Consider the following 56,937-nt stretch of genomic DNA (forward strand, 5'->3'; position numbering starts at 1 on the left):
ATCTTCGACTGAGAGCGAGCTTGCGTCCCATTCCCCCAGCAAGCCGACACCAGGACGATTCCCTAAGTACTGACCGACATGACCGACGACCTCTCTCGGTTTCGGGTATCCCATCAAATGAAGCGCCAGGTCTAACATATGCACACCTATGTCGAGTAATGCACCCCCGCCTTGCAGTTCTTTATTCGTGAAGACACCCCATCCCGGAATTCCACGCCGTCGAAGCGCGAGCGCCGTCGATGCATAGATGTCTCCGAGTTCACCCGCATCAATCATTCGCTTCAACAGAACCGTATCCTCACGATGTCGGTAATGGAATCCGTAATGCAATGTTTTTCCGGCTCGTTTTGCCGCTTCCAACATCTCGATCGCTTCATTCTCTGAGATTCCCGGTGGCTTCTCACAGAGAACGTGACATCCTGCTTCAAGCGCAAGCAGCACTTGCTCTTTATGTAAGGCGTTTGGTGTACATATACTGACCGCATCGAGATTTTCGCGTGAAAGCATCTCTTCGACCGTCTCATAAAGGTTCGGGATGCCGAACTGTCGTGAGACACGGTCCCCGTTGGCTCGTGTTCGATTCATGACGGCTACCACATCAACCCCTGCTTTGACATAATTCGGAATGTGGGCGCTTGTGGCAATCCCGCCCGTTCCGATGATGCCAATCTTCATATGATCTCCTCCTATTCGGTTTACAGTTTCGTCATTCAATCCGCCGATTCCTGTAAAATAAAAAAGGTGACCCGTATAGAACGGGTCACCTTTAAATACTTACTTCTTGAAGTTCGTGTTTTTGATCCAGTCTTCAAGTTTATCTTTGAGGACTGTGAATCCTGGAGCTTCTTCTTGCTTGAAGTTAGAAGATGCTTCGTTGCGACGTGGCGCACGACGAGCTGTCTTCGCAGACTTCTCACGTTTTGGAGCTTCTTGAGTCGCTTTCATTGAAAGCTTGATTTTTTTAGAAGCTTCATCCACTTCAAGGATTTTCACTTCAACTTCTTGACCAACTTGAACGTAATCGTTTACGTCTTTTACGTAGTCGTGTGAGATTTCTGAAATGTGGACAAGACCTTGAGTCTCGTCGTCAAGTGCTACGAAAGCACCGAATGGTTGAATTCCTGTTACTTTACCTTTTAAAACTTGATCTTTTTCGTATTTTGCCATTACAAACAACTCCTATGCTAAATTCATCAACTTACTATAACATACTTTTTTCGATAAAGTGTAGAAATTAGTAAAAAAGATTATTTCACCTCGTTGAAATGTTTTAAAGTCGAAGGTCGGGGTAAATACAAATCAAGCAAGACTTCAAGTATTCCCCCCTGATTCCGCTAGGCGACTCGCCTAGCCCTTTTTTTGTTCAAAACGTCGTAAAAGGCTTCTGATGACGGATTGGATAGACGGTTTCCCCTGCCATTTCGTTCAACATCATTGCATTTCGATAGACGGCCATCCCGAGATTCGTTGCGGCCGGACCATGCGAATGTTCTATATTCGTATGCGTGAACAATTTGCCGACAAGCGACTCGCTCATGACCACCTCATACGTTTCCCGGACAGCCCATTCTCCCTCTGATTCCCACACAATCGGGAATCGCTCAATCCAGCTCGGCATGACCGGTCGATACCCTGTCGCCACGACAACGAGATCGTACTCTTTTTCAATCACTTCTCCCGTATATCGTCGCGTCCCTTTCAAACGATGTGTTAACCAATCATAAGAGATCGATTCCACTTCGACCTGTGTCATCATGTCAGCTAGCGTCTCTTCCCCTTCTGCCGTTCGGTGATACAAGGTCTCATAAATCGAGGTCATCGTCTCAGGGTTGACGCCATGACGGAAACGTTCGAATGACCCGAGTAGTTCTTGACGAGCGTCATACGGCAGCCCATGAAAATAATCGACATAATCCACACTAAAGATTTCGTCTCCTAGCTTTCCTGCCTCTAGTGACTCAAAGTGATCGGAGCGTGTGATCCAGTCGACCCGTTGCTCGTCCGTCGCGTCACGCAACAAGTCTAGGAAGACTTCCGCCGCACTCTGCCCACTCCCAACGACCGCGACACGATATCGGTCTCTGAGGACGTCCCGATAGGTCAAATAATCGCTCGTATGAATGACTTGTTCAAATCCATCTGGCACGAATGGTGCTGCACCCGTTCCTAGGACGAGATGTCTTGTATGAACTTGTATTGATTGACCATCTGATTCGACTGTCACGACGAACCCATCTTCTTCCGCTTGAACGTCAGATACATAATGGTCGAAGCGAATCGTCGACAGTTGATTTACAACCCAGCGCAAGTAACGATTGTACTCCGTTCGAGGAATCTTACCTTGTTCTTGCGTGATAAATGTTTGGAGACGACCTGTATCACTCAAATAGTTCAGAAAACTCGACGGATGGGTCGGGTCCGCTAACGTGACGAGATCTTGTAAATAATGTGTCTGCATCGTCATCCCTTCAATCAACATACCCTCATGCCACATCATTTCCGTCCGCTGCTCAAAACAGATTCCTTGTAGTGCTGTCTTTTCTGCAAGAGCCATGAGACCAAGATTATACGGACCACACCCAACTGCTATGTAATCGTAACGTTCCATATTTTCACCTCACCTCTTGTTTTTACACATTCGATTCTTGTAGAACAGAACAAGACCCTCATCGTTGAGAGTCTTGTTCGATAGTCTTCATTTCGAATTGCTTCATGAAACGTTCGATTCGACGAATCGCTTCTTGCAATTGTTCGAGCGATGTCGCATAACTTGCTCGAACGAACCCTTCTCCACTCTCTCCGAAGGCATTACCAGGAACAACGGCGACCCGCTCTTCAATCAAGAGTCGTTCCGCAAATTCTTCACTCGTCAATCCGGTATGCCGAATCGAAGGAAACGCATAGAAAGCACCACCTGGTACATGCGTCGGCAAACCTGCCTTGTTCAGCGCCTGAATAAAGTAGTTCCGGCGTTGACGATAGCTCTTCACCATGTTCGGCACATGTTGATGGCGAGAGCGCAGTGCTTCAAGACCACCAAATTGAACGAGCGTCGGCGCACACATCATGCCATATTGATGGACTTTCAACATCTCCCGCGTCACGACTTCTGGTGCGCAAGTGAAGCCGAGGCGCCATCCTGTCATCGCGAACGCTTTCGAGAAGCCGTTCACGACAATCGTTCGGTCTCTCATGTCGTGGAGCGTCGCAAAGCTGACGAACGGTTCATCGTAACAAAGTTCTGCATAAATCTCGTCACTGACGACCCATAGGTCATGCTTGGTCGCGAGTTCAGCAATTTGTGCGAGTTCCTCACCATTCATCGTGGCACCTGTCGGATTGGATGGGAAGCAAAGTAAAATCGCTTTCGTTCGTTCGGTGATGACACGTTCAACGTCATCTCGATCGAGACGAAAACCATTTTCCGGACGACATGCTACAGGGACCACTTTTCCGCCCGCCATCTCGATGAGGGGACCGTACGATACGAATGCCGGTTCGACCACGATAACCTCATCTCCCGGATTGAGGAGGGAACGAAATGCAATATCGAGTGCTTGTGAAGCCCCTGTAGTAACGATGACTTCCGAAGTCGGATCGTATTCAACTGAAAATCGCTTCTTCATATAATTAGCAATCTCTTCTCGCAATTCGATGAGTCCTGCGTTGGCACTATATGCTGTATATCCTTCTTCAAGAGCAGCATAGCTCGCTTCTCGCACGTTCCATGGCGTGATGAAATCCGGCTCTCCCACCCCGAGAGAGACAACATTTTCCATCGTCTGTGCCAAATCGAAGAAACGGCGAATGCCCGATGGCTTCATCGAGACGACTTGATTTGATAAAGACTTCATGGTGTGATGTTTAACCGCTTGTCTTCAGTTTGTGGGGTGAACAAAATGCCGTCATGCTTGTACGTCTTCAATTTGAAGTGAGTCGTCGTCGACAATACTGAATCTAGCGGTGACAACTTATCCGAAACGAATGAAGCGACGTCTTGCAGTGAGTTCGCACGAATGACGACTTGGAGGTCGTATGCGCCTGACATCAAATAAAGCGCCGTCACTTCCGGGAAGCGATAAATGCGCTCGGCCACATCATCAAACCCTCGTCCCCGTTTTGGGGTGACTTTGACATCGATGAATGCCGTGACATCATGCCGATTTATTTTTTGCCAGTTGACCATTGCCCGAAAACCAAGTAAGATTCCGTCTTGTTTGAACTTCTCAAGCATCGATTCAATCGTCTCTTCATCGAGTGCCAACAAATCAGCTAACATCTTCGTTTCGAGATAGCCTTTCTCTTCTAACAACTCTAACAATTCTAGTTCTTTTGATGAATACATACTTAATCTCCTTCTGTCCGACCAGGTAGCACGCCGGTAAACGTTCTCTCTGTCTGTCTCACATATGAACGTCGTTCTTCCTGAACAATATGGAAGTTCTTCATTTCCATGTCTGTCAGTCCATGTTTTTGACAGAAGCGCTCAAAGTAACGACGTCTCGTTTCGTCTTGTTTTGCCGACAAGTTATCGGTCCCGTTGAATGCGTAAAGTACTGTCGCGCGGGCAGGATGCGACACACTAAATTGTTCCACGACCCTTAATAAGAAATCCCAATCCCAGTAGTTATAGACGTCTTCGTCGAACAGACCAATCGTGTCATGAATCGACTTTCGATACATTGTACCAGACGGGATAAATGTTGAATCTTGACGTATCCGCTCTTGATCGAACTCGTATGCAAAAGGTTCCCATTCGGTCACGACACGACGTCCATGCTTCCATTCAAACCGAAACAATTCGGCATCCGTATAGACAAGGTCAGCCTGTTGAAGATCCCGTAAGCTGTCCTCGAGATGAGTCGGCATGAGGAGGTCATCATCGTCTAACAACAGGATGACATCGCCTTTCGCTTCAAGAACACCACGATTTCGGGCACGGACGTGATGATTTTCGCCGACTTCTATGACACGTACATCCAATTGATTCAAAAAAGGCGCCAAAAGATGTTGTTTTGGCGGCCCCTCATTATTCATAATCAAGACTTCGAACTGTTGAAACGTTTGGACCGTTAAACTTTCAAGCAGTTCTGTCAGTTCCGTCTCGCGTTTATAAGCCGGAATGACAATCGTAACAGTCGGATTCATCCGCGATATGCCGTCTCAACTTGTGGGAGGATTGCTTCCCAACTCACACCGTTCTCTTTCGAAACGGTCACAAAGTCACCATATGCAAACACACTTTCTACGCCTTCAATCTCGACAAGTTTTGCGAGGAGCGGTTGATCTGTCGCTTCGCCTGCTTTCACACTCTGACTTTTCGCACCGAACACGTTTTCTGGAAGTGTCACTTTCATTGCATTCGGGTTAGGTGTTGGATCAATTCGTAACATATTTATTCCTCCTTATAATTGGCAAGATGACGATGCGAAGAGTCGCTGTGCCATCTCGATGATTTCTGATTCTGGTGGACACTCATCGAACGCGTCAAGAAGTGTGCGCCGAATGATTTCGGTTAACTGTTCAGGAGAATTGACGTCAATCAATGCCATCATCACCTCATCGAACTCTGGCCCGTATGAACCTGTCCCATAACCGAGTGGGTCCCATGTCAATAATAAGTCTTCTGTACGCACTTGTTAAACCCTTCTTTTCGTTGAAATCAATGTCCTACCTCATCAATCTACCTTACTTTTCATTAGGATACCAGCCTTGACAAATGGATTCCTCTGTCTCACTTTGACACAACACTATATCTAGTATGGAACGAATAGGGAGACGTGTTTAAACAAAACGTCAAACACTATCTATTCTGTCCGAAAGTGACGTAATGTTCAATGTGGCGATGATGATGAAATCGGATTCGTTTTTTGTGAAAAAACAAGCAATCATATTACATAAATTTTTTTCATCTCAGTTCTCTGTCTCAAATCGGCTCATGAAGCCCTTTTTGAGCAAAAGCAAAAGGTCGGTCGATACATCCAAGAATGTCAAGCATTGCAAAACTAAATATAGATGTTTTATGATTAAAAAGAGATAAAAGTGTCAATATATAGTTAACAGGTATTTTGGTCGTTAACACAATATTGTGGCAGGTTAGGAAGTTCTTATTATACTTTCATAACGTCTACATTTATTAAAGGAGTGATCGATTTTGACATCCCCTATCCATCACGAGACGATGCTACCGGCGGCCCCAACGCTCGCTGACGTCGCCTCTCTTATTCAATCTATCCAGACGCGGTATCCTCAATTAAGTGTGGAGCGCTATGAAGAACGGGCGATTCGGGCGCTCGAAACGAAGACGCTGACACAAGATGTAGTGTATGACTTATTGACGATGCATGCGCTCGACATGTTGAAAGCCGAAGAACCTGACTGGACGTTCGTTGCGACAGAGATGTATTTGAACCGTCTCTATCTCGAAGCGGCACGCAACCGAGGCTACGAGGCTTCAATGCGCTATGGCAACTTCTATCACTTAGTCGAGACGTTGACGTCAAAACGCATCTTTACTCCAGCACTTTTAAATACGTACTCTAAAGAAGATATGGATCATCTTGAATCGTTAATCGATCCATCCCGTGACCGTCTCTTCACATATATCGGACTCCGGACGTTGTCGGACCGCTACCTCGGACGCGACCACGTGAAGAATCTTTATGAACTTCCACAGGAACGCTTCATGGTTATCGCGATGACCCTTATGCAAAAGGAAGATGAGACGACTCGTTTGAAACTCGTCGAAGAAGCGTACTGGGCTCTTTCAAACCTTTACATGACGGTAGCGACACCGACCTTGTCAAATGCCGGCAAATCATACGGACAGCTCAGCTCTTGCTTCATCGATACGGTCGACGACTCACTTCGGGGGATTTACGATTCAAATACAGACGTGGCGACACTCTCGAAAGGGGGCGGCGGCATCGGCGTGTATCTCGGGAAAATCCGTTCACGTGGAAGTGACATTAAAGGATTCAAAGGCGTCTCAAGCGGTGCCCTTCCGTGGATGAAACAATTGAATAACACGGCTGTCTCCGTCGACCAGCTCGGCATGCGCCAAGGCTCAATCGCCGTCTATTTAGATATTTGGCATAAGGATATCTTCGAATTCCTCGATGCGAAATTGAATAACGGAGACGAACGCCTTCGGACACATGACTTGTTTACTGGTGTCTGCTTACCAGATCTCTTCATGCGTACCGTCGAAGAACGTGGGGATTGGCACTTGTTCGACCCACATGAAATTCGTACGGTAATGGGCTACAGCCTCGAGGACTACTTCGACGAAACTGAGAACGGTGGGAGCTTCACAGAGAAATATATGGAATGTGTCAATACGCCAGAATTGTCTCGCGTGACGGTTCCTGCCATCGACCTTGTGAAACGTTATATGCGTTCACAGCTAGAGACAGGCACACCGTACATGTTCTTCCGCGACGCCGTGAACCGCGCGAACCCAAACAAACATGCAGGGATGATTTATAGTTCAAACCTCTGTTCCGAAATCGCGCAAAACATGTCGGCTACGACGATTGAAGAGGAGTACACGCAAGACGGAAAAATCGTCATCACGAAGACTCCTGGTGATTTCGTCGTCTGTAACTTGAGTTCAATCGCGCTCGCCCGGGCTGTGAAAGCAGACGTACTCGAACGTCTCATCCCAATTCAAATGCGTATGCTCGATAACGTGATCGACTTGAATACGATCGAAGTTCCACAGGCGATGATCACGAACCAAAAATACCGTGCGGTCGGTCTTGGTACATTCGGTTGGCATCACTTACTCGCACTCGAAGGAATCCGTTGGGAGTCGGTCGATGCCGTACAATATGCAGAAAAACTGTATGAAAAAATTGCGTATCTCACGATTCAGGCATCGATGGAACTTGCCAAGGAAAAAGGTGCGTTCGGTGTCTTTGAAGGTTCAGAGTGGCACACGGGTGAGTACTTCAAGCGTCGGAACTATCGTTCACACGATGACCTCGATTGGGACGGGCTTGCAGAAGCGGTTCATCAAAACGGTGTCCGTAATGCCTATATGATGGCCATCGCACCGAACTCCTCTACTGCAATCATCGCCGGTAGTACTGCATCGATTGACCCGGTTTATAAGAAAGTCTACTCGGAAGAAAAGAAAAATTATAAGATCCCCGTCACGGTACCGGATTTGACGCCGGAGACGAACTGGTTCTATAAATCAGCGTTCGAAGTCGATCAATTATGGAGCATTCGTCAGAACGCATCGCGTCAACGCCACATCGACCAAGCCATCAGCTTTAACTTGTACGTCAAGAACGATGTAAAGGCGACAGAACTTCTCGCGATGCATCTCGAAGCCTGGTCTCTCGGCATGAAATCGATTTACTATACGCGCTCAACAACCATTGAAGTGGATGAATGTGAGTCTTGTGCCTCATAACTAGTCTCATTATCACGAAGTTAGTCCGTTTTTATGAAAGGTGGTCCACCATATGAACATCGCAATCATTTGTCACTCGATGAGTGGAAACACGGAAGAAGTGGCAACGCTCATCGAAGCGACACATCATCACCGTGGCGACTCGGTCGTCCGCTATGATGCCGATCGAGTCGGTTATCGTGAAGCTCAGTCCCTCGCTACATTCGATCTCGTCTATTTTGGTTCTTATACATGGGCAGATGGCGTCTTACCAGAGGAAATGAAAGACACGTTCCGTCTCGTGTTGAAAGAATTAAATGTGCCGATTCGGCAAGCAGCGGTATTCGGAACGGGTGACAAGATGTTTGTTCACTTCTGTCGTGCGGTCGATGAGATGGCGTACCACCTTTCGAAATACGGAATTCCGCTTGCCGGTGAACTACTCAAAATCGAGCAGTCACCACGTAACCAACCATACAACGTCCAACATTGGGCAGAACGAATGGCTCACCATGTAGAAGAAGGAGTAATGCACCATGTCGATTCAGAAAATCAAATTATTGTCGCCCAAACATCCTAACCGGGCAACTGCCATCATCGGTGGTGAAACGAGCTCAATCGTCAACTGGAACGACATCGCGTATCCTCAGTTCTATACGATTTACAAACAGTTGCTATCCAACTTTTGGATTCCCGATGAGATCTCGATGTCGAAAGACATGCAACAATGGTCGCAGCTGACCGAACGTGAACAGGATGCATTCAAACGAATCATCGGACTGTTATCGATTCTCGACTCGGTCCAGACACGTTATATCCTCGAGTCTTCGATGTTCTCATCCGACTCTTCGGTTCACGCAGTGCTTGCGGTCATTGCGCAACAAGAAGTCGTACACAACCAATCGTATAGCTATGTCTTATCAAGTCTCGTGCCACTAACTGAACAAAATCGCATCTTCGACATCGCTAAAGATGACGAAATGGTCATGAAACGAAACCAATTTATTTTGGACCTATACGAAGATTTCCGTGAAACGCCTAATGCAGAGAACTTCGCGAAATCACTCGTCGCATCCGTCATCCTAGAAGGAATCAACTTCTACTCAGGCTTCGCTTATTTCTATAATCTCGCTCGTCACCAAAAGATGGTCGGTACATCGACGATGATCAGTTACATCCAACGTGACGAGATGCAACATTCATACTTCATCAGTCAGCTCTTACGTGCCGTATTGACAGAAAATCCTAAGATTGATGCAGACGGACAGTTCAGTCAATTCGTATACGACACGATGGCAGAAGCGGTCGACCTCGAGATCGAATGGTGTGAATATGTTCTCCGCGACCTCGACGGACTCGACGTCAGTGAAATGCGTGATTACGTCAAATACTTGGCGAACAAGCGCTTACGCGTCATCGGCCTAAACGACTTGTATGAAGGATTTGACGAAGATGTCATGCCATGGATCCGTGCCTATTCAGACGACTCGCTCAATGCGACAAAATCTGACTTCTTCGAACAGAAGTCACGTTCTTATGCGAAAGTGACAGACGCGAACGGATTTGATGATTTATAAAAAGCGAACCGAACCTTCCAAAGGTTCGGTTTTTTGACGTCATGAATTAGTGCAACATCCGAGCGTGAACAAAAAAGCCCCAGACGTTAAAGTCTGAGGCCGTTAAGTCAATAGTATGTTTGAACATATTTAGCAATTCCTTCAGCCACACCTTCTGCCATACGCTGACGAGAAGTATTACTGCGAAGGTAAGTTAAGTCTGTCGGCGAAGAGATGAATCCTAATTCGACGAGTGCAGATGGCATCGTATTATACGTAATCACGTAATAGTTCGCCGTCTTTACCCCTCGGTTAGACATTCCGCTCATCTTATTTGCCAAGTTACTTTGAATGTTTGATGCAAGTACACGACTCCGAGAACTATGCGCAGACTGTGAAGAATAGAACGTCTCTAAACCTTTGGCGGCAGAAGAACCCGCTGCGTTGACGTGCATGCTGACGAATAAGTCACCGCGTAATGATTTAGCTGCAGCTACGCGTTCACCAAGTGTCAAATAGAGATCTGTTGAGCGTGTGAGTCGCACATTGTAATCGTATTTCGAACGAAGATATGCCTCGACACGCTTTGTGACATCAAGAACAATCGTTTTTTCATACAAAGAACCATTTAGTGCTCCAGGGTCTTTCCCACCATGTCCAGGATCGAGAATGATGACAGTCCCAGTAGATGTACTTGGTTTTGTTGTCATAACGAAACCTGAAGAAATATAGGCATCTTGTCCGTTATATTTGATTTTATGGAACCCGTTCACTGTTCCATAGTGAGAAACAGCTGTAGTGTGCTTGAGCTGACCAACCACGTTCGAATCAAGACTTGCTTTCGAGCGCACATTCAATACATCGCCCGGTGTGTTGATGTATACCGTCCCTTTCGGTGCAGCTTCCGGTGCTGCAGGGGCTTTCCCTTTCGTCAACCACGAACTCGCTGTGTAGTATACTTTCGAGCCGATATGAACCGTCGACCAACTCGAGTTGTACGCCTTATAGGAGACGGCCGTATACTTTGGAAGAACGAGCTGGATAGGTGAACTCTGGTGCGTTTTTCCGAACAAGTTGACCGTTCGGTTCGCATACCCTTGTGTGAGTCCGTCATTCGGCTCCGTTGACGTCGGTGGTTCCGTTGGCGTTTTCGATGTAGAGATCCAAGCAGTCGGTGTGTAATATGTTTCATTTCCAAGATAGACGATCGACCAGCTCGAATTATATTTGCTCGAGACGACAGCCGTGTTTAATGGAAGGACTTTCTGAACTTTCGAACGTTGGTTTCGTTCAGAGAATAATTTCAAATCACGATTCGCATATCCGTCTTTCTTCTCCACACCTGTATCCAATTCGCCTGGTGTGATTCCCCAAGTCGGTGTGTAATAGGTTTCATTTCCAAGATAGACAATCGACCAGCTCGAGTTATATTTACTCGAGACGACAGCCGTGTTTTTCAGAAGGACTTTCTGCACTTTCGAACGCTGGTTTCGTTCAGAGAATAACTTCAAATCACGATTTGTATAGCCGTCCACCCGTTCGACATTCGACTCTGTGAGTTTTGGTGCGATATAGGCTTTTGCGGCATAGTACGTCTTACCATTTAAATAAACCTTTGCCCAAGACGAATTGTGAACAGCGTACTTCACTTCCGTCCCTTTCTTAAGCGTGGTCACAATCGTCGCTGATCGATGGGACGTGACGCGGATGTTTAAATTCGCAGTAGTCACACCGGTAGACGTTGTCGACTGGGTCGTCAACGAATTTGAGGTGGATGAAAGTTTACGAATGTACTGGGCCGAGGCGTAATATGTACGATTGTTTACATACACTTTATGCCAAGATTGATTATACGTACCATACTCTACTTTCGTGCCTCTCGGTAATGTTTTCACTACCGTTCCACTTAGACTAGGTTTCGTACGAATGTTCAAATTGACAGTCGTTTCTCCATCGTAAGTAGCAGCTTCGACAGACGGAAGTTGCATCCCGAACAATAGAACCGTTAAGATGAGGGCAACTTTCAATAGTTTCATTTTCATCCAAAATATTCCTTTCTCATTGCGGCATTTCCTACTAACAACAATTACATATTAGCATAATGCTTTTTTAAAAAAAGTAAATATTTGAAAAAAAGATGAATGTTTTTGATAAAAAGGTAAATGTTTTTATTGAATCGGCCGAATGACTAAAAACCGCTCCGATTCATAGTCTTCTACTGTTATCATGAACCCGTCTGTAACAAGAAAATCCTCGACTCGAATGAGTCCATCTCGTTTTTGATGAATCACAAATCCATCTAATCCTTCAATTGAAGCGATTCGATAGAAACGCTCTATATGATGTTCTCGTTCTATATATCGGTCGAACCGTTCAAATGATTGAACCGGAATTCCACCCCAGTAGCGACCTGATTGGTGCCTCATATAAGTACGAACGGATGCTTCCGTGATGGGGTCCGGTGTATGATCGAAGCGACCAAAGTCACGATTCGATTTTTCTTCGATCAGGTCGAACAGTGAATCGAACAAATGGAGGTTACTCAATGTACCGATTGATAAAACGGCACATTGCAATTGCTCGATGTGGCGTTGAAGCGACTGTCCATGCCGGTTCGGTTTCAGCTTCTTATCTCCTTCATAAGCGTTCAAAATTCGAGCCACTTCGCCCGCTTCTTCAACGATTTGAAAATAAAGCTGTTCTTGCGTCTCTCCTTCAGTGTTCGCTTCCGGTTGTCGGAGTTGAATCGCATATTGATTCGCCAGACACGTCGAGATGACAAGGACATCGAGCAACTCTTCTTTTAATTCATCCATCGCACCTCTTCGCAATGCTCCTCCCACTTCTCCCACTTCTTCTAACAATCTTGCCAGACCGGATAAAGGTCTCCAATAACCACCTAAATGAAGAATCATCTCATCAATTTTTTGTTGAACCTCTCTCACGCTCATTCACCTATCTTTCTGCTTTATTTACCGCTTACATGATATACTATGCTCAATTCAGTTGTCCGGAAAGGGTGGGTTTTATATGTCATCGGCAAGACTTTGGCAATTGCTTCGATTCGTACTCGTTGTGATTGGTTTATTTATGTTCACCTGGGTATTGAACATACTTTTTGAATATACGTATCCTTTCGTATTTGCCCTTCTCTTATCCTTGATGACCGTCCCGCTCGTCAATTTTTTTGAACGAAAAACAAATATGCCACGCGCACTCGGTACACTCATTTCCTTAGTCATCGTGCTCAGCATCGTCGTCGGTATCATTACCATTGTTATCATTCAATTGATTCACTACGCAACAATTGCTGCAGAGAGACTCCCTGAACAAATCGAGACGTTCACCGAATTCATCCAACGGGTATTCAATGAGAAAATAGCGCCGCTCGTCAATGATGCGTACGAGAGCTATCAACAGCTAAACCCCGGGCAGACGACATCTTTAGAAGGTGGAATCACGGAACTCGGCGTCCAACTCGCTGCTGCGATCGGCGTTCTCTCACGAGGAGTCGCAAGTGTCCTACAGAGCATGTTAGCTGCCCTCCCGCTCGTCTTACTACTCGTTGTCGTCATTGTTCTCGCTTGGTTCTTCATCACAAAAGATTGGCCATCATATATCGATTCACTTAATCGTTTGAATAAACGTAAAGGTTTTAAAGAATTTGAGGAAGTGATGATCAATCTTAAATCCGCCCTTTTTGGCTATGTACGAGCTCAATTCACTCTTATTTCTATCACGTTCGGAATCGTACTTGTCGGCATGTTCATCCTTCGTATCGACAACCCCCTTTCCTTCGCTCTACTTGCAGGGTTCTTTGACCTGTTACCATATTTAGGGGTCGGGACGTTGCTTATTCCATGGGCAGCCTATGCCGCTGTGTCAGGGGACTGGTTTGTTTCAATCGGGTTGATTGTGTTGTATATCGTCGTTATCGTCCAACGCAACTTGGCTGAACCGAAGATTGTCGGCTCCCATATTGGCTTGAACCCACTGGCCGCACTCATCTCAATTTTTGTCGGTTTGAAGCTATTCGGTGTATTAGGTTTCATCGTCGGACCCGTGCTTGCCGTTCTCTTAAAGGCGCTATACAACGCCAAAGTGTTTCATTATATGTGGCGGTTCATCGTTGGACCGCCTACGACGACAGCAAAAGAGCGATGAAATGTTGATTTCATCGCTCTTTTTTCATTTGAGGTACAGCCACATTGGGCTCATGTGTTTTACTTGGATGTAGCAAAAGACCGCTTGTCCCGGCTTCGTACGCCGCTACTGCTAGAATGCAGGCATCGATAATATCATCCACTTGCACGTTCGACATCTTCCATTTCCAAGGAGAGCTTTTGGAATACTTCCGAAGCAACTCGATTCTCTCTTCCTGACCCTCGCTCGTCTTTTTCCGATGTGACGCCTCTTGTCCCAACATGACCGAAAAACAGACTTCCGGATGCGACTCGTAGACGTTCTCTGCTTCCACGCGTTGAAACTCACGGATACGCGGAACGAGATGCCAAGCTTGTTTACTAATCCCTTTACCAACCAACGCCCGACTTCTTTCGTTTGCTTCCTCATACGTCGCTTCATGCAACACCTCTTGAATCGGCGGGGTGAAGACGGACGACTTTCGTTGACTGAGTCGGCTCCGCATCCACGCATCGCATTCGCGACTTGGATGGTCGACCGTCCCTAGATCTTTCGGCATATCTACAAAATGCATGGCACCGTCGATCAGTAGTTCCTCTATCGTTTCCGAAATCGTTAAACAAAGTGAGATGCTGTCGTATGTGATCCGTACCCAGCCGCCACGTGCACCATCAATCCCTACTCCTACCATGTCGTACCTCCTGTAACATCATCAACACGCCAAATACGGCGAGAAACATTGTGCTCCCTAACCAAATACGGTTCGGCCAGACCGTGTAGCAAAAGCCACACAGAATCGCCAAACCGATTAATATACCTGCTCTTACCGCTCCCACGATTCAATCATCCGTGCGAGTGTCCGAACCATGACACCAGTCGGCCCCTTCGGACCGAGGTCATTCGCTGCCGCACGTTCGCTCGTTCCCGCAATATCGAGATGTAGCCACGGTGTATCTCCGACAAACTCACCGACAAACGCGCCACCAAAAATCATATGTCCGAAACGACCTGGTGAGTTGTTCAAATCGGCAACTTCCGATTTTCTCACCTTGTCGATAAAGACATCAAAATATGGCATTTGCCATACAAGCTCATTCGTTTCGTGACTCGCCGTTTCAAGTGAACGATAGAGCGTATCATCGTTCGTCAGACATCCCGTCACGTCCGTACCGAGTGCGACAAGGACACCGCCTGTCAACGTAGCCACATCGATGATGGCCGTCGGTTCGTACGTTTTGGCAAATGTGACAGCATCCGCTAAGACGAGACGTCCTTCTGCATCGGTGTTCAATACTTCGATCGTCTTTCCGTTCATCGCTGTAATCACATCATCCGGTTTGAACGCATCACCTGAAATCATGTTGTCCGTCGCACCGATAATTCCGATCACGTTACGTTTTGGTCGCGTCAATCCAAGGGTCTCGAATAATCCGAGGACGGTAGCTGCACCACCCATGTCCCCCTTCATCCCGACGATGCCATCCTTCGGCTTGATTGAATAGCCGCCCGTATCAAACGTGACACCCTTCCCGACAACGGCGATCGGAGCTTCTTCATCCGCACCGCGATACTCGATTACAATCAATTTCGGTGGAATCGTCGAACCTTGGTTAACTGCGAGCAATGCGCCCATGCCGAGGGATTCCACCTCTTCTTTTTCAAGGATGCGGTATTTGAAATCATGTCGTTTCGCTAACTCGATCGCGTAATCCGCCAGTGTCTCCGCTGTCAAAATATTGGCTGGCATCATCGTTAACTCGCGTGCAACGTTGACCCCTTTTCCATAGGCGACACCGGCATCGATGTCCTTTTGATCCACGTCACCAAGGAGTGTGATCGTCGGCTCTTCAACCGCTTGTTTCGGCTCAGATTTGTATGTAGGATGTTCATACGTCGCCATCTCATACGCTTCTGTGAACATACGTGTCGCACCATCTGTAAACGTTTCGAGTGCTACCGCAACGTTTTTAAACCCACGACCCTTTATGACTTTCGCCACTTTCCCAAACCAGTTCCGAACGTTCTCTGTTGTCATGTCGTTCCGCTGACCAAGTCCGACAAACAAGACTCGTGCCGTTTCGCCAGCGAATGTCGGCAGCAATGTCACTTCTCCCGTTTTTGTTGACAGGTCTCCTGACTGAATGAGCGCTTTGACGCGTCCTCCGAACAATGTGTCGAGTCCTTTATCGATTGAATCAGCCGCGCCGATTCCGACGACCATCGTCTCATATGAATCTGTCCAATTTAATTGGGCAATTTGATACATGTTGCCACTTCCCTTCTATAATATATGGTAAGCATAACGAACTTCTCCAAAATAATGAAATAGTATGCGCAAGAGTCAAGAAATCTTCGAATTCATGGGCTATCTCCTCGTTGTGACGTTGTTTTATTTTATGATAGGATAAGAAAGTACGCAATCGGGCTTCTCTTCATCCTGAAGTGAGGCCAATTTGACTGGTCGAGGCTTCCCCTAGTCGTAGACCGTTGCTACTTTAACTTTCTATGTTCTCGTTAGTTCTTTTTTCTTTTCGGGTATGAAGTAACGAGACAGGAAAGTACACTATTTCTTTGAAAAGAGGGACTACGCTTATGTCACACATTAAAGGTATTGGTGCATCTGCAGGGATTGCAGTTGCAAAAGCATTCGTCATGGAGACACCTTCATTCGATATCCCATCACACAAGATTGAAGATGTCACTGCTGAAAAGGCACGTTTCCAAGATGCAATCGCACAGTCTAAAACTGAGCTTGAACAAATCCGCGAACATACGCTTCGTGAACTTGGTCCAGACAAAGCCGAGATTTTCTCAGCTCACCTTTTAATTGTTGAGGACCCAGAAATCGTATCGCAAGTGAACGAGAAAATTGAAAGCGAAAACATGAACGCTGCGAAAGCGCTTGACGAAGTCGCACAAACGATGATCATGATTTTCGAATCGATGGATAACGAGTACATGCGCGAACGTGCAGCTGACGTTCGTGACGTGACAAAACGTGTCATGGCTCATATTCTTGGGGTGACATTCGTGACACCTGCTTCGATTTCAGAGGAAGTCATCATCATCGCCGAAGACTTGACGCCTTCAGATACGGCACAACTTAACCGTAAGTACGTCAGAGGATTTGCGACAAACATCGGTGGACGCACATCTCACTCTGCCATCATGTCACGTTCACTCGAAATTCCAGCAGTCGTTGGGACGAAAGTGGCTCTTGAAGAAATCAAAAATGGTGACCTCGTCATCATCGACGGGACGGAAGGTGACGTGTTCGTCAACCCTTCAGAAGACCTCGTCAAAGAGTATGAAGGCAAACGTGCTGACTTCGAGGCTTACAAAGAAGAGTTGAAGCAACTCGTCAACGAAGAGTCTATTACAGCGGACGGCCATAAAGTGAAGCTTGCAGCGAACATCGGGACACCGAACGACTTAGAGGGCGTCTTGAAAAACGGTTCGGACGCAATCGGGCTTTACCGTACCGAGTTCTTATATATGGACTCTGAAACGTTCCCGACAGAAGAAGAACAATACACGGCATATAAAACGGTTATTGAAGGGATGGAAGGCAAGCAGGTCGTCATCCGTACACTCGACATCGGTGGAGATAAAGAGTTGTCATACCTTGACCTACCAAAAGAGATGAACCCATTCCTCGGCTATCGTGCGATTCGCCTTTGCCTTGAGGAAACAGACTTGTTCCGGACGCAACTTCGCGCCCTTCTCCGCGCATCGGCTCACGGTAACCTCGCCATCATGTTCCCGATGATTGCGACACTCGAAGAGTTCCGCGCAGCGAAAGCCCTTCTCCTTGAAGAAGAAGCGAAGTTGAAAGAAGAAGGAATCGAAGTCGGTCAATATGAAACAGGAATGATGGTCGAGATCCCATCGACGGCTGTCATGGCGAAGCAATTCGCAAAAGAAGTCGACTTCTTCTCAGTCGGTACGAACGACTTGATTCAATACACGATGGCGGCTGACCGCATGAACGAAAAAGTTTCTTACTTGTACCAACCGTTCAACCCTGCCATCTTGAACCTCCTCCACAACGTCATCACGGAAGCACATAAAGCCGGCAAATGGGTCGGAATGTGTGGCGAGATGGCTGGAGAAGAACTCGCGATTCCAATCCTTCTCGGTCTTGGACTCGATGAATTCTCAATGTCAGCTTCAAGCGTCCTTCGTGCACGTAGCCTCGTGAAGCGCTTGACGAAGACAGAAACAGAATCAATCGTCAACGAAGTCCTCAATATGGACACAGCTGAAGAAGTCGTGAACTTCCTTAGCGAAAAGTTTGACATCAAAAAATAACGTCAAAAGTCCTTCTCTCAAGCGCGAGAGAAGGACTTTTTTGCATACTTATTTAGAAATCGAAATCGTCCGGGTCCGGACCGACACGCTTATGTCGATCGAGCGTATCGATACGATTCATTTGCTCTTCGCTCAGCTCAAAGTCATACAAGCTGAAGTTTTCTTCGATTCGATGCGGTTTAATCGATTTCGGAATGATGACCCATCCCGTCTGTAGATGCCAGCGTAAAATCACTTGAGCGACAGAACGCTCCACTTCTTTCGCGACTTCCAGTAAAGTCGGCTCTTCGAACAATCCACCTTGCATAAGCGGCGCCCAAGCGACCGGTACGATTCCATGTTCATTCATGTACGTTGCCAATTCGGATTGACGAAGCAACGGATGCCGCTCGACTTGGTTCACAGCTGGAACGAGATCACTGTTCGCCACAAGTGTCTCGAGGTGGTGAATCTGGAAGTTACTCACTCCGACTGCTCCGACACGTCCCTCTCGATATAATGTCTCAAGGGCACGCCAGCTCTCGATCATTTTGTCTTCGACTGGCCAGTGAATCAAATATAAATCAAGTCTTTCTAATCCAAGACGTTCGAGTGAAGCTTCATACGCGGCGATGGCAGAATCATAACCCTGATCGGCGTTCCATAGTTTCGATGTGATGAACAACTCATCCCGGGAAATATTTGCGATTTCCATCCCTTTCCGAATTCCGATTCCGACACCTTCTTCGTTCTCGTAAACGGCTGCCGTATCGATATGTCGGTATCCTTGGCGAATCGCCTCGACGACTGCATCGATGACTGCGCCTCCATCTTCTACTTTGAATACGCCGAGCCCAATGGCCGGAATCGCTTTTTGTCCGTGATTAAGTTGAATCGCTTGCTCCATCTGTACCCCTTCTTTCGTGAGAATTCTCCTTTACTATAATGGAGACTCTCATTCTCTGGAATAAGGCACATTGAGGTAACTACTCAAAAAAGCCACTCCATTTCTCTCTGGAGTGGCTCGAATGATGCGTTATTCTGGTCCTTTGTCGTCGGCTCTAAAATCGAGCGCTTCACCAGCGACGACGGTTTCACCGAACGGAACCATTACGACTTTACCGTCTCCGTTCGTCCAAATGATCGGTGTGATGAGTGACGGCACTTTATCTCGAATCGCACCAAGATCGACTTCGAGAAGCACGTCTCCCGCTTCAACTCGTGCACCTTCTTCCACTTTCGCAGTGAATCCTTCCCCTTTCAGATTGACCGTATCGAGACCGACATGAATCAATAGTTCACGCCCATCGTCAGCCAAGATGCCAATCGCATGTTTCGTCGGGAAGAATGTCGTGATTTGACCTGTCACCGGCGAAACGACCTGTCCTGAGCTTGGTTCAATCGCAAACCCTTCTCCCATCATGCGACCGGAGAAGACTTGGTCCGGCACATCATCGAGTGAGAGCAACACACCCGACATCGGAGCTAAGAAGCGATGGTCTGCCTGTTCGGCCGCTTCCGGCGTGATGACCGCTTTTTCTACTTTCTCTTTCGGTTTATATTCGCCACCTTCGATGATGATTGCGATTTGTGATTTGAGCGTATCCGACTTCGGTCCAAAGATGGCTTGAATGTTATCTCCTACCTCAAGCACACCGGCAGCACCGAGAGTTTTCAGGAGGTCTTTGTCGACTTGTTTCACGTCGTTTACGGTGACCCGAAGTCGTGTGATACAAGCATCCAAGTGTTTGATATTTTCAGGTCCTCCGAGTCCGACGAGTACTTCATACGGCAAGTCATCCCCAATGCCTGCTTTGTCCCCTTTCGCGCCGGTCTGAACGTCACGTCCAGGGATTTTCAGGTCAAACTTCGTAATGGCGAAACGGAATCCGAAGTAATAGATGACCGCAAAGACGAGACCGACCGGAATGACGAGCCACCAGGCCGTCCGATTCGGCAAGACACCAAAGAGAAGATAGTCAATGAGTCCGCCCGAGAAGGTCATCCCAATTTTGACGTTCAGTAGATGCATCGTCATAAAGGAAAGTCCTGCAAAGACAGCGTGAATTCCGAAGAGAAGTGGTGCGACGAAGACGAATGAGAACTCGACCGGTTCTGTGATTCCTGTCAAGAATGACGTGAGGGCAGCTGAGAAGTAGAGTCCTTCTACGTCTTTCCGACGTTCTTTCGGAACCGTATGGAACATGGCGAGACAGGCAGCAGGTAGGCCGAACATCATGAACGGAAACTTCCCGGTCATGTATGTACCGGCTGTGAACTCGACCCCGTCGCGCAGTTGCGCGAAGAAGATCCGTTGGTCCCCTTGTACGAGATCGCCGGCCTGATTCGTATATTCTCCAAATTGGAACCAAAACGGAGAATACCAGATGTGGTGAAGACCGAACGGAATCAAGGAACGTTCTACTAACCCAAAGATGAATGCTGATAAGGCAACGTTTGCCTCGATAACCGTGCTTGAGAAGTTGTTAATCGCATTCCCAATCGGTGGCCATATATACGCAAGCGCAATCCCGATAATCAAACTGAATGCGGCTGTCGCAATCGGAACGAACCGCTTCCCAGCAAAGAACCCTAAAAAATCCGGCAACTTGATGTTGAAATATTTGTTGTACGCGTAGGCTGCGACAAGACCGGCGATAATACCCCCGAATACCCCCATTTGGAGTGTCGGGATACCGAGAACAGACGCGTACTGCGGGTCGCCTTGGGCGATTTCCGCGGTAATACCGTTCCACGTGCTAATAACCTTGTTCATAATCAGATAACCGACAATCGCTGCTAGGCCAGCAACCCCGTCCCCGTTCGCAAGACCGATTGCGACCCCGACGGCAAACAGTAACCCTAAGTTCGCAAAGACGATGTCCCCGGCATCTGTCATGACTTGCCAAATCAGGACAAGTGAATCATTTGCCAGAAACGGGAGTAGTTCAACGAGGTCCGGGTTTTGGAATGCGGTACCAAACGCCAAGAGAAGACCGGCTGCCGGTAAGATTGCAACCGGAAGCATGAGTGCTTTCCCGACTCGTTGTAAGACACCAAATACTTTCTTCCACATCATGGTTCCCTCCTTTGTCAGAATACTTACTTTTTCCCTCTGACCTTTGGATGAAACCGTTTCATAAAAAAGAAAAAGACCAACCCCGTAGGATTGGTCTAGGTGAAGCATTAGTTAGCTTTCTTTTCGTTACCTGAAGCGATGACCGCTTGGATCTCTGATTTCAATGCATCCGAACGTGGTCCGAAGATTGCTTGAATGTTGTTACCCACTTCAAGGACACCAGATGCGCCAAGACGTTTCAACTCATCTTTGTTAACTTGTTCTTTATCTTTTACTTCGACACGAAGACGTGTGATGCATGCATCGAGGTGCTTGATGTTTTGTGAGCCACCAAGACCTAAAAGGATATCTTGTGCAAGTTCCGAACCAGTAGCTGTTGATTGTTCAACAACCTCATCTTCACGACCAGGTGTTTTAAGGTTGAACTTACGGATAACGAAACGGAATCCGAAGTAGTAAACAACCGCGAACACGAGACCGACTGGAATGACGAGCCACCAAGCCGTACGACCTGGAAGAACACCGAAGAGCAAGAAGTCAATCAAACCACCTGAGAACGTCATCCCGATCTTAACGTTCAAGAGGTGCATCGTCATGAACGAAAGCCCTGCGAATACTGCGTGTACTGCGAAGAGAAGTGGTGCTACGAACAAGAATGAGAACTCGATTGGTTCTGTGATACCAGTCAAGAACGATGTAAGGGCAGCAGAAGCCAAGAGACCACCGACAACCGCTTTACGCTCAGGACGTGCTTCATGGTACATTGCGAGTGCTGCTGCAGGAAGACCGAACATCATGAACGGGAATTTACCAGTCATGAACGTACCTGCTGTCAATTCAGCACCGTCACGAATTTGTGCGAAGAAGATCGCTTGGTCACCACGTACGATGTTACCCGCCGCATCCGTGTATGAACCGAATTCAAACCAGAACGGTGAGTAGAAGATGTGGTGAAGACCGAACGGAATCAATGAACGTTCGATCAAACCGAAGATGAACGCCGCGAATGTGCGGTTCTCAGTTAACATGAAGTTCGAGAATGTGTTCAATCCGTTTTGTACTGGTGGCCAGATCAAGAGCATAACGAAACCAGCGACAACTGCTGCAACTGCCGTTACGATTGGAACGAAACGTTTACCAGCGAAGAAACCAAGGAATTGTGGCAATTCGATATTGAAGTACTTGTTATAGGCCCATGCGGCGATGAGACCCATGATGATTCCTCCGAATACCCCTGTTTGAAGTGTCGGGATACCGAGTACGTTCGCGTACGATGGGTCACCTTGAGCTAACACTTCAGGTGTGAGTTCGAGCCAAACACCCATGACTTTGTTCATGATCAAGAATCCAACGATTGCTGCAAGTCCGGCAACCCCGTCACCTGCTAAACCGATGGCGACACCGACTGCGAACAAGAGTGCCAAGTTCGAGAAGATGACTCCACCTGCTTGCTCCATCAATTGAGCGAATTTCACGATGCCATCGTTTGTTAACCACTCGGCACGTGTCGTAAGTTGCGGGTTTTGCATTGCGTTACCGAATGCAAGAAGAAGACCGGCAGCCGGCAAGATCGCAACAGGAAGCATAAGTGCTTTACCGACTTTTTGAAGAACACCAAAGATCTGCTTAAACATCAACATTTCCTCCTTTTTGTAAGTACATATAAACAAATGATAGCGATGTAGATGTCAGACAACCGACGTATCTAAACGTTTTCATAAATCACGTTTATAAAAATAGAAAAGGCATGAATAAGGATAGAACGTAGACCTCCCCCAATGGAGAAATCACATAACGTTCCACTCCTTACTCATGCCTGATCGAATCAGTAACACGTAAGACACGTGGTATCATTTATCTACTTGTAAGGCGCTGGAGATGCATCGTCAAATATGTTGCTTCACCTCGTGGGACGGGACGCTTTAATTCGCGTTCCATGATGCCCATCAGCTCCCAAGCAGTACTATAGCATAGCGGATATTCGTCGCGCAACACCTTTTCAATTTTTTGTGGGGCTTCGACCATCTCACCGGTCGCAACCCGCTCAACAGCATACCTTAAGTGCCGAAGTAAGCGCTTATAATCCAGTGAGGAACGGTCCATTTTCACGTTCAAACGACTCTCAATCGTCTTTACGATTTGTCCAATAATCTGGTTGTGTCGGTTGACTTCCAGGACGTTTTTAAATGTCGTTGCTGAATGGATATGCAGCGCGATAAATCCAGTTTCCGCATCAGGCAATAATACGTTCAATCGTTCGTGGAACATATCGACGATTCGCTCCGCGAGCGCATACTCATTTGGGTAAAGAGATTCCGTTTCAAGTAAAAACGGGTTCGTCACTTCCATCCCTTGCTCGATTCGCTTCATCGTAAAGAATAAGTGGTCGGTCAAGCCGATATGAATATGCTCATCCACTTTCTTGCCCGTGCTCGTTTCAATAAATCCGACAATTTCTTGCATGAACGCAATAAAGTCCTCATCGACATGTTTAACAAGTTCTTGATATTGCGACTGTTCTTCTTTGTCCGTCAACTGATACACTTTCTCCGGGACGCTGGCCGGGTCGACGACATCGCCAGGTTTTTTACCAAAGCCAATCCCCTTCCCGAGCAGAATGACTTCCGGATCCGTATCATGTTGACAAATGACAACGCTATTATTCAACACTTTTTTGATCGTATACATCGGTAATGTCATTCGCATCGCATCCCTTACTAAAAATCGTTTCGCTATCTAGTATATCGGTTCATGCCCTAAAAAAGTAGGGACAAAACAAAAAAGGCGAACATTTCTGTCGCCAATTAAAACATTGAATAACCGCTCTTTCGTAAGAAACGAATCGTCACACCAGCCAAGATTGCACCGAGCAATCCAAAGCCAAGCATGAACAAATCGAGAAGTTGCAACCCGACGAGTCCCTGATAGACACTCGTAAGCGCGGTAGATGTCTCGGTCACGTAACTTGAAAGTTTGACATTATCAATCATCATGATGACGAAAATTGGATAAATGAACACAAGTGTCCATGTTTTTTTGAGTAACATATTCAAGATGAAGCCGATACTGAAAAAAATCGTCATATACAAAACGGCCCCAATGACCGCCTGAATTATATGCATCTGTTGTTCCCCCTTGTCCGCTCTTCATTATACAAAATTTCAACTCATGTGGTCAAAGAACTTCATGTGAAGATTTCTAAAGAAAACGGCTCGTTCCACTTTCAGAACGAGCCATACATCATTTAGGATTAGAACTTCCCTTTTTTGAGGACGAGTCCGTATTTTTTCAATTCGATGAAGTGTTTGTTGTCGATGACTTTCTTCATGAATGACGCGTTGCGACCGAAGATCTTTTTGCCCATCACGATCCCGATACCATCGTTGTGTCCGAGCGAAGCAACTGTTCCTTTACTCTCGTAAGTGAACTTCGATGTCGATTTGCCATTAATGAGTGCCGCGATGTTTTTCGCAACGTTGTGAGCTTGTTGTGTCGCAATTTGCGCCGTCGGTGGATATGGACGGTTTGATGCCGGGTCCATGACCGCCGAGCAGTCACCGATGATGAAGACGTTATCGTGACCTGGTGCACGGTTATCCGCTTCGACCATGACACGATTACGGACTGCTTCAAATCCTGATTTTTCGATGATTGGGCTACCGCTTACACCACCTGTCCAGATGATTGTGTTAGCCTTAATCGTTTCTGTCGTCTCACCTTTAAGCGGGCCGAATGTGACGATGCCTGGCTCAACACCTTTGATTCCGTTACCGAGTTTCATCTCGACACCGTTACGCTCCAACCATTTCTGCGCATATGTCGTGAGTTCAGGGTCGAATCCTGGAAGAACCGTCGGTGCTGCTTCAATGTTGACAATGCGGACCGCTTCGCGTGGTACGTCATATTGCTTGCAGAGTTCAGGAATTCGGTTGACGATTTCACCAAGGAATTCGATTCCTGTGAAGCCAGCACCACCAACAACGATTGTGACGAACGAATTGTCAGAAGAACCGTTTGTTTTATATTGAGCGAATGAGTACTCGATATGTTCTTTAATTTTACGAACACTGTTCAATGAACTGATAGTCATCGCATGTTCTTTAAGACCTGGGATACCAAATGTCTCAGGCACACCACCAAGACCAAAGACAACGTAGTCATATTCGACGACCGAACCGTCTTCAAGCATCACTTGTTTTCCAGCAGTATCGACGCGATCGACGATTCCTTTGACAAATTTCACACGTGATGGGTTCACGATATCATTAATGTAGACGCGCGCTTGGTCTGGGTTCATCGTTCCAGCTGCCGGTTCGTGAAGCCAAGTCGTTTGGTAGTGATAATCATGTTTGTTGATTAGCGTGATGTTCGCATCTCCTGCAGCGAGTGTCTTTTGAAGGTTGACGGCTGTAATGAGTCCGCCAAATCCTGCACCAAGAATAACAATGTTAGGTCGTTTCATGTTCATTTCCACCTTGTTTAAAAGTTTTGTTTTTTCGAACAACCATGTTGTGTGTTTCTTCACATAGATGTTCACAATAAAGCCTATTCTTGTTCAACGTCTGTTCACAATTGCTTCTGCTTCATTGTACGCTCTTTAATTTGAATTCTCAATGAAAAAGCTCCCCTTCTTGAATTTTTTTTAAAAATGTTGCATGTTTGTACTGAATGGATTTAATTCAATAAACTCTCTATAATAACTGTATACGCTTTGAGGAGGAATTCGATGAAGACGACAAAAGATGTAATCATCATCGGTGGTGGTCCGATCGGACTGTTCACCGCATTTTATGCAGGCATGCGCCAACTCGATACGACGTTGATTGAAAGCTTACCGCAACTCGGGGGACAATTGTCAACGCTCTATCCTGAAAAATATATTTATGATATTGCTGGTTTTCCAAAAGTGAAAGCACAGGACTTAATCGATCAATTGAAAGCACAAGCTGACCAATTCGAACAAGATTACCGCCTCGGTGAAACCGTTGAAACGGTGGAGCGTCTCGAGGACGGGACATTCATTTTGACGACAAATAAAGAAGAGTATCATACAAAAGCTATCATCATCACATCCGGAAACGGTGCTTTCTCCGCTCGTCCACTCGGTCTCGATGGCTGTGAAGATTACGCCAACCTTCATTACTTCGTTGACAATATGGAAAAATTCCGTGACCGTCGTGTCATGATTGCCGGTGGTGGCGACTCAGCTGTTGACTGGGCACTCATGCTCGAAGGCATCGCGAAAGAAGTACACATCGTTCACCGCCGTGATCGCTTCCGCGCCCACGAGCATACGGTCGAACAGATGAAAGCTTCGACGATTAACGTCCTCACACCATACAACATCGAGTCATTGTCAGGTGATACGCACATCGAATCTGTCGAATTGACTGATAAGAACGGCGAGTCAAAAATCGTTGAAATCGATGATTTGATTTGTAACTACGGATTCGTTTCATCGCTAGGTCCAATCAAGAACTGGGGAATGGAGTTCGAAAAAAACACGATCCGTGTCGACTCGCGCATGGAGACGACCGTAGCCGGCATCTTCGCTTGCGGTGATATCGCCACATACGAAGGAAAAGTGAAATTGATCGCGACCGGTTTCGGTGAAGCCCCAATTGCCATCAACCAAGTGAAGCAACTTGTGGACCCGACCGCTCGTCATCCACAACACTCGACGTCTGTATTTGCCGGGAAATAATGTTAAATCCTCTGTGGATATGCCCACAGAGGATTTTTTTCATTTCCGCATTGTCTGGAGAATGACTCGGTCGATCCAATCATCGAGTTGTGTGAACACATAGCCCGCCTTCTTCGCTTCGGCAATCGACATATAATAGTCGACATCCGAATCATACGGGGAAGACTCTCCGTCTTTTATAATTTGAACGGGTTTTCCGACGTGTTGACCAATTCGTTCCATCAACGCTCCTATGGAAATAAGGCCATCACTCGCTGCATTGAATGGACCAGTGACGTTTGCACGTCCTACCCATTCCAAAAAGCCTGCTGCTTCCGCGCTCGAGATGAATCCCATCCTCGCTTCCGGGTGATGCAGAACGACCGGTTCTTCGTTTCGGATCGCATCTACATAAAATTTGAGTCGATCCGTATAGTCATCCGGACCTAAAACGATGGGTAGGCGTACCGTCACCACCGGGAACGAGGCGCGATGGAAGAGAAACGATTCAGCTTCTCGTTTCCCTTGTCCATAATCGTGTTCCGCGTCTAAGTGATATTCATAATGAAGTGGATTAAAATCACTTTCATTTAAATCAGGCCCCGGTGCATACACCGACATCGTTGACGTCAGTACGTATTTCCCGACCTTTCCCATGAACGCATCTGATGCAATCTTCGCCTGATACGGTGTAAAACAAATATTGTCGTAGACGAGATCGTACCGTTCACGTGCTAAGTCTTTCAATGTCGCCACCGATTGACGATCTCCTTTGACGGACCGAATCCCTTCGGCTTCTGGTACTTGCAGTTGGCCCCTCGTCACAATCGTCACATCGTCCCCCGCTTCAGCAAGTCGCAGCGCGAGCCGTTTCCCGAAATAGCGTGATCCTCCAAAAATCAATACTTTCCTCATCACCCTAGCCCCCTTTGATACGATTCTCTTTCCTACATTCCCTTTCCCTGCCGTTCCGTAACTGCTCGAATCGCACAAAAAAAGACTATGGCGTTCCATAGTCTAAACTAGTTAGCAATCTCCTGGTGTCCCGGCATTCGTCGCCGTCCGGAAACTCGACCCGCAGCCACATGTTGCGATGGCATTCGGGTTTTTAATCGTGAAGCCCCCACCGAGCATCGACTGCTTGTAGTCAATCTCGAGTCCGTCGACGACTCCATGGTCTGCTTCAGCGACGATGACGCGGACGCCGTGATGATCGAATTGAACATCTTTGTCCGTTTTTTCCTCGTCAAAGCCCATCCCGTAAGATAGTCCCGTACATCCACCACCTTGTACTTTTACTCGCAAGTATTGCGCTTCCGGGCGTTCGGCCTGTTTCATCATCTCTTGCACTTGAAGTGCGGCTGACTCTGTTAAATGAATCATTTGAACTCCTCCTCATATATCTTCATTTCAAGTCAATTGACTTGTAGTTTTGTGCATTTTCTTGTATAACTAAACTGTAACAAAAAAAATTAAATCGTTCCATCTTCGGGGCAGGGTGAAATTCCCGACCGGCGGTATTGAAGAATTGATTCTTCTCAGCCCGTGAGCGAGCAAGGCGTTGCTTGCTGATTTCGTGAGATTCGAAAGCCGACAGTATAGTCTGGATGGGAGAAGATGGCGGCATCCGACCGATATCCGGATGTTTTCTTTGACGTGGACTCTTCCACCTCGGAAAACATCTATTTCGTATGCGCGTAAACTCTCCCGATTGTCTTCATTGCAATCGGGTTTTTATATGCGACGGGTGCCATTCATCGAGGAGCGACCTAAAGGAGAGATTCTGATGAAAACTACGCGCAATAAACGACTGACTACAATGGTGACGTTGGCGATGCTCGGGACGATTTCGTTCGTACTCATGCTATTCAACTTCCCGCTCCCATTCTTACCGCCATTCCTCAAAGTGGACTTTAGTGACATTCCCGCACTCATTGCCGGAATCGTCTTTTCCCCACTCGCAGGTGTCGTGGTCGTCGGATTGAAAAACGTCTTGTACTACGTCTTTAACGGTGGCGGTGTACCAGTCGGAGAAGTCGCAAACTTCTTCGCAGGTGTGGCCTTCATGTACCCAGTTGCTTGGTTCTACCACAAACGTAAGACGAACAAAGCACTCGCTTCTGGCTTACTCGCCGGAACAATTACGATGGCACTTAGCCTCGCCATTTTAAACTATCTTGTCATCTTGCCCGCCTATGCGTTCTTTTTCGGAATGGCAGACATGGCAGACCCGGCAGTGAAAACGGACCTCGTCCTTTACGGGATTTTACCGTTCAACTTGATTAAAGCGATCTTAATCAGCGCGCTCTTCGTCCCTCTTTTCATGAAATTGAAGCCGTGGATCGAACGTCAACGCGTCCAACTTCTAGCATAATCGATATACGAGCATCTAGGCTTTGCCTAGGTGCTTTTTTAACCGAAATTTAGGGAGGGCACTCAATGATGACTGACGAACAGAATTTGATTCATTTTTTTCAGCAAGATTCAGAACTCATGCAGCATCTCCATACTGTCGCCACCCTCAATCTACCGGATTGGTTGATTTGCGCGGGTTATATTCGCGCGAAAGTGTGGGACCATCTTCACGGATACGATACACCGACAGAGACGGATGACGTGGATGTGATTTATTTCGACCCGATTCATCCGGAAGAATCCATCGAGAAAAAATTAGAGCGGACGTTGTATCAACTGAACCCAGGCGTACCTTGGTCAGTCAAAAACCAAGCAAGAATGCATCATGTGAACCATCTCCCACCGTACACTTCATCGACCGATGCACTTGCACACTTCCCCGAGACCGTGACAGCAGTTGGGGTGAGACTCGATTCAAATGACGAGCTCATCCTTGCCGCGCCATATGGGATTCAAGATTTGCTCAGTCTACAAGTGAAGCCAACACCGTTCTTTGAAGCAAACTCTTCAAACCATCCGATCTATTTGAAGCGACTAAAACAAAAAAACTGGCGCACCCAATGGCCGAACATCACACTTCACCAATCATCTGCATACTAAAAAGCGACCACCGAAGTGATCGCTTTTTTTATACCGATTAGAGAAGAAGTCCAGCCAAAGTAGCTGACATCAAGTTTGCAAGCGTACCTGCGAGAATCGCGAGAACACCCATGCGTGCGATATCTCCACGACGGTTTGGTGCCATACCACCAAGACCACCGAGAAGGATTGCGAGTGATGAGATGTTTGCGAAACCACAAAGTGCGAATGCGATCATCGCTTCTGTACGAGCTGACAAATCACCTGAACCGATGATTGGTGCAAATTCAGAGAATGCGACAAATTCGTTCAAGACTAATTTTTGGCCAAGGAAGCTACCGAATTGTACAGCATCTGCCCACGGTACACCGATGACGAAAGCAAGTGGCGCAAAGACATAACCAAGAATCAACTGTAATGACAATCCGTCAAATCCGAAAAGACCACCAACTGATCCGAGGATTAAGTTAACGAGTGCAATCAATGAGACGAATGCAAGAAGCATCGCACCAACGTTCAATGCAAGGAAGAGACCATCAGATGCCCCTCGTGCAGCCGCATCGACAAAGTTTGCTGCTTTATTCTCTTCGTCTTCAACGATTTCGATGTCATCATCGGCTTCCTCAGACTCAGGAACGATGATTTTAGCAAACAATAGACCGGCTGGCGCTGCCATGAAACTCGCTGCTAGCAAGTACTCAAGCGGTACACCAAGCGCTGCGTAACCAGCAAGAACAGATCCGGCAACCGATGCAAGACCACCGACCATGACCGCGAAGAGCTCAGACTGTGTCATTGTTGGAAGATAAGGCTTGATAACAAGCGGTGCTTCCGTTTGACCGACGAAGATGTTCGCCGTTGCTGAAAGTGACTCTTTACGTGATGTCCCGAGTGCTTTCGAAAGTGCCGTACCAAGAATACGGATGACCCATTGCATGACGCCAAGGTAGTAAAGCAATGCGATTAATGATGACATGAACACGATGATTGTCAAGACTTGGAAAGCGAATACAAAGTTCCCTTCCCCTACAGCTGTACCGAAGACGAAGCTAATCCCTTCGTTTGCTGTATTCAATACCGCTTGAACTCCTCCAGAGATCCAAGCAAGTGCCGCACGCCCCCAAGCTGAATACAATACGAGGAAAGCGAAAGTGAACTGGACTGCAAATGCAGCAAGGACAGTACGCCATTTGATGGCTTTACGGTTGGTAGAGAAGATGTAAGCGATTGCAATTAGTGCCAAAATACCAACCACACTCATGATTTTCATTGATGTTGTGCTCCTTTCATATTAAACAAAGCGATTATATGTGTCATACCCGAAAAGAGATGTGCCCTACCGTTTGAAACGCTTTCTTTTTACCGTTGTTAAACGTCAGACAACCTACATTCGAACCTCTTAGAATATACCATCCCTCTTTTTAAAATGCAACGGGTGAAATAAAAAAGTTTGAGGCCATTCCCCCAAACTTTTTACCAAGCCATCTCTTCTATTTTTTCATACACCTTCGATACCAACTCGTCCGGTGTCCCACCAGTCACGACTTCTCCGTCGACAAGGCAGAATAAATCAAGCGAACAGACACCACAGTAGCCTGTGCAGCCGTATTCAACCACATCAAGATCAGGGTCGGATTCCAATTTTGCACGTGCCACTTGTGAGCCCATCGCTAAATTCGAGGCACAAAACTCGATGATTGGATTCATCATATATGTCACCGTCTTTCTTTACGTGAATTATCGGAAAATGGTTCTTCTACGGCAGATTATAACATGATACAGTTGAAGAGTAACAAAGGGGGATTATTATGCGCAAATTAGTCGTCTTAGGTGGCGGTTACGGGGGAATGCGTGTCATCGAAAGAGTTCTTGGGCATCAATTACAAGACATCTCGGTCACGCTCGTCGACCGCTTACCTTATCATGGATTGAAAACAGAGTATTATGCGCTAGCCGCAGGAACGGTCTCAGATCGAGATATTCGTATCGACTTTCCAGAAGAAATTGACTACATATACGGACAAGTCACGGACATCGATACCGAAGACAAAATGGTTCTGCTCGCAAGTGGAGAAAAAGTGCCGTATGATGACCTCGTCATCGGATTAGGTTGTGAGGACAAGTATCACAACGTTCAAGGGGCAGCGGAGTTCACGTATAGCATTCAAACACTTGAAGAGTCACGTAAAACGCAACAAGCAATCAACGGCTTGCGACCTGGCTCGGTCGTCTCTGTCGTTGGGGCAGGACTGTCCGGTGTCGAACTCGCCAGCGAACTTCGTGAGAGCCGACCCGATTTGACGGTCCGTTTGTTCGACCGAGGTCCATCAGTGCTATCGTTCTTATCGAATCGGGTCTCGATGTATGTCCAGTCTTGGTTTGAAGAACATGGCGTTGAAGTCGTCAACAATGCGAATATCACACGCGTCGATGCCGATGGCTTATGGAACCATGAAGACTTGTTCCCGTCTGACTTGACCGTATGGACGGCCGGGATTCAACCGGTCGCTGTGGTACGTAATCAAGGTTGGGAGCTCGATGGGGGCGGGCGTGTCAAATTGACGGAACACCACTTCGTTCCCGGTTTGCCGGACGTCTTCATCGTTGGTGACAATGCAAGTTTGCCTTACGCACCGTCCGGACAACTCGCGGAAGCCCAGGCAGAACAAATCGTTCAAATCCTTCTCTGTAAATGGAAAGGCGTTGCCTATCCGGAGTTACCAGACATCAAACTGAAAGGGACGCTCGGCTCCCTCGGGAAGAAGGCTGGCTTTGGGGTGTTTATGGGGAAACAATCACTTACCGGTAAAGTTGCCCGTCTATTGAAGTCCGGCATTCTTTGGAAACATAAAGTCATCAAATAAACAGGAAGAGTGGCAGTCGCCGGACTGCCACTCTTTCATTTAATATCGAAACTCCGTCTCCTCATCCATAGCGGGCAGTTCAAAGCTTCTCTGTTGAGACTAACAAATCTTCGGACGACGTCGCAATTTGTCTCGTTGCGTGTTGCAACTCCAGAATAGCATTTGTCACTTCTTGAATCTCATCAAACAAATGATTCATCTTACCATCAGTCATCGTCGAGTCTGTAGCGATTTTGACGAACAGATCCGTTACATGATGCATACGATTCATCGAATCTCTCATGTCTCGCTCTGTGATCATCACACGTTCAGTTGTTTCTTCAATTCGTCGATTTAAACGCTCTGTTAAGTGTTCAACTTGTTCGGCTGATGTTTTTGATTGATTAGCGAGTTGTCTCACTTCAGAAGCAACGACCTGAAAACCTTTTCCTTGTTCCCCAGCACGTGCAGCCTCGATCGCCGCGTTCAAACTAAGCATATTCGTTTGGTCTGCGATTCGTTTGACTCCGATAGTGATTGAAGAGATTTCAGACATCAATTGATTGAGTTCACCCATTTGGTGAGCGGAGTTCGATAGCTCTTCTGAGATAATCGTCAACTGGTTCGTCTCATTCATTAGCGCCTCTTTCCCAAACTGTGATGACTCACGCATGTCGCCGAGCGTCTCCTTAGCATCTTCGCTCATAGAACGCATCTCTCCGACCATACCGTTCATCAAACTAAAATTAGCCGTCATCTCTTGTGTCATCGAAACTAGACCCTCTGTGGTCGATTGAACTGCCTTACTTATTTGTTCACGATAGTCAATCTGATTTTTCATTTTAGCTGCTTCTTCATCAAACATTTCTAGAACGATTTGCTGTTCAAAGTTGAAAATCTTTGCCACCGCTGAGATGAGTTTCATTTTTGAAAATGAGTCGAACGATTCCGCTTCGATTTTCTCTAAAATATAATCGAATATTTTTTGGAAGGCCGCCATATACCATTTCCCTTTAAGGCCAATCATATGATGGCGCTTCGCAATCCGATATCGTTTTTCAATGTAAGCTGAGTCAATGATTCCTTCAAACATTTCACCAATATGGGTAGTTAATGTCACTTTGAGTCGGTCCGAAGATGAGTGTTGATTGATGATATGATTCATCTCTTCTATTTCTTCTAAGTGACTATAAAACAGTTGAACAAGTTGAGGCAATACTTCTTGAATCTCATATCGATAGCTTCTCAAATATGCTAAGTCTTCTAATGTCAGTTGAATCAACTGTCGTTGTTGATTTAATTCTGGTGAAAGATCAATGTTGACTTTATCAATTTCGATCACTTTATCCAATTTTATCTGTACGTCTTTCTTTTTCCGAAACATCGCCATCGCCTCCTACAATAAATAGGATACAAAAAGATGAAGTTATTCCCTTCATTCAAAAATAAGGTGTTTTCGTAGACAAAAAAGACGATTTCATCACACATGAAATCGCCTCATCTGTCATATTTTATTTTTGAGTCGCTTCTATCGCCGCGTACACTTTTCGTAATTGAACGACCCCTTCGTCAATCACTTCCCCGTCGAGTAAGACAAGCGGATAGAACCATTCATCATCTTTGAGCGCCTGCGCAAACTCGTCCTCACTCTGTTCGAAATCAATATACTCGAAAGAAAAGGACTGCTCCGGATACTTGCGTCCGAGCGCACTTTGCAACCACTCATACGTCTCGGTCGAACTCGGTGCACCGACACAACTCGCACATTGAACTTCTGCCCCATACACTGTAATTTTCATCTTCATTCCCCCTCGAAACCATTATACAAAAATCTTGCCCACTCCCGATGAGGAAACGCTCAGCGTAAATGATTGAGAAACAATCTCAAACTTGCTAGAATAAAGTAGAACGAGAAAGGGGTAGATACCATGGAAATGTTTGATCAAGTCCAAGAAGTGCTCGATAAATTGCGTCCGTTCTTGCTTCGTGACGGCGGAGACGTCGAACTCGTTGATGTCGAAGAAGGCATCGTCAAGCTCCGTTTGATGGGTGCTTGCGGCAGCTGCCCGTCTTCAACAATCACGTTAAAAGCTGGTATTGAGCGTGCGCTCATCGAAGAAGTACCAGGCATCGTCGAAGTAGAGCAAGTATTCTAAGCAAAAAGGGAGACTTTCGTCATCCCTTTTTTTCGTGCTTCCATTCATCTAAACTCTCGACCATATAGGTTGGGAGTTTTTCTTGTTCCTGAATAAATGCCGGCCCATGTACACCTGTGTTGACATGAAGCGTGCGAATGCCACCATCAATTCCGAACAAAATATCCGTATGATAGTTGTCCCCGACCATCACGACACTCTCTTTCGTCAACCCAATCATGTCCAGTGCAATCTCAATCATGACGGGTTCCGGCTTCCCGATAAAGAATGGTTCTTTTTCTGTCGTCACCGTTAAAACAGACGTGAGTGACCCGTTCCCAGGTAACAAACCACGTTCAGTCGGAATGGCGATGTCACCGTTCGTCGAAATGAATCGAGCCCCCGAACGGATAGCGATTGCTCCTCGTGCCAATTTTTCATATGTGATATGACGATCGAGGCCAATGACCACATAATCCGCTTTCGGTTCATCAGTGACGTGAAACCCACGAGATTCAAGCGCGAGACGAAGCCCATCTTCCCCAATCATATAGACGGTTGCCCCAGGAGACATCTTCTCGATATAAAATGCCGTCGCCATCGCACTCGTCAAGACGTTTTCCGCCTTCACATTCGCTCCCATCGAAATCAACTTATCGGCGATCTGCTGTTGCGTCATTGATGCGTTATTCGTGACGAACAAATACGGAACGCCTGTCGCCTCCAATTCATTCACGAAATCGACTGCCGCTTGAATCGGTTCCGTACCGGCATACATCGTACCGTCTAAATCAAACAAATATCCTTTAATCGGTTCCATCCAATCACTCGCTTTCTGGTAAAAATGCGGACACTGGTCCAAGTTCGACTTCTAAGTAGCGACGAACTTGCTCGGAGAACGCGGTAAATTCTTGTTTTGACGTCTTCAGCCACTCATCGAACCGCGATGCATCTGCATCGACAAACTCACGTACATAGTAAGTCCGCAATCCGACGAGTGCTTTTGTCGCATGTGCCGTCTTTTCATCGAGTACGCGTTCATCGAGTAGAATCTCGACAATGTCTTCATAGCTACCTGGGTCTCTCATGATGAATCCGTCAATCATCGAGTTCCCTACGTCGATAATCCCTTCCATGAGTAGTACGGCCATGCGTTGTTTCGCGAGCTCCACCGTAAACGCATCTCCGCTCAATTGATCGGTATGTGCCAACATCGTCTCGATTTGTTCCAGTGTCTGATTAATCTTCTCTCTATTCACAAAATACATGATGATCCCCCCTGCTGTTAATACTAATCTTTTTTCGTTCAGGAGAAAAGAATCTGTCCTATTTACATCATTTATAAAAATGTGATACACTAATCAACGGATTTAAACCTTAAAAAGTATAACACATTAAATAGATATGACGTGGAGGGTACAACACTATGGAACGTGAATTAGCATTAGAAATCGTACGGGCAACAGAAGCGGCAGCACTCGCTTCTTCGAAATGGATTGGTCGTGGACAAAAAAATGAAGCCGACGACGCTGCAACTTCTGCTATGCGAGAGGTCCTTGGCACGGTCAACATGGATGCGACAGTCGTCATCGGAGAAGGTGAACTCGATGAAGCACCGATGCTATACATCGGAGAACGACTCGGTACCACGTTCGGTCCCAAAGTAGACATCGCCGTCGACCCACTCGAAGGGACATCGATCGTTGCGAAAGGACTCGGTGATGCGATGGTCGTCATCGCTGTCGCGGATGAAGGTGCCCTCCTCCACGCACCAGATATGTATATGGATAAGCTCGTCGTCGGACCGAATTTGAAAGGGAAAGTCTCACTCGACGAACCACTCGAATCTATCATTGAAAAGGCAGCAAAGTATAACAACAAACGCATTGAAGAAGTGACCGTGATCATGCAAGACCGCGATCGCCACGAACATCTTCGTCAAGCCGTCATGAATGTCGGGGCACGTGTCAAGTTGTTCGAGGATGGCGACGTATCAGCCGGAATCGCGGCTGCCGTCAAAACGAACCCGATCGATATCTTCATTAGCACGGGTGGTGCCCCGGAAGGCGTCATCACGGCCGCTGCCGTCAAGGCACTCGGTGGCGACATGCAGGCCCGTCTTCATCCGATGAATGAAGAAGAGTCTGCCCGCGTCATTTCGATGGGATTAAAAGACCCGCTCCAACTCCTCACGCTCGACGACCTCGTCAAGAGTGATGACTGCATCTTTGCTGCAACAGGTGTCACGTCGGGTGAGTTGCTCGATGGCGTCAAGTTCTTGACGGATGATATCGTTGAAACGACATCGCTCGTCATGCGCTCGAAGACACGTACGATCCGAAAAGTCGTGGCCGAGCATTATTTATCATTGAAGCCCTACTTACAAAAAGCTGAAGTCAACGCCTAAACTAAAACGCCTTGCTCAATATGAGCGAGGCGTTTGTTTGATTAAAATCCTTGTTCTGTCCCATGCACCGGCTCGTCTGCACCAGTTATATGGTTGTCACGAATCGAGTCGTAAAATGTCGCATACGTTGTCGAGAAGTATGGTCCGATGAAGAAGAACCCGATTCCAAGTGTCAAGAGCCCGACGAGGAACCAGCCGAAGAAGGACAAGAAGAGCATAAATGCTTCCATCTTGTGACCGTCCATGAGACGACGTGATTCTGTGATGGATTCAAGTGCCGACAGTTCAGGCTGGTCGCGCAAAATGTATGGTGTGAGCGAGTACGAGAATGCTTTGATGATTCCCGGTACGACGAGCAATAACGTCCATAACACGAGGAATACACCCATCACAAACGATGTAATGACATGTTTCACATAACGCATCTGAAACGGTTTGAACATCGTCGAGAGAGAGGCTCCGTTCCCACGTGATACGTTGAGCGCGAGCCATGACCAACCGATGGCAAGTGGGGCGATCAAGATTTGCAAGACATTCGACACGAAACTTAACGTGAGGTCCGTCGACGTGAACGGTTCTGGTGAATTGACGTCCATCTCGGGAGCAAACCATTGCGGAATCCCATTGATGATGAGGAATAAGAGCGCCAACCCGGCCATCAACCACCATTTCCCTTTCAATGCTTGCCGTGCATGTTGTTTCCATTCAGATCTCATAGTAACCCATCCTTTTTCATAGTCTTTCTATAGTGTACGTGAAAAGGTTGAAGTACGTTTCAAAAAATCATAAAAAAAGGGAAAGGAATTTCCCTTTCCGACTAGCGAATCATCACGTTACCTAAAAAGAACTGAGACATGGATAAGATCAATAGCAACACCCCGAGTGATAACACAAGATGTGATGCGACTTTAAAGACACGGCTTCGTAAGAACGAATGGCCGTATTCAAAGCGACGGATGATCAACACATGAAAGAGTTCAAACAGAATGACTGCCGCCGTAAAATAGAAGGTCATCATGATATGGAAACCAAAGAAGAGCATGGCCAATATCCCGAGTCCGAAGTTATGAATTCGATTATGGACGTCATCCCGATCCCCGACGGTCGTTTGTACATATTGCATCCAATCACCTCACTCTAAAAACCAAAACTACGTAGTTATCCTTAATGACAATTTATCACATTTTTCCAACCTCAAAACTCGAAGTCACGACTTTTTACCTAAACGAAATATTTGGAAATCAATTGTAATAAAAAAAGTGCTGACGTCTCAGCACTTCACGCATTTGATTCTTCTGTCTTGTTGAATTTCCGCTTCAACTTCAGTTTTTGCTTCGTTCCACCAAAGACAGGTCCACTCTCTTCTTCATTGATTTCCGTTTCTTTCTTCAAAACGAAATATGGACAACCAAAATTACAATATTCGTATACGTAGTCCATCACGTGATCAATCCGGTTCTCGTACGTCGCCAATTTGGATTTCGGTTCATAGAATCCTTTCAACCGCAATTGACCATGTCCCCAATCACCTACTATATAGTCGTATTTATCAAGCACGTCACTATATCGTGCGATAAACGCTTCTTCATCGAAGCCGTCTCGTTTTTCTTCTAAGACGGTATAACCGTGGCGATTCACTCGAATCATCGCTCCCACCTCCACTCTGTTATCATAGCATGTCACCATCGATGCGCTCTATCCTTTTCGAATCACTTCATGACGGGCGACAATGGTTTCCCGTAATACGTCCCGCAATAACTCAGGCATGAAATATCGTTTCGGTTGGTCTGCCAAATATGGGAGAAGCGGACCGAATGTCAACATATCGACCGTCGCGACGCGGTATGACTGGTTCAGATCCAAGAGCTGTCCCATCACATAAACTTGTCCATCGCGTTGCTCGATTTGATAGAGGCTCGGTTCTCCGAGAACGGTACCTCTGAATCCTAGACCTCTCACATGCATATTCGTGAACGTTTCTTCGTTTACATCATGTAAAAAACGTGCCAACGTTTTGCCGTCTAATGTCAGAACACAAGGGTTGATTGGATGCGGACAAATGTGGTGCAACATATTCAACGTCACTTTCCCGGGAGCAAGTCCTTCTAGCACAACACCGGAAGGGATAATCCCGACGTCTGCCTCACACCAGTCGACCATTCCTTCTACAAGCAAATCGCTGAGAGGGGAGTGTCCAAACCAATCTGACGTGTACCCGTCCGTTTCAGCAATTGTAATGTCAAGAAGTCGTTCGGCCTCTGCCCTTTCCGTATGCAACAAACTCAATGTATCCGGACTATCAGATTGATGTGCTAGTTCGTGCAGACGTGCTTCTTTTGCCACAACTTTCGTCCCGTCAATCGTCAGCGTGACTTCCCCGACATACTTGCCATACTTCCCTGCCTGTGCGATCAACACACCGTTCGTCGTTACACCTTCATCTAAGACGTGATGTGTGTGGGCACCGAGAATGACGTCGATTTCAGGAAACATCTCAGCTAATCGCTCATCCCCAAAAAATCCGAGGTGACTGAGCGCGATGATGACGTCACAATGCGCCAACTGCTTCAACGCTCGCTTCGTCGCGTCCAATGGCGACTCAATTTGCCATCCGAGCTCTGGATACAACTCTTCATATGGAGCAGTCACACCAAACAACCCGATTTTTAAATCATCTTGCTCGAGAACGAGCGTCTCCTCGACCCAATCCGGTCGTGAACCGTCACCCTCATACACATTTCCAAGTAAAACAGGAAATGTCGCTTCGTCATACAGCTCGGCTAGCCAATCATGAGGGAACGTGATCCCTTCGTTATTCCCGATGGTGACAGCCGTCGGTTGGAGTCGCTCAAGTAATCGAACGTTCAACTTCCCACGCGTCACTTCAGTCGCCGGATGTGTGCGATCGGCATGATCTCCTAAATCAAAGTACAGCGTGTCGTCAGTGCGATGTTCTTCTAAAAATGAAACAAGTTTCGGCCATTGGTCGAACTTTGAGTGAAGATCATTGTAGTGAAAAATAGTAAGTATCGTCACGGCCATCCCTTCTTTCTAAAACAAACTGATTTGTCTCGGTGCAAGCTCATATTCGAGCTCAAGAATTTCAATTAGACGCTTCGCATTCGGCGCTGCATCCCCGGCCGAGTTGTTGTTAAAGTATACATACACGTCTTTCGCCTCACGGTCAATCTCGCGAAGTGAAACAGCCAATTCCTGAAGTTCCTCCTCGCTATACCGATACAGACAACGAACGTGCCGCCATTCTTGACTCGTCATCCCCGGCTTTTTAAGCCATCCGGACGTGTTTCGTCCATGCAATCGAACGACCGCGACGTCAGGATTTGTCACGACCGGTACGAAGGGGATGCTACTCTCTTTCGTCTGGGGCTCATCACAAATTGTGTTGATGAAGCGTTGTTCAGCTAAAAATTGGAGCGTACGGTCTCGGAACGCTTCGGAGAACCAAGAAGGATTTCGAAACTCGACGGCAATCTCATAGTCGGAAAGCTCGGCACGTAGTGTTCGTAAATAATCGAGATGCGGTTTTGAGACATCGAACCATGGCGGTAGTTGAACGAGCACAGCTCGTAATTTCCCTGACTTTTTCAATGGGTCGACAGAAACGCGATATCGTTCAAACAACTCAACTAGTGGCGTTTTCGGTTCACGATCGTGTCCGCTCATTTCCCTGGAAACTTTCACGATGAATTGGAAGTGGTCCGGTGTCTCAGCATCCCACTTCTCGAAATTTTTCACAGGTTGTATTGCATAAAATGTCGAATCAACTTCAACGGTCGGAAAATGACCCGCGTACGTTGAAAGTTTTTGTTTTCGTTCTTCTGGAGTTGTATATAACAGATCATGGTCCCCCCAACCCGTCACACCAATGTAAATCATAGCGTCCTCCTTTACGATTCTGAAATAGCGGCTGCCTTTCGCTTCGACCAGTTCCATGTCCCTGTATATGTGATCAACAATAAGACAAGACCCATGATGAACGGATAGCGCATATCGATATCAAAGGCAATACCTGCCAAAGTCGGCCCTAAAATGTTTCCGATACTCATATACGCATTGTTCATCCCCATCGCGAGCCCCTGCTCATTTCCTGCCAGTTTCGAAACAAGCGTATTCAACACCGGTCGTAAAATCGAGGTCGATAAGAAGATGACGAGCGTTACAGCGAAGAACAACATGTATGTCCCTGCGAATAAAGACAACAAAAAGCCAAAGGAAGCAAGCGCGATGAAGGCGAGCACGACCTTGACCTCTCCCAAGAGTTCAACGAGACGATCTACTGCAAATAATTGAACGATGACGCTAACAATTCCTGTCCCGGTCACCATGATAGCAATCTCTTGTGGTGTCGCATCGAACATCTCGCTGACATATAGCCCAAGCACCGATTCATACGCCATTAGTCCAAACGCCATGACCAAGTTGATGACCAACACGAAAAAATAAGGCTTTCGCGTCGACATGACCAGTTGTGTCGGCAACGACTCTTTTACCGTCGGTGCCTTGTATGGAGCACGGTCAGGTTCTTTCAGGAGAAGTATCGAAGAAATGACCGCAATAAAGGATACAATGGCTGAAACGAGCAACGGTGCCTTCAATCCGAACTCGGCAAAAAAACCACCAATCCCTGGCCCGACAACGATTCCAAGTGACATTGCCGCGGAAATATAACTGTTCCCTCGAGCTCGTTGCTCCAGTGTCGTGATATCCGCCACATAGGCAAAAATGGCTGGAATCAATAGCGCAGCACCGACACCCCCGATGGCACGAGATACGAGAAGGACCGTCAAGTTATCGGATAGATAAAAGACACCCATTGAGATCGTGAATCCAATCAGTCCCAAAATAATCATCAATCGACGTCCATAAACATCTGCCCATTTTCCGGCAATCGGTGACATGACAAGTTGGGCACCCGCAAATACGGAAATCATGAGTCCGGCGGCCGTTCCCCCTTCGCCGATCATCTTTAAGTAGTCCGGAATAATCGGTATGATGATCCCGAATCCAGCGACGGCGATAAACATGTTCAACATGAGGATCGCCAATTGTTTTTTTTGTTTTGTCGTCAATGCATGTCACTCCCTTTTCATCTCTTCATTTTACTGTTTGTGCTCGGGTATGGGCAAACAATAAGACAGAAAAAAGCCCATCCTCGACCAAAGGATGGGCAAAATTTAAGAGATGCGTGATTGTGCAAGCGATTCTTGGGTTCCACTCTTCGGAAGGAGAAGCGTGATCACATACACGATCATCGTCGGAACTGCCCAAGCAAGACCAATGTCCGCCATTGGCAAGCTAGTGATCCAAGCTGTTGCCGCAGAAGGTTGGATGCCGTTCCACGTTTCGAAGATTGAAAAAACGAGGGCTGTATAGATCGTCGCTTTCATCGCCACACCAGGGTTGCGTTGAAGACGTTCCGTCACCGATACGAGCACAAGGGCGATCATGACCGGATAGAGAAGCGTGAGAAGTGGGATCGCGATTTGAATCAACGTACCCAATCCGACGAGTGAAATTAAATAACCGAACAATGTAGTCGCAACGACGACATGGTGATACTTGAGTGAATCAAATTGATTACTGATAAAGCGTGAGAACTCTGAAATGAGTCCGACCGCTGTCGTCAAACAAGCAAGGAAGACCGCTAGTCCGAGAGCAAGCATTCCGACTTGTCCGTAAGACGTACCAGCAAACGCTTGAAGAAGGCTTGCACCACTCGTCGTCCCTTCAGCGACCGCCATGTTTGCTCCGATTGATCCGAGCGAGATGTAAACGAGCATCAAACAGGTTACGGCAAGCATACCTGCAGAGCGAAGAAGAGATGATGCTTCTTTTTGATCACTCAATCCATTGGCTTTCAACGTGACGAGGACGATTGCCCCAAAGACGAGGGCCCCGAATACATCCATCGTCAAATAGCCTTGTTGGAAACCTTGACCGAGCGCACCGACCCACGTCTCAAATCCTGCCGCCGGAGCTCCTGGCTCTCCGAGCGGTGCGATGAGGTTCGTGAGCCCAATCGACGCGAGCAAGAACAAGAGGATTGGTGTGATGATGCGTCCGATGACTTCAATCAACTTTTGAGCACGGAGCGTCAAGAAGAACGTCAACCCGAAGAAGACGGTCGAACTCATCGCAAGTGTCAAAGTAGAAGGTGAATCGAGAAACGGAACGAGTCCCATTTCATACGTGACAGCGGCCGTACGCGGGATTCCGAAGAATGGTCCGATGGCCACATACATTAATCCCGTCAAGATGAGTGCGAGACGTTTAGGAATATAACGAGCAATTTGATCTGTTCCACCGCCGACCCGAGCGACTGCGAACAAAGCAAGAAGCGGTAAACCGACACCCGTAATGACGAACCCGATCATCGCCGGTACGAGATTCTCTCCCGCCAAGGCGCCGAGTTCTGGTGGGAACAGCAAGTTCCCGGCCCCAAAGAATAAAGCAAAAATCGTAAACGCTAACGGGAACAATGTCGATTTTTTCATACAACTACCTCCATACACTTGATATTCCGAACGACTTAACAAAAAAATAATAACTAAATTTTCTGACAATATATCGCTTGGTCTATTTCATTATACACACTTCCTACTGTTTGACCACCCCATCTACAAAATTAGAGGTTTAATTTTTAAAAAGGTGGATTTCATAAAAAAACTCCCCTGAAATCTACAAGGAAGTCGTAAGCGCTTAATACTTAATATCGAACGAACGGAAAGCTTGATTTTCTGTTTCCTTCTCCTCAATCTTTTCAACACCGACGAAACGGTTACCGTCTTTCAAAGCTTTTTTAAAGGCTTCAATGTCTTTTTCTGGTCCTTCTACATGAAGTTCGACTGCCCCATCACTTTGATTTCGAACCCAACCTTTGATTCCGTATTGTTGTGCGGTCTCTTGTGAAAAATACCGAAACCCGACTCCTTGGACACGTCCAGATACAATCAAATGTTTAGCAACTCTCATTCTATGTTCCTCCTTTATTTTGACAAAGATGTTTAGACGTCCTTACTTTAGGAAACAGTATTTAAGTAAAATAATGGAATTGGAGTGGTTTTATGAATGACTTTATTAATTTCGTGACAACGATTTCGGACTGGCTTTGGGGCGTGCCCATCATCTCGTTACTCGTCTTATCCGGTGTCTTCCTCACGATCAAGCTCGGCTTCTTTCAGTTTCGTTACCCAATCTACATATTCAAGCAAACGTTTGGCAGCATCTTCAAAAAACCAAAAGGTGAAGGCGACATCAGCCCGAGACAAGCATTGACATCAGCCCTCTCTTCAACAGTCGGGGCCGCGAACATCATCGGTGTACCTGCAGCGATTATGTTCGGGGGACCGGGTGCCATCTTTTGGATGTGGGTCATCGCCATCATCGGCATGGCCATCAAATTCTCAGAGAGCGTGTTGGCCGTTCACTATCGTGAAAAAAATGATGCCGGCGAATTCGTCGGGGGGCCGGTCTATTACATAGCAAAAGGACTTCGGTGGAAATGGCTCGCAACTTGGTTCGCTTTCGCGCTTATGATCGAACTCATTCCGAGTATCATGGTTCAAGGAAACGCTGTTAGCTCCGCAGTCCGTGAAACATTCAATGGGAATACGCTCATCACTGGCATTCTCATCGCTTGTCTCGTCGGCATCATCGTCTTCGGAGGACTGAAGCGCATCGCCAAAGTGACCGAGGTCGTCGTACCCGGTATGGCACTCATTTATGTCGGGGCCGGACTCGTGATCGTCTTGATGAACCTATCTGAAATCCCCGACGTGCTCAGTCTCATCTTCTCTTATGCGTTCGAGCCAATGGCAGCATTCGGTGGATTCGCTGGGGCCGCAGTCGCCGAGACGATTCGTTGGGGCTTCGCCCGCGGACTCTATTCGAATGAAGCAGGTCTTGGGACGGCACCAATCGCTCATGCCGCCGCACAGACTGACCATCCGGTACGACAAGGGTTCTGGGCGGTCATCGGTATCGTCATCGACACGCTCATCATCTGTAGCACGACCGCATTCGTCGTTCTCTCTTCAGGTGTCTGGACGGCTGACGGTGCGATGGAAGACCCTGCTGCCTTGACGACAATCGCTTTCCGCGAATACTTCGGTTACACAGGAAGTTTACTCGTCACGATCTCACTCATCTTCTTCGTGCTCTCGACGATCATCGTCATCATCTTTTACGGCTCACGTCAGGCCGAGTACTTGTTCGGGTTGACGGCAGGTAAGGTCATGAAGGCGGTCTATATCGTCTCCATCGTCATCGGTTCGATCGGTGGAGCGCAGATGATCTGGAACTTCCTCGACTTGATGCTCGCGATGATTCTCATCCCGAACATGATTGCCGTCCTACTTTTAAGCAGTGAAGTAAAACGATTGACGAACGAGTTCTTTACGTCAGAGAAGTATTATAAAAAAGATATCGCCGAAGAAAAGGCGTCTTAACCAACAATCCGACTGCTCGCGCAGTCGGATTTTTTTAGGATGCGGGTTCGACCTTCTCGATTCCCGCCTTGATGGCTTGTACCGACGCATCAAACTTCTGTTGTTCTTCGTCCGTCAATTCAATCTCGATGATCTTTCGAATACCGCTCCGGTCAATCAAGGCCGGTACGCCGATATGCACGTCACTCGCCCCGTATTCGCCGTCTAAGTGGGCGCCAATCGTCACGACAGAGTTTTCATTTCGCACGATGGCCCTAATGATGCGAAGCAAACCGACCCCAATCGCATAGTAGGCAGCGTTCTTATGCTCAATGATTTGATAGGCGGCGTTTCGTACCTCTGTATAGATGGCTTCCAAGTGTTCAAACTGATACTTTTCATTTTCAGCTAACAGTTCATCGATACTCTTCCCATAGATGCGGGCGTTATGCCACGCGACAAATCCGGTATCGCCATGTTCGCCCATGTAGTAGGCATGACAGTTCCGTGATGACAGTTCGAAATAGTCTCCAAGTTTGTAGCGGAGTCGTGCCGTATCCAGCACGGTGCCTGAACCGATAACGCGTTCTTTCGGTAAGCCCGATGCTTTCCAGGCGACGTGCGCCACCACATCGACCGGGTTCGTAGCGACGACTAAGATACCGTCGAATCCGCTCTTCATCAAGTCTTCTGTCACGGTGCGGACGACCTTGGCGTTTTGGTCGACGAGGTCCATCCGCGTCTGACCCGGCTTTTGTGCTGCCCCTGCCGTGATGACGACAATGTCTGCGTCTTTACAATCCGAGTAATCACCTGCCCAAATCCGGACCGGTGTCGGGGCGAAGGAGATGCCGTGATTGAGGTCCATCGCCTCCCCTTCCGCCTTGGCATGGTTCGAGTCGATTAAGACGAGCTCTTCACAAAGGGCAGCCGTCGATAATTGATAGGCAAAACTGACCCCAACCCAACCGGCACCGATGACGGCGATACGGGTGATGTCTTTTGGGTCAATATAATCTTTATCCAGAATATGTGACATATAAATCCTTCCTTTCCATGAATCATTCTCTTGTTTAGCATACCCTACATACGGGATAGACATAACAAAAAACGGACCCCTTTTTTTAAGGAGTCCGTCCTTTAAACGATTTATCCAATCGAACCTTCCATCTCGAACTTGATGAGACGGTTCATTTCGACCGCATATTCCATTGGCAATTCTTTTGTGAATGGCTCGATGAAGCCCATGACGATCATTTCTGTCGCTTCTTCTTCCGAGATTCCACGGCTCATGAGGTAGAAGAGTTGCTCTTCTGACACTTTTGAGACTTTCGCTTCGTGCTCGAGTGAGACTTGATCGTTCAAGATTTCGTTGTACGGAATTGTATCTGACGTCGACTCGTTGTCCATGATGAGCGTGTCACACTCGATGTTCGAGCGCGCGCCCTTCGCCTTACGGCCGAAGTGGACGATTCCACGGTATGATACTTTCCCGCCTTGTTTCGAAATCGATTTCGAGACGATTGACGACGACGTGTTCGGTGCGAGGTGAATCATTTTCGCTCCAGCGTCTTGGTGTTGTCCTTTACCAGCGAGGGCGATGGAGAGTGTCATCCCACGTGCGCCTTCCCCTTTCAAGATGACAGCCGGGTATTTCATCGTGAGTTTCGATCCGATGTTTCCATCGATCCACTCCATCGACCCACCCGCTTCACAGACGGCACGTTTCGTTACCAAGTTGTAGACGTTGTTCGCCCAGTTTTGGATTGTCGTGTAACGGCAGTAAGCGTCTTTATTGACGAAGATCTCAACGACCGCTGAGTGAAGCGAGTTCGTTGTGTAAACCGGTGCCGTACATCCTTCGACGTAATGAACCGATGCGCCTTCGTCGACGATGATGAGCGTACGCTCGAACTGCCCCATGTTTTCCGAGTTGATACGGAAGTAGGCTTGGAGCGGTTGCTCGAGTTTCACGCCTTTTGGTACGTAGATGAACGAGCCACCCGACCAAACAGCTGAGTTGAGGGCCGCGAACTTGTTGTCCGTCGGCGGGATCAACTTCCCGAAGTACTCTTTGAAGATTTCTTCGTCTTCTTTGAGTGCTGTGTCTGTATCTTTGAAGATGACACCTTTTTCTTCGAAGTCTTCTTGCATGCTGTGGTAGACGACCTCAGACTCATACTGAGCCGAGACACCGGCCAAGTATTTTTGCTCTGCTTCTGGGATACCGAGCTTGTCAAACGTACGTTTGATTTCTTCCGGTACCTCGTCCCATGAGCGTTCTGTCTTCTCAGATGGTTTGACATAGTAAGTGATTTCGTCGAAATCAAGTGCCGAGAGGTCTCCGCCCCATGTCGGCATCGCCATCTTGTTGAAGTGATCCAACGACTTCAAACGGAAGTCGAGCATCCATTGTGGCTCTTCTTTCATGCGCGAGATCGTCTCTACGATTTCTGTCGTCAAGCCGCGGCCTGAACGGAAAATCGAAACGTCCCGATCATGGAAGCCGTATTTATAATCGCCAATTTCCGGCATATTCTTTGCCATATCGGTCTCCTCCTTCTCCTTACGCGTCCTCGTCTACTCCTTTTTCAAGCGCTTTCCACGCGAGCGTGGCACACTTGATTCGAGCCGGGAATTTCGATACGCCTGAGAGCGCCTCGATATCACCGAGGTCAAACGTATCCGTGTCGTACTCTTTGCCTTGAACCATTTCAGAGAAGATGTTGGCGAGTTGAAGCGCCTCTTCTACTGTTTTTCCTTTAACGATTTGGGTCATCATCGATGCCGAGGCGAGACTGATGGAGCAACCTTCCCCTTCAAACTTCGCATCTTTGACGATGTCGTCTTCGACTTGTAGTTGAAGGCGAAGTGAGTCCCCACACGTCGGGTTGTTCAAGTCCACCGTCACGCCATCTTCGATGACGCCACGGTTTCTTGGGTTTTTATAGTGATCCATGATGACCTGGCGGTACAACATGTCGAGATTATTAAAACTCATAATTGAAATACTCCTTCGTTTGACGTAATCCTTCGATGAAGCGGTCGACTTCTTCTTTTGTATTGTACAAATAGAAGCTCGCCCGTGCCGTCGATGATTGCTTCAAAAGACGCATGAGTGGTTGTGCACAGTGGTGACCGGCACGAACCGCGATGCCTTGCATATCGAGAACGGTCGCGAGGTCGTGCGCGTGCACGTCCTTCAAGTTGAACGTGACGAGGCCGACGCGATCTTCAGGACCGTAAATCTCAATCCCATCAATCGTTTTCATCTGCTCGATCGCATAAGTTGCGAGTTCACGTTCGTGTGCTTCGACGTTCTCAAGACCGATTTCTTCTAAGAAATCGATGGCTGCCGCAAGTCCGACCGCCCCGGCGATAATCGGTGTACCCGCTTCGAAGCGATACGGGATGTCTTTCCACGTCGATTCATATAAATCGACATAGTCGATCATCTCGCCACCGAACTCGACCGGCTCCATGTTTTTGAGAAGCTGTTTCTTCCCGTATAAGACACCGATTCCAGTTGGTCCGAGCATCTTATGCCCAGAAAAGGCGAGGAAATCACAATCGAGCGCTTGGACATCAAGTTTACGATGCGGTGCACTCTGTGCGGCATCGACGACCATGACGGCACCCAACTCATGCGCAAGTCGAGTGACTTCGGCAATCGGGTTGATTGTACCGAGCACGTTCGAGACGTGACTCATCGCGACGATTTTTGTACGATCCGATAAGACCGCTTGAACCGCATCGAGTGTGACACGTCCATCCGGCGTAAGTTCGACATATCGAAGCGTTGCGCCTTTTCGCTTGGCGAGTTGTTGCCACGGGATTAAGTTCGCATGGTGTTCCATCGGAGTGAGGACGATTTCGTCGCCTGCACCGACATTCGCATCCCCGTAGCTCGACGCGACCAAGTTGATCGCCGTGGTCGTTCCACGAGTGAAAATGATTTCTTCAGGAACCGCCGCATGGATGAACGAGCGGACGCGTTCGCGTGCTCCTTCATATGCATCCGTCGCTTGCGTCCCGAGCGTATGGACGCCACGATGCACGTTCGAATGGTTGCGACGATAATAGTCCTCGATCGCCTCGATGACAGCGAGCGGCTTTTGTGAGCTCGCCGCGCTATCAAGATAAACGAGCGGGTGTCCATTGATTTCCTGATCTAAAATCGGAAACTGTTCACGAATCGAGGCGTTCAACATCTTAACGTACTTTCCCTTCGATGACTTCGCGGAGACGGTCTTTGACCGAATCGATTGCGAGTTCTTCGACGACAGGCGTCAAGAATCCGTGAATGATTAAACGCTCTGCCTCTTGGCGAGACAATCCACGGCTCATCAAGTAGTACAATTGAACATCATCGACACGACCGACTGACGCTGCGTGACCTGCCATTACGTCATCTTCATCGATGAGAAGAATCGGGTTGGCATCACCACGTGCTTTTTCAGAGAGCATCAAGACGCGCTCTGTTTGTACACCGTTCGATTTTGACGCACCGTGGTGAATCATCGATGTCCCGCTGAAGATCGCAGTCGCTGCGTCTTTTTGAACACCGTGAATCATGATGAACCCTTCAGATGCTTTCCCGAAGTGGTCGGTACGGATGTTGAAGTTTTGTTTTTGTGCACCGCGACCGATCGTCACAGCTTTTGTATCCGAATACGTGTTGTCACCGACGAGGTGAGTCTTCGTCTCGACGACCGAGTTCCCGTCGTTCATGTGACCGAGCGCCCAATCGAGGCGACCGTTCGCATAGACGACACCGCGACGGTTCATGAACGTGAGTGCTGACTCAGCGAGCTGATCGACACCACCGAAGACGACTTTCGCGTTCTCTCCAGCGAACACTTCCGTCACGACGTTGACCGTGTGCGGTTCGTTCGTACCAGAAAGGAAGTTTTCGATGTATGTCACTTCACTGCCTTCGTCTGCGACGAGGATCGTGTGGTGATAGAGGGCGCCGTTCGCCTGTTCCATCGTGAAGATCGCTTGGAGCGGATCTTTTAATTGCGTGTTTTTCGGTACATAGATAAACGCACCACCATTTGTGAGGGCAGCATTTAACGCCGAAAGACGCTCTTCATCGACACGTACGCCTTCTGTCATGAAATATTTCTCAACGAGCTCAGGATGTTGCTCCATCGCTTCTTTGATTCCCATAAATAAGACGCCTTCTGGCATCGATAATTCGTTATAGACGATATGACCGTTGCGTTCAACGAGCACGTTTGTCCGGTGGTCTCCGAGAAGTGATTCGATGTCTGCTGTCAAACCGTCTTTCGTTTCGAGTTCGACATCTCCCGCTGTGAAGTCCCACTTATCGATCTTAATCTTTTCAACTTTTGGCAAAGCAAGTGTCGGCGCAAGTTCTGCTGCCTCTTTACGACGGTTGACCATCCATGCTGGTCCACCGAGCGCTTCTGCACGTGCCGACAACGCTTGTGCATCCAATTCAAATTGTACGGTCATCGTACAGCCTCCTTACGCTTCTGTGTCTACTGTCATTCCAAGTTCTTGCTTCACCCAGTCGTAACCTTCTGCCTCGAGTCGTTGTGCGAGCTCTTTACCACCAGACAAGACGATTTTCCCGTCCATCATGATGTGTACAAAATCTGGCTCAATATAGTTGAGGAGACGTTGGTAGTGCGTGATGATCAAGCAACCAAACTCTTCTGAGCGCATTTCGTTTACACCTTTTGCGACAACTTTCAGAGCATCGATATCAAGTCCAGAGTCGATTTCATCCAAGATGGCGATGTTCGGTTGAATCATCATCATTTGAAGAATTTCGTTACGTTTCTTCTCACCACCTGAGAATCCTTCGTTTAAGTAACGGTGTGCCATTTCAGAAGGGATTTCGAGAAGCCCCATCTTCGTATCGAGTTCACGGATGAACTTCATGAGCGAGATTTCTTGACCTTCTTCACGACGTGAGTTGATTGCTGAACGCAAGAAGTCCGCGTTTGTGACACCGCTGATTTCAGCCGGGTACTGCATCGCAAGGAACATCCCTGCTTGTGCGCGCTCGTCGACTTCCATCTCGAGGACATCTTCGCCGTTTAATTCGACGCTTCCCCCAGTGACCTCATAAAGTGGATGGCCCATGAGTGCTGATGCGAGTGTTGATTTACCAGTCCCGTTCGGACCCATGATGGCATGAATTTCGCCACCTTTAATTTCTAGGTTAAGACCTTTGACAATCTCTTTTCCTTCGATTGAGACGCGGAGGTCATCAATTTTCATTTGTGGTACGTTAGACATTCGGATACCCCTTCCGTATTTTCTTGCCAAATTGTTTGGCGTAGATTAGATATATTCTAATCTTAGACTAGTCGATTTTTTATTTCAAGCGACTCACCTTACGATTCATTCTCAATAGAATGATAAAAGTTGAGAATGCTAATAGTAGGAAATCAAGACATTAGCCGGCACTCTCCTCCATGAGTGCGAGAACAGCTTTTCGTTCTCGTACAGCAGCGGCGAAGAAGAAGGAACCGCATCCTGTCAATATCGCCAAACTACCGAATACCGGAAGCGAAGATTGACCAAACGTATCGAGTAACATGCCCCCGATAATCGGCCCAATCGTCTGTCCGAGCGACGTCAATCCCATCGCTCCAAAATAAGTTCCCCGCAAATGTTCCGGCGCAAGTTCATCCGTTAAGACGTCCGTCATCGTGAACATCAACACTTCACCGACCGTGAAAATGACCATTGCGACAAAGAGGACCCATTCCACTGTAGCGAATCCAATCAACAACAGCCCGAACGACAGTGTCGAGATGCCGAAAAAGAGCGATTTGATCGGGGAGACACGAATCCCGAAACGCATAATCGGATACTGGACGATGAGGACCGTGATGGCGTTCGTCGTCAATAAGTAAGCAAATAATCTTGAGCCGTCTTCTAACCCATCACTCAGCGCAATGAATTGAGGAAGTGTCGAATTGAACTGACTGTAACCGATGATTGCAAAAATCATACCGATGATGACCGCCCGAAACGTCCGATCGTCCCGTAAGACGCGGAATGTCTCCGTCAGGCGCGGACGTACCTTTACTCCATCCCCTTCTTCAAACGGATATTTATAGAATAAGAATGAGATGATCATGCCGTATATGATGTAGACGGCGGTCACGACAAAAAAGGCGGTCTTCACACCAGTTAGTGACAACACGACTGCTAACAGTGGTCCGATGGCTGCGGCGATGTTGATCATAAAGTAACGGACGTTATAGACGATGACTCGCTCTTCTGCCTGGGTCGTGTCACTGATGAGTGCACGTGAAGCCGGTTCTAGAAAAGAGCGTGACATCCCCATCAAAATCGATAGCATGTAAAACCAAAATAGCTCTGTCGCGAGCGCAAGTCCTGCGAACGTGACGGCATTGAGCACGATCCCGATGAGCATGAGCTGTTTTCGTCCATAGCGGTCAGATAGCGTCCCTCCAAAGAAACTCATGAACAGGCCCGAAAGTGCCGTCACGGCAAAAATCGTTCCAATTACACTCGCTGAAAAGCCGAGCGTGGCCAAATAAATCGCAAAAAATGGCATGACAAAAAACGTCGCCAGTCGTGCAAAAAACGTCCCGAACAAGACGCCCCACGTCAGTGGATGAATCTGTCTGAACTTCATCCAAATCCCCCCTTTTCTTTCATATATGTAGTGTACTTCTCTTCATGAAAGAACACTAGACAAAAAAAGACTCAGGGGATGACCCCTGAGTCGAGCTGATTTATTGTTGTACCGGTACGACCGCACCTTTGTATTCGTCTAAGATCCATTGCTGTGTCTCTTCAGACGTCAACACTTCGAGGAGTGCCTTGACGCGCTCATCTTCTTCGTCCCCTTCACGTGTGACGATTAAGTTGACGTATGGTGAATCTTCCCCTTCAAGTGCGATGGCATCTTCAAGCGGGTTGAGACCTGCGTCAATCGCATAGTTCGTATTGATAAGGACCGCATCGCCTTCTCCATTTTTAAATGCCGTTGTGAGTAAAGTCGCTTCTACGTCCGTCTTGAACTCTAAGTCTTTCGGATTGTCAACGATATCAGATACTGTCGCATCGACTGTTTTGCCTTCTGCGAGTGTGATGAGTCCTTCTGATTGGAGCATCGTAAGAATTCGTCCGTGGTCAGCGACCGATGAACTCATGATGATTTCTGCCCCTTCCGGAAGTTCATCGAGCGATTTGTAAGTTTGTGAGTAGACCCCGATCGGCTCGATGTGGACGCCACCCGCTGAGGCAAATTTGTAATCTTTGTTTTCAGTCATTTGTGACTTGAGGTACGGCTCATGTTGGAAGTAGTTCGCATCGAGCTCCCCGCTCGCGAGCGTCTTGTTCGGAAGTACGTAGTCTTGGAACTTCTTGATTTCAAGCTTGTACCCTTTTGCCTCATATTCTTCTTGGACGTGCTCTAAAATCTCAGCGTGCGGTACGTTCGATGCACCGACGATCAATGTTTTTTCATCGCCAGACCCCGAGTCTGCCTCTTCTCCGCCGCAAGCCGCGAGAACCGTGAATGCTGATAAAGCTGTCAATCCGAGTACTGTTTTCCAAGTTTTCATAATGAATCCCTCCAAATAATATATGTTGTATTAAGCTGAACGTTTATCAATTTTTGTAACGAGTCGGTCACCGATGAACTGGATGACGAACACGATCAACAAGATGAGCACCGTCGCCACGAACGTGACGTCGTTTTGTGAACGCTGGAACCCTTCCAAATAGGCCAAGTTCCCGAGACCGCCGCCTCCGACGACTCCGGCCATCGCCGTATAGCCGACGATTGCAACGATGGTCACTGTAATCCCGGAGACGAGCGCCGGGAGTGCTTCAGGAATTAACACTTTATAGATGATTTGCCATTTCGTCGCTCCCATCGACTCTGCTGCCTCGATGACCCCTCGGTCTACTTCGCGAAGCGCAAGTTCGACCATTCGAGCATAGAACGGTGCCGCGCCGATGATGAGCGCCGGAAGCGCCGCCGTCGAACCGAGCATCGTATCGAGTAAGAACAGCGTGAACGGGATGAGTAAGATAATCAAAATGATGAACGGGATCGAACGGAACACGTTGACGATTGCGCTGACAAAGACGTAAATCGGACGATTCTTCAATAATAGCGATTCGTTTGTAATATAGAGAACCAAACCTAAAGCGAGTCCGATCACAAACGTCGCCACACCTGCGACGAGCGTCATATATAACGTCTCCCAAGTCTGCTCCATCATAATTTGCCAATCTACGTTAGGAAACATCGCTTTCCACCTCCACTTCTACGGATTGCGAACGAATCGACGCGATGGCGCGTTCGATTTCACTTGCTTCCCCAATCAGTTGGATGAATAGCGTACCGAGCGCACCGACTTGTGACTGGGTCACGTTCCCACCGATAATGTTGAATCCGATGTCATGTGTTTTAAGAACGTCAGACAAAATCGGGTGCTCTGCCGTCTCGTTCAAGAATTTCAATTTGACGATTTGACCGCTCGGATACCGTTCCTTCAAATGTTCGAACGTGAGCGACAAATCGTCGACCGCTCCGATTTGTTTGACGAACTCTTTCGTGATCGGTTGTTTCGGATGTTGGAACACGTCCGAGACTTGACCCGTCTCGACGACTTTTCCTGCTTCCATCACGGCGACTCGGTGACAGATCTTTTGAATCACGTGCATCTCATGCGTGATGAGGACAATCGTCAATCCGAGTTTCTTATTGATACTGACGAGCAGTTCGAGAATCGAATCCGTCGTCTTTGGGTCGAGTGCACTCGTTGCTTCGTCACAGAGGAGCACCTCTGGGTCTGTGGCGAGCGCGCGTGCGATCCCGACTCGCTGCTTTTGACCGCCCGATAATTGTGACGGATAGCTGTCCTCGCGACCGGCCAATCCAACGAGTTCGACGAGTTCTTGAACCCGACGTTTCCGCTCACTTGCCGGCACCCCAATCAGCTCGAGCGGAAAACTGATATTTTCTGCGACCGTACGCGACCATAGAAGGTTAAAGTGTTGGAAGACCATCGAGACGTTTTTACGGACACCTCGTAATTCTTTCGGGCTGAGTTTCGTCAGCTCGCTGCCGGCGACCTCGATTTCACCGCTTGATGGTGATTCGAGACGATTGAGCAATCGGATGAGCGTTGACTTCCCTGCCCCTGAATATCCGATTATTCCAAAAATTTCACCGCGATCAATCGTTAGTGATACATCATCAACCGCCTGGACACGACCATTTTTCGTATCGAACCATTTGGCGACGTTTCGTAATTGAATCAATATATTTCCCTCCTGACAACAAAAAAAGCGCACACGTTTGAGCAAACGTGCGCACTTTATCGTACGGACAACGATTGCTCTCATCTTTCAAGGTTTTCACCTTGCTGGAATTAGCACCATTTCGGATTACTCCGCGGTTGCTGGGCGTCATAGGGCCAGTCCCTCAGCCTCTCTTGATAAGAGTGTTGTATATTCGATTAGCTTTATCATAGCGACAGCTTTTTCTGCTGTCAAATCCTTTTTTCAAAAAATTAAAAAAAGGTGCCGTCCGAGGACGACACAGAACGTAGCACCTTGAGTCACGGAAGGACAGCCCATAGATGAGAATCTTTTGCCCGTTCAAGAATTCCACCCTTACATGGGGGAGATTCACCAATCACCACTCAATCTTAGCTTGGACCGTGCGATTATACGAAACGTCTCTCTTCGCTTGATTTTTTTGGGGGACAATCGAAGGGAAGACTGACGTGTATTCGTGTAAAGTGTAGCAGCGGCTTCGCTAAAACGTCTTGATGTCGGGAATATCGCGTCCTATTTTGTGTTCAAGTAAGATGTTGTAATGAATATACCATTCGTGAACTTTCTGTGTCAACTGATTATTTAAAATTTTCAGATTATTCTAATGTTCCTCTCTTACTTCATGAAAGAGAGGACGTGTTGCACATT

General features: G+C 47.4%; 56 protein-coding genes, 1 pseudogene and 2 riboswitches (2 of these 59 cut by a window edge). Of the genes and pseudogenes, 12 read left to right on the forward strand and 45 right to left on the reverse strand.

Annotated elements, in window-relative coordinates; all coding sequences use genetic code 11:
• The 8 genes from KNO95_RS06225 to KNO95_RS06260 form a co-directional block, all read right to left on the reverse strand.
• Window positions 1–675, reverse strand: partial view of a Gfo/Idh/MocA family protein gene (locus tag KNO95_RS06225; protein ID WP_214878487.1) — the 5' portion only. The gene continues 318 nt to the left of window position 1, outside the view; 675 of the gene's 993 nt are visible here — the first part of the coding sequence; the start codon lies at window positions 673–675; its stop codon lies beyond the left edge, outside the window.
• Window positions 676–774: 99 nt separating this feature from the next.
• Window positions 775–1,167 carry a S1 domain-containing post-transcriptional regulator GSP13 gene (gene yugI, locus KNO95_RS06230; RefSeq protein WP_026825531.1) on the reverse strand — a complete coding sequence of 131 codons (393 nt, stop codon included), beginning with the start codon at window positions 1,165–1,167 and terminating at the stop codon, window positions 775–777.
• A gap of 196 nt (window positions 1,168–1,363) precedes the next feature.
• Entirely contained in the window at window positions 1,364–2,608 is a 1,245-nt protein-coding gene (locus KNO95_RS06235) for a lysine N(6)-hydroxylase/L-ornithine N(5)-oxygenase family protein (RefSeq protein ID WP_214878488.1), read from the reverse strand.
• Between the two features lie 58 nt (window positions 2,609–2,666).
• Window positions 2,667–3,854, reverse strand: coding sequence for an aminotransferase (locus KNO95_RS06240; protein WP_214703470.1), 1,188 nt, complete (start codon window positions 3,852–3,854; stop codon window positions 2,667–2,669).
• Window positions 3,851–4,345 carry an Lrp/AsnC family transcriptional regulator gene (locus tag KNO95_RS06245; RefSeq protein WP_012726802.1) on the reverse strand — a complete coding sequence of 165 codons (495 nt, stop codon included), beginning with the start codon at window positions 4,343–4,345 and terminating at the stop codon, window positions 3,851–3,853. The genes KNO95_RS06240 and KNO95_RS06245 overlap by 4 nt, the downstream gene beginning before the upstream one ends.
• 2 nt (window positions 4,346–4,347) lie before the next feature.
• The gene (locus KNO95_RS06250) at window positions 4,348–5,148 is read right to left on the reverse strand and encodes a glycosyltransferase family 2 protein (protein ID WP_026825528.1); all 801 of its coding nucleotides are present in this window, start codon (window positions 5,146–5,148) and stop codon (window positions 4,348–4,350) included.
• On the reverse strand, window positions 5,145–5,393 hold the full coding sequence (locus KNO95_RS06255) for a NifU N-terminal domain-containing protein (protein ID WP_026825527.1): 249 nt from the start codon (window positions 5,391–5,393) through the stop codon (window positions 5,145–5,147). Before KNO95_RS06255 ends, KNO95_RS06250 begins: the two co-directional genes overlap by 4 nt.
• A gap of 12 nt (window positions 5,394–5,405) precedes the next feature.
• The gene (locus KNO95_RS06260) at window positions 5,406–5,636 is read right to left on the reverse strand and encodes a DUF1871 family protein (RefSeq protein ID WP_026825526.1); all 231 of its coding nucleotides are present in this window, start codon (window positions 5,634–5,636) and stop codon (window positions 5,406–5,408) included.
• Between the two features lie 518 nt (window positions 5,637–6,154).
• Between KNO95_RS06260 and KNO95_RS06265 the strand changes: the two genes are divergently transcribed.
• Genes KNO95_RS06265 through KNO95_RS06275 form a run of 3 tightly spaced genes read left to right on the forward strand, consistent with a single transcriptional unit; the run spans window position 6,155 to window position 9,978 of the window.
• The gene (locus KNO95_RS06265) at window positions 6,155–8,422 is read left to right on the forward strand and encodes a ribonucleoside-diphosphate reductase subunit alpha (protein ID WP_285800479.1); all 2,268 of its coding nucleotides are present in this window, start codon (window positions 6,155–6,157) and stop codon (window positions 8,420–8,422) included.
• A 52-nt stretch (window positions 8,423–8,474) separates the two neighbouring features.
• On the forward strand, window positions 8,475–8,981 hold the full coding sequence (locus tag KNO95_RS06270; RefSeq protein WP_026825524.1) for a flavodoxin domain-containing protein: 507 nt from the start codon (window positions 8,475–8,477) through the stop codon (window positions 8,979–8,981).
• A complete protein-coding gene (locus KNO95_RS06275) occupies window positions 8,938–9,978 on the forward strand; it encodes a ribonucleotide-diphosphate reductase subunit beta (protein WP_214878489.1) in 1,041 nt (346 codons plus the stop codon). The genes KNO95_RS06270 and KNO95_RS06275 overlap by 44 nt, the downstream gene beginning before the upstream one ends.
• 107 nt (window positions 9,979–10,085) lie before the next feature.
• Here the strand turns inward: KNO95_RS06275 and KNO95_RS06280 are convergent, their stop codons facing one another.
• Both KNO95_RS06280 and KNO95_RS06285 read right to left on the reverse strand, forming a co-directional pair.
• Window positions 10,086–11,999 (reverse strand): N-acetylmuramoyl-L-alanine amidase family protein, encoded by a 1,914-nt coding sequence (locus KNO95_RS06280; RefSeq protein WP_214878490.1) that lies wholly within the window; start codon window positions 11,997–11,999, stop codon window positions 10,086–10,088.
• A 126-nt stretch (window positions 12,000–12,125) separates the two neighbouring features.
• Window positions 12,126–12,908 (reverse strand): MazG nucleotide pyrophosphohydrolase domain-containing protein, encoded by a 783-nt coding sequence (locus KNO95_RS06285; protein ID WP_214703467.1) that lies wholly within the window; start codon window positions 12,906–12,908, stop codon window positions 12,126–12,128.
• A gap of 79 nt (window positions 12,909–12,987) precedes the next feature.
• Here KNO95_RS06285 and ytvI point away from each other — a divergent pair, with 79 nt between their 5' ends.
• Window positions 12,988–14,121, forward strand: a complete 1,134-nt coding sequence (gene ytvI, locus KNO95_RS06290) for a sporulation integral membrane protein YtvI (RefSeq protein ID WP_026825520.1) — start codon at window positions 12,988–12,990, stop codon at window positions 14,119–14,121.
• Between the two features lie 10 nt (window positions 14,122–14,131).
• Here the strand turns inward: ytvI and KNO95_RS06295 are convergent, their stop codons facing one another.
• On the reverse strand, window positions 14,132–14,791 hold the full coding sequence (locus KNO95_RS06295; RefSeq protein WP_214878491.1) for a DUF429 domain-containing protein: 660 nt from the start codon (window positions 14,789–14,791) through the stop codon (window positions 14,132–14,134).
• Window positions 14,792–14,923: 132 nt separating this feature from the next.
• Complete coding sequence (locus tag KNO95_RS06300; protein ID WP_214878492.1) at window positions 14,924–16,366, reverse strand: leucyl aminopeptidase; 1,443 nt, start codon at window positions 16,364–16,366, stop codon at window positions 14,924–14,926.
• A 326-nt stretch (window positions 16,367–16,692) separates the two neighbouring features.
• Here KNO95_RS06300 and ptsP point away from each other — a divergent pair, with 326 nt between their 5' ends.
• Window positions 16,693–18,411 (forward strand): phosphoenolpyruvate--protein phosphotransferase, encoded by a 1,719-nt coding sequence (ptsP, locus tag KNO95_RS06305; RefSeq protein WP_214703463.1) that lies wholly within the window; start codon window positions 16,693–16,695, stop codon window positions 18,409–18,411.
• A gap of 52 nt (window positions 18,412–18,463) precedes the next feature.
• Here ptsP and KNO95_RS06310 read toward each other — a convergent pair whose 3' ends face one another.
• From KNO95_RS06310 to KNO95_RS06335, 6 genes and pseudogenes are all read right to left on the reverse strand, one after another.
• Window positions 18,464–19,297, reverse strand: coding sequence for an aldo/keto reductase (locus KNO95_RS06310; RefSeq protein WP_214703462.1), 834 nt, complete (start codon window positions 19,295–19,297; stop codon window positions 18,464–18,466).
• A gap of 129 nt (window positions 19,298–19,426) precedes the next feature.
• Complete coding sequence (ptsG, locus tag KNO95_RS06315) at window positions 19,427–21,466, reverse strand: glucose-specific PTS transporter subunit IIBC (protein WP_214878493.1); 2,040 nt, start codon at window positions 21,464–21,466, stop codon at window positions 19,427–19,429.
• 137 nt (window positions 21,467–21,603) lie between these two features.
• Window positions 21,604–23,103 (reverse strand): annotated as a pseudogene (gene ptsG, locus KNO95_RS06320) (glucose-specific PTS transporter subunit IIBC); the annotation flags it as partial.
• A gap of 220 nt (window positions 23,104–23,323) precedes the next feature.
• A complete protein-coding gene (glcT, locus tag KNO95_RS06325) occupies window positions 23,324–24,169 on the reverse strand; it encodes a glucose PTS transporter transcription antiterminator GlcT (protein WP_026825514.1) in 846 nt (281 codons plus the stop codon).
• A 104-nt stretch (window positions 24,170–24,273) separates the two neighbouring features.
• Window positions 24,274–24,591 carry a YuiB family protein gene (locus tag KNO95_RS06330; RefSeq protein WP_026825513.1) on the reverse strand — a complete coding sequence of 106 codons (318 nt, stop codon included), beginning with the start codon at window positions 24,589–24,591 and terminating at the stop codon, window positions 24,274–24,276.
• A 128-nt stretch (window positions 24,592–24,719) separates the two neighbouring features.
• Window positions 24,720–25,931 carry an NAD(P)/FAD-dependent oxidoreductase gene (locus KNO95_RS06335; protein WP_214699311.1) on the reverse strand — a complete coding sequence of 404 codons (1,212 nt, stop codon included), beginning with the start codon at window positions 25,929–25,931 and terminating at the stop codon, window positions 24,720–24,722.
• 264 nt (window positions 25,932–26,195) lie between these two features.
• Here KNO95_RS06335 and KNO95_RS06340 point away from each other — a divergent pair, with 264 nt between their 5' ends.
• Complete coding sequence (locus KNO95_RS06340; RefSeq protein ID WP_214878495.1) at window positions 26,196–27,173, forward strand: NAD(P)/FAD-dependent oxidoreductase; 978 nt, start codon at window positions 26,196–26,198, stop codon at window positions 27,171–27,173.
• A 39-nt stretch (window positions 27,174–27,212) separates the two neighbouring features.
• On the opposite strand, the gene KNO95_RS06345 is transcribed toward KNO95_RS06340, so the two are convergent.
• Both KNO95_RS06345 and KNO95_RS06350 read right to left on the reverse strand, forming a co-directional pair.
• Window positions 27,213–28,067, reverse strand: a complete 855-nt coding sequence (locus KNO95_RS06345; protein WP_214878497.1) for a Rossmann-fold NAD(P)-binding domain-containing protein — start codon at window positions 28,065–28,067, stop codon at window positions 27,213–27,215.
• 111 nt (window positions 28,068–28,178) lie between these two features.
• Window positions 28,179–28,535 carry a HesB/IscA family protein gene (locus tag KNO95_RS06350; protein WP_026825509.1) on the reverse strand — a complete coding sequence of 119 codons (357 nt, stop codon included), beginning with the start codon at window positions 28,533–28,535 and terminating at the stop codon, window positions 28,179–28,181.
• 97 nt (window positions 28,536–28,632) lie between these two features.
• Window positions 28,633–28,775, forward strand: a riboswitch (FMN riboswitch).
• A gap of 163 nt (window positions 28,776–28,938) precedes the next feature.
• On the opposite strand from KNO95_RS06350, the gene KNO95_RS06355 reads away from it, so the two are divergent.
• Complete coding sequence (locus tag KNO95_RS06355; RefSeq protein ID WP_214703459.1) at window positions 28,939–29,526, forward strand: ECF transporter S component; 588 nt, start codon at window positions 28,939–28,941, stop codon at window positions 29,524–29,526.
• A gap of 65 nt (window positions 29,527–29,591) precedes the next feature.
• Window positions 29,592–30,167: a nucleotidyltransferase family protein gene (locus KNO95_RS06360; RefSeq protein WP_251125093.1), complete on the forward strand. Its 576-nt coding sequence runs from the start codon at window positions 29,592–29,594 to the stop codon at window positions 30,165–30,167.
• Between the two features lie 37 nt (window positions 30,168–30,204).
• On the opposite strand, the gene KNO95_RS06365 is transcribed toward KNO95_RS06360, so the two are convergent.
• Together KNO95_RS06365 and KNO95_RS06370 are read right to left on the reverse strand one after the other, a co-directional pair.
• The gene (locus tag KNO95_RS06365; protein WP_214703458.1) at window positions 30,205–31,416 is read right to left on the reverse strand and encodes a NupC/NupG family nucleoside CNT transporter; all 1,212 of its coding nucleotides are present in this window, start codon (window positions 31,414–31,416) and stop codon (window positions 30,205–30,207) included.
• 203 nt (window positions 31,417–31,619) lie between these two features.
• On the reverse strand, window positions 31,620–31,853 hold the full coding sequence (locus KNO95_RS06370) for a YuzB family protein (RefSeq protein WP_483297374.1): 234 nt from the start codon (window positions 31,851–31,853) through the stop codon (window positions 31,620–31,622).
• Between the two features lie 101 nt (window positions 31,854–31,954).
• On the opposite strand from KNO95_RS06370, the gene KNO95_RS06375 reads away from it, so the two are divergent.
• Window positions 31,955–33,010, forward strand: a complete 1,056-nt coding sequence (locus tag KNO95_RS06375) for an NAD(P)/FAD-dependent oxidoreductase (protein ID WP_214699325.1) — start codon at window positions 31,955–31,957, stop codon at window positions 33,008–33,010.
• A gap of 79 nt (window positions 33,011–33,089) precedes the next feature.
• On the opposite strand, the gene KNO95_RS06380 is transcribed toward KNO95_RS06375, so the two are convergent.
• Window positions 33,090–34,373 carry a globin-coupled sensor protein gene (locus tag KNO95_RS06380; RefSeq protein WP_214703457.1) on the reverse strand — a complete coding sequence of 428 codons (1,284 nt, stop codon included), beginning with the start codon at window positions 34,371–34,373 and terminating at the stop codon, window positions 33,090–33,092.
• Window positions 34,374–34,500: 127 nt separating this feature from the next.
• Window positions 34,501–34,788: a YuzD family protein gene (locus tag KNO95_RS06385; protein ID WP_214699329.1), complete on the reverse strand. Its 288-nt coding sequence runs from the start codon at window positions 34,786–34,788 to the stop codon at window positions 34,501–34,503.
• A gap of 129 nt (window positions 34,789–34,917) precedes the next feature.
• Between KNO95_RS06385 and KNO95_RS06390 the strand changes: the two genes are divergently transcribed.
• On the forward strand, window positions 34,918–35,145 hold the full coding sequence (locus KNO95_RS06390) for a NifU family protein (RefSeq protein WP_012726833.1): 228 nt from the start codon (window positions 34,918–34,920) through the stop codon (window positions 35,143–35,145).
• 19 nt (window positions 35,146–35,164) lie between these two features.
• Here KNO95_RS06390 and KNO95_RS06395 read toward each other — a convergent pair whose 3' ends face one another.
• Window positions 35,165–35,944, reverse strand: a complete 780-nt coding sequence (locus KNO95_RS06395; protein ID WP_214703456.1) for a TIGR01457 family HAD-type hydrolase — start codon at window positions 35,942–35,944, stop codon at window positions 35,165–35,167.
• Between the two features lie 4 nt (window positions 35,945–35,948).
• Window positions 35,949–36,392 carry a DUF86 domain-containing protein gene (locus KNO95_RS06400; RefSeq protein WP_026825500.1) on the reverse strand — a complete coding sequence of 148 codons (444 nt, stop codon included), beginning with the start codon at window positions 36,390–36,392 and terminating at the stop codon, window positions 35,949–35,951.
• Window positions 36,393–36,550: 158 nt separating this feature from the next.
• On the opposite strand from KNO95_RS06400, the gene glpX reads away from it, so the two are divergent.
• Window positions 36,551–37,531, forward strand: coding sequence for a class II fructose-bisphosphatase (gene glpX, locus KNO95_RS06405; RefSeq protein ID WP_026825499.1), 981 nt, complete (start codon window positions 36,551–36,553; stop codon window positions 37,529–37,531).
• A 41-nt stretch (window positions 37,532–37,572) separates the two neighbouring features.
• Here glpX and KNO95_RS06410 read toward each other — a convergent pair whose 3' ends face one another.
• The 8 genes from KNO95_RS06410 to KNO95_RS06445 all read right to left on the reverse strand — a co-directional run bounded on the left by KNO95_RS06410 (window position 37,573) and on the right by KNO95_RS06445 (window position 44,524).
• Complete coding sequence (locus KNO95_RS06410; RefSeq protein WP_214878499.1) at window positions 37,573–38,247, reverse strand: DUF975 family protein; 675 nt, start codon at window positions 38,245–38,247, stop codon at window positions 37,573–37,575.
• 101 nt (window positions 38,248–38,348) lie between these two features.
• The gene (locus KNO95_RS06415) at window positions 38,349–38,654 is read right to left on the reverse strand and encodes a hypothetical protein (RefSeq protein WP_214878501.1); all 306 of its coding nucleotides are present in this window, start codon (window positions 38,652–38,654) and stop codon (window positions 38,349–38,351) included.
• Between the two features lie 155 nt (window positions 38,655–38,809).
• Window positions 38,810–39,178, reverse strand: a complete 369-nt coding sequence (locus KNO95_RS06420) for a YutD family protein (protein WP_026825496.1) — start codon at window positions 39,176–39,178, stop codon at window positions 38,810–38,812.
• A gap of 48 nt (window positions 39,179–39,226) precedes the next feature.
• The gene (locus tag KNO95_RS06425) at window positions 39,227–40,573 is read right to left on the reverse strand and encodes a bifunctional metallophosphatase/5'-nucleotidase (protein ID WP_214878503.1); all 1,347 of its coding nucleotides are present in this window, start codon (window positions 40,571–40,573) and stop codon (window positions 39,227–39,229) included.
• Between the two features lie 9 nt (window positions 40,574–40,582).
• Entirely contained in the window at window positions 40,583–41,428 is an 846-nt protein-coding gene (locus tag KNO95_RS06430) for a DUF72 domain-containing protein (RefSeq protein WP_214878505.1), read from the reverse strand.
• 11 nt (window positions 41,429–41,439) lie between these two features.
• Window positions 41,440–42,621: an MFS transporter gene (locus KNO95_RS06435; protein ID WP_214703454.1), complete on the reverse strand. Its 1,182-nt coding sequence runs from the start codon at window positions 42,619–42,621 to the stop codon at window positions 41,440–41,442.
• Window positions 42,622–42,726: 105 nt separating this feature from the next.
• A complete protein-coding gene (gene brnQ / locus KNO95_RS06440) occupies window positions 42,727–44,046 on the reverse strand; it encodes a branched-chain amino acid transport system II carrier protein (protein ID WP_214703453.1) in 1,320 nt (439 codons plus the stop codon).
• A 205-nt stretch (window positions 44,047–44,251) separates the two neighbouring features.
• Window positions 44,252–44,524: an acylphosphatase gene (locus KNO95_RS06445; protein WP_214878507.1), complete on the reverse strand. Its 273-nt coding sequence runs from the start codon at window positions 44,522–44,524 to the stop codon at window positions 44,252–44,254.
• 92 nt (window positions 44,525–44,616) lie between these two features.
• On the opposite strand from KNO95_RS06445, the gene KNO95_RS06450 reads away from it, so the two are divergent.
• Window positions 44,617–45,999: an alanine/glycine:cation symporter family protein gene (locus KNO95_RS06450; protein ID WP_026825490.1), complete on the forward strand. Its 1,383-nt coding sequence runs from the start codon at window positions 44,617–44,619 to the stop codon at window positions 45,997–45,999.
• 34 nt (window positions 46,000–46,033) lie between these two features.
• On the opposite strand, the gene KNO95_RS06455 is transcribed toward KNO95_RS06450, so the two are convergent.
• The 11 genes from KNO95_RS06455 to KNO95_RS06505 all read right to left on the reverse strand — a co-directional run.
• Window positions 46,034–47,017: an L-lactate dehydrogenase gene (locus KNO95_RS06455; protein WP_214703451.1), complete on the reverse strand. Its 984-nt coding sequence runs from the start codon at window positions 47,015–47,017 to the stop codon at window positions 46,034–46,036.
• 110 nt (window positions 47,018–47,127) lie between these two features.
• The gene (sufB, locus tag KNO95_RS06460; protein ID WP_012726850.1) at window positions 47,128–48,525 is read right to left on the reverse strand and encodes a Fe-S cluster assembly protein SufB; all 1,398 of its coding nucleotides are present in this window, start codon (window positions 48,523–48,525) and stop codon (window positions 47,128–47,130) included.
• Window positions 48,526–48,544: 19 nt separating this feature from the next.
• Window positions 48,545–48,979 carry a Fe-S cluster assembly sulfur transfer protein SufU gene (gene sufU, locus KNO95_RS06465; protein ID WP_026825487.1) on the reverse strand — a complete coding sequence of 145 codons (435 nt, stop codon included), beginning with the start codon at window positions 48,977–48,979 and terminating at the stop codon, window positions 48,545–48,547.
• A complete protein-coding gene (locus KNO95_RS06470; protein WP_214703450.1) occupies window positions 48,969–50,189 on the reverse strand; it encodes a cysteine desulfurase in 1,221 nt (406 codons plus the stop codon). Before KNO95_RS06470 ends, sufU begins: the two co-directional genes overlap by 11 nt.
• Window position 50,190: 1 nt before the next feature.
• On the reverse strand, window positions 50,191–51,459 hold the full coding sequence (gene sufD / locus KNO95_RS06475) for a Fe-S cluster assembly protein SufD (RefSeq protein ID WP_026825485.1): 1,269 nt from the start codon (window positions 51,457–51,459) through the stop codon (window positions 50,191–50,193).
• 12 nt (window positions 51,460–51,471) lie between these two features.
• Window positions 51,472–52,233, reverse strand: a complete 762-nt coding sequence (gene sufC / locus KNO95_RS06480; protein WP_214699955.1) for a Fe-S cluster assembly ATPase SufC — start codon at window positions 52,231–52,233, stop codon at window positions 51,472–51,474.
• 178 nt (window positions 52,234–52,411) lie between these two features.
• Window positions 52,412–53,626 (reverse strand): MDR family MFS transporter, encoded by a 1,215-nt coding sequence (locus tag KNO95_RS06485; RefSeq protein ID WP_214878509.1) that lies wholly within the window; start codon window positions 53,624–53,626, stop codon window positions 52,412–52,414.
• 100 nt (window positions 53,627–53,726) lie between these two features.
• Window positions 53,727–54,560 (reverse strand): MetQ/NlpA family ABC transporter substrate-binding protein, encoded by an 834-nt coding sequence (locus KNO95_RS06490; protein WP_214699356.1) that lies wholly within the window; start codon window positions 54,558–54,560, stop codon window positions 53,727–53,729.
• Window positions 54,561–54,590: 30 nt separating this feature from the next.
• Window positions 54,591–55,253, reverse strand: a complete 663-nt coding sequence (locus KNO95_RS06495; RefSeq protein WP_214703448.1) for a methionine ABC transporter permease — start codon at window positions 55,251–55,253, stop codon at window positions 54,591–54,593.
• Window positions 55,243–56,271 (reverse strand): methionine ABC transporter ATP-binding protein, encoded by a 1,029-nt coding sequence (locus KNO95_RS06500; RefSeq protein WP_214878511.1) that lies wholly within the window; start codon window positions 56,269–56,271, stop codon window positions 55,243–55,245. The genes KNO95_RS06495 and KNO95_RS06500 overlap by 11 nt, the downstream gene beginning before the upstream one ends.
• Before the next feature lie 77 nt (window positions 56,272–56,348).
• Window positions 56,349–56,454, reverse strand: a riboswitch (SAM riboswitch).
• A 450-nt stretch (window positions 56,455–56,904) separates the two neighbouring features.
• A protein-coding gene (locus KNO95_RS06505) for a thioredoxin family protein (protein WP_051545961.1) crosses the window boundary here: on the reverse strand, window positions 56,905–56,937 show its end. It continues 225 nt past the right edge of the window; 33 of the gene's 258 nt are visible here — the last part of the coding sequence; the start codon falls outside the window, past its right edge — the gene reads right to left on this strand; it ends in the stop codon at window positions 56,905–56,907.

It is taken from the genome of Exiguobacterium sp. ERU653 (assembly GCF_018617775.1).
GTDB lineage: Bacteria > Bacillota > Bacilli > Exiguobacteriales > Exiguobacteriaceae > Exiguobacterium > Exiguobacterium marinum.

What these genes read in the sequence shown, in the direction of transcription:
- sufB (WP_012726850.1), bottom strand. Translation starts at nt 48,525, where the DNA reads ATGGCAAAGAATATGCCGGAAATTGGCGATTATAAATACGGCTTCCAT.
- KNO95_RS06420 (WP_026825496.1), bottom strand. Translation starts at nt 39,178, where the DNA reads ATGATTCGAGTGAATCGCCACGGTTATACCGTCTTAGAAGAAAAACGA.
- KNO95_RS06375 (WP_214699325.1), top strand. Translation starts at nt 31,955, where the DNA reads ATGCGCAAATTAGTCGTCTTAGGTGGCGGTTACGGGGGAATGCGTGTC.
- sufD (WP_026825485.1), bottom strand. Translation starts at nt 51,459, where the DNA reads ATGACCGTACAATTTGAATTGGATGCACAAGCGTTGTCGGCACGTGCA.
- KNO95_RS06245 (WP_012726802.1), bottom strand. Translation starts at nt 4,345, where the DNA reads ATGTATTCATCAAAAGAACTAGAATTGTTAGAGTTGTTAGAAGAGAAA.
- sufU (WP_026825487.1), bottom strand. Translation starts at nt 48,979, where the DNA reads ATGAGTTTTAATAATCTCGACATGTTGTACCGCCAGGTCATCATGGAT.
- KNO95_RS06365 (WP_214703458.1), bottom strand. Translation starts at nt 31,416, where the DNA reads ATGAAAATCATGAGTGTGGTTGGTATTTTGGCACTAATTGCAATCGCT.
- KNO95_RS06250 (WP_026825528.1), bottom strand. Translation starts at nt 5,148, where the DNA reads ATGAATCCGACTGTTACGATTGTCATTCCGGCTTATAAACGCGAGACG.
- KNO95_RS06495 (WP_214703448.1), bottom strand. Translation starts at nt 55,253, where the DNA reads ATGTTTCCTAACGTAGATTGGCAAATTATGATGGAGCAGACTTGGGAG.
- glcT (WP_026825514.1), bottom strand. Translation starts at nt 24,169, where the DNA reads ATGACATTACCGATGTATACGATCAAAAAAGTGTTGAATAATAGCGTT.
- KNO95_RS06385 (WP_214699329.1), bottom strand. Translation starts at nt 34,788, where the DNA reads ATGAAAATTACAGTGTATGGGGCAGAAGTTCAATGTGCGAGTTGTGTC.
- KNO95_RS06340 (WP_214878495.1), top strand. Translation starts at nt 26,196, where the DNA reads ATGAAGACGACAAAAGATGTAATCATCATCGGTGGTGGTCCGATCGGA.
- KNO95_RS06335 (WP_214699311.1), bottom strand. Translation starts at nt 25,931, where the DNA reads ATGAAACGACCTAACATTGTTATTCTTGGTGCAGGATTTGGCGGACTC.
- ptsP (WP_214703463.1), top strand. Translation starts at nt 16,693, where the DNA reads ATGTCACACATTAAAGGTATTGGTGCATCTGCAGGGATTGCAGTTGCA.
- KNO95_RS06415 (WP_214878501.1), bottom strand. Translation starts at nt 38,654, where the DNA reads ATGCAATATGTACAAACGACCGTCGGGGATCGGGATGACGTCCATAAT.
- KNO95_RS06285 (WP_214703467.1), bottom strand. Translation starts at nt 12,908, where the DNA reads ATGAGCGTGAGAGAGGTTCAACAAAAAATTGATGAGATGATTCTTCAT.
- KNO95_RS06370 (WP_483297374.1), bottom strand. Translation starts at nt 31,853, where the DNA reads ATGAATCCAATCATCGAGTTTTGTGCCTCGAATTTAGCGATGGGCTCA.
- KNO95_RS06295 (WP_214878491.1), bottom strand. Translation starts at nt 14,791, where the DNA reads ATGGTAGGAGTAGGGATTGATGGTGCACGTGGCGGCTGGGTACGGATC.
- KNO95_RS06485 (WP_214878509.1), bottom strand. Translation starts at nt 53,626, where the DNA reads ATGAAGTTCAGACAGATTCATCCACTGACGTGGGGCGTCTTGTTCGGG.
- KNO95_RS06430 (WP_214878505.1), bottom strand. Translation starts at nt 41,428, where the DNA reads ATGATTTACATTGGTGTGACGGGTTGGGGGGACCATGATCTGTTATAT.
- KNO95_RS06360 (WP_251125093.1), top strand. Translation starts at nt 29,592, where the DNA reads ATGATGACTGACGAACAGAATTTGATTCATTTTTTTCAGCAAGATTCA.
- KNO95_RS06390 (WP_012726833.1), top strand. Translation starts at nt 34,918, where the DNA reads ATGGAAATGTTTGATCAAGTCCAAGAAGTGCTCGATAAATTGCGTCCG.
- KNO95_RS06395 (WP_214703456.1), bottom strand. Translation starts at nt 35,944, where the DNA reads ATGGAACCGATTAAAGGATATTTGTTTGATTTAGACGGTACGATGTAT.
- KNO95_RS06310 (WP_214703462.1), bottom strand. Translation starts at nt 19,297, where the DNA reads ATGGAGCAAGCGATTCAACTTAATCACGGACAAAAAGCGATTCCGGCC.
- ptsG (WP_214878493.1), bottom strand. Translation starts at nt 21,466, where the DNA reads ATGTGGAAGAAAGTATTTGGTGTCTTACAACGAGTCGGGAAAGCACTC.
- KNO95_RS06355 (WP_214703459.1), top strand. Translation starts at nt 28,939, where the DNA reads ATGAAAACTACGCGCAATAAACGACTGACTACAATGGTGACGTTGGCG.
- KNO95_RS06400 (WP_026825500.1), bottom strand. Translation starts at nt 36,392, where the DNA reads ATGTATTTTGTGAATAGAGAGAAGATTAATCAGACACTGGAACAAATC.
- yugI (WP_026825531.1), bottom strand. Translation starts at nt 1,167, where the DNA reads ATGGCAAAATACGAAAAAGATCAAGTTTTAAAAGGTAAAGTAACAGGA.
- glpX (WP_026825499.1), top strand. Translation starts at nt 36,551, where the DNA reads ATGGAACGTGAATTAGCATTAGAAATCGTACGGGCAACAGAAGCGGCA.
- KNO95_RS06330 (WP_026825513.1), bottom strand. Translation starts at nt 24,591, where the DNA reads ATGCATATAATTCAGGCGGTCATTGGGGCCGTTTTGTATATGACGATT.
- brnQ (WP_214703453.1), bottom strand. Translation starts at nt 44,046, where the DNA reads ATGAAAAAATCGACATTGTTCCCGTTAGCGTTTACGATTTTTGCTTTA.
- KNO95_RS06235 (WP_214878488.1), bottom strand. Translation starts at nt 2,608, where the DNA reads ATGGAACGTTACGATTACATAGCAGTTGGGTGTGGTCCGTATAATCTT.
- KNO95_RS06490 (WP_214699356.1), bottom strand. Translation starts at nt 54,560, where the DNA reads ATGAAAACTTGGAAAACAGTACTCGGATTGACAGCTTTATCAGCATTC.
- KNO95_RS06425 (WP_214878503.1), bottom strand. Translation starts at nt 40,573, where the DNA reads ATGGCCGTGACGATACTTACTATTTTTCACTACAATGATCTTCACTCA.
- KNO95_RS06445 (WP_214878507.1), bottom strand. Translation starts at nt 44,524, where the DNA reads ATGAGAGTTGCTAAACATTTGATTGTATCTGGACGTGTCCAAGGAGTC.
- ytvI (WP_026825520.1), top strand. Translation starts at nt 12,988, where the DNA reads ATGTCATCGGCAAGACTTTGGCAATTGCTTCGATTCGTACTCGTTGTG.
- KNO95_RS06240 (WP_214703470.1), bottom strand. Translation starts at nt 3,854, where the DNA reads ATGAAGTCTTTATCAAATCAAGTCGTCTCGATGAAGCCATCGGGCATT.
- KNO95_RS06300 (WP_214878492.1), bottom strand. Translation starts at nt 16,366, where the DNA reads ATGTATCAAATTGCCCAATTAAATTGGACAGATTCATATGAGACGATG.
- KNO95_RS06450 (WP_026825490.1), top strand. Translation starts at nt 44,617, where the DNA reads ATGAATGACTTTATTAATTTCGTGACAACGATTTCGGACTGGCTTTGG.
- KNO95_RS06410 (WP_214878499.1), bottom strand. Translation starts at nt 38,247, where the DNA reads ATGAGATCTGAATGGAAACAACATGCACGGCAAGCATTGAAAGGGAAA.
- KNO95_RS06280 (WP_214878490.1), bottom strand. Translation starts at nt 11,999, where the DNA reads ATGAAAATGAAACTATTGAAAGTTGCCCTCATCTTAACGGTTCTATTG.
- KNO95_RS06350 (WP_026825509.1), bottom strand. Translation starts at nt 28,535, where the DNA reads ATGATTCATTTAACAGAGTCAGCCGCACTTCAAGTGCAAGAGATGATG.
- KNO95_RS06345 (WP_214878497.1), bottom strand. Translation starts at nt 28,067, where the DNA reads ATGAGGAAAGTATTGATTTTTGGAGGATCACGCTATTTCGGGAAACGG.
- KNO95_RS06270 (WP_026825524.1), top strand. Translation starts at nt 8,475, where the DNA reads ATGAACATCGCAATCATTTGTCACTCGATGAGTGGAAACACGGAAGAA.
- KNO95_RS06455 (WP_214703451.1), bottom strand. Translation starts at nt 47,017, where the DNA reads ATGTCACATATTCTGGATAAAGATTATATTGACCCAAAAGACATCACC.
- KNO95_RS06255 (WP_026825527.1), bottom strand. Translation starts at nt 5,393, where the DNA reads ATGTTACGAATTGATCCAACACCTAACCCGAATGCAATGAAAGTGACA.
- KNO95_RS06470 (WP_214703450.1), bottom strand. Translation starts at nt 50,189, where the DNA reads ATGTTGAACGCCTCGATTCGTGAACAGTTTCCGATTTTAGATCAGGAA.
- KNO95_RS06275 (WP_214878489.1), top strand. Translation starts at nt 8,938, where the DNA reads ATGTCGATTCAGAAAATCAAATTATTGTCGCCCAAACATCCTAACCGG.
- KNO95_RS06380 (WP_214703457.1), bottom strand. Translation starts at nt 34,373, where the DNA reads ATGTTTCGGAAAAAGAAAGACGTACAGATAAAATTGGATAAAGTGATC.
- sufC (WP_214699955.1), bottom strand. Translation starts at nt 52,233, where the DNA reads ATGAAAATTGATGACCTCCGCGTCTCAATCGAAGGAAAAGAGATTGTC.